The sequence below is a fragment of the Solibacillus sp. FSL H8-0523 genome (assembly GCF_038051985.1).
Lineage (GTDB): Bacteria > Bacillota > Bacilli > Bacillales_A > Planococcaceae > Solibacillus.
The window spans coordinates 3,632,116-3,689,786 of record NZ_CP150291.1; the positions used below are offsets into that span (position 1 = coordinate 3,632,116).

A 57,671-nucleotide genomic window follows, 5' to 3' on the forward strand; every position below is an offset into this window, starting at 1 on the left:
ACTCCATGTTAGTTGAATCGTTTGCTTCACTAGCTCACTTACTTCAATCTCATTTTCATGTAATGCCAATAAATAAGCGCCTACCATTCCTGGGACACTTGGCTTCATTACGACTAACTCTGGAAATCGCGTTGATATACTCTTTTCAAATACTTGATAAAACAGATGATTTGAAAATAGTCCACCATGTAAAACTACTGGCTTTGTACGATCAATTCTTGTATAAGCACTAGCAACTAATTCTAATAATTCTTCTTGAACAGCTTGAACAATTAATTTTGCCATTGTATCTTCTTCAAAGGCAGCTAATACAAGCTTGCTGGTAGAAGAAATTGTGGTGACTGGATTCGTGCTACTATATACTTTTGTAATGAGTTGGTCAGGTGAACGAACATTAAAGTGTGCTAATATTGCTTTTTGAAACGGTTTCAATTCTAGCTGCTTATCATGTGCCTTTAATATCGAACGAATTGCAAGCTTCCCTAAATGGTAGCCACTTCCTTCATCCCCTAATAAATATCCCCAACCGCCCATTCGAAACGTTTCTTGATTGTGATAGCCAAATAAAATCGTTCCCGTTCCTGCAATAAGTAATGTACCTTCTTTTCCCCATGTCCCTGATGCTAATGCGGCATGGATGTCACTTTGTACTTTAAGTTTTGATAGAATTGGTGATTGTTGAAAAGCTTCATATATTTTTTGTTGCTCTCCCGGTCGATCTGCGCCTGCCATTGCAGCAAATATGGTTTTTACATCTGATAATGTAACACCCGTCTTTTTTAACAATTGCTCGATTAAATCATTTAAAAGCGTATACAATTGCTGTGGTGAAATTGCGGTTAAATTCCCTGAACTTCCTTTAACTGCAGCAAGTAAATGACCAGTTCCATCTCCAATTACCGCTGTTGTTTTTGTACCTCCACCATCAATACCAATCCAAAATTTTTTCGACATTTTGATCACCTTATCTATTCATTTTCAAGTGCGATTAAATTATGCACAATTCGTCGAAAGCGTTGAATTTCACAACTACGTCCTAAATGAACACGGTTTGTTAATAAAATAATTGCTAGTTGCTTTTCCTCAGATATCCAAAGTGACGTACCCGTAAAACCGGTATGTCCAAAACCATCCCGTAAATATTGACCAGAAAATGAAGGCTGAGAATACAATTGCCAACCTAATCCACGCTGATCTTCATGCTGCTTTGTAAAACTCTGCTTCGCTAAATGCTTTGTTTGCTCTTGGAAAATCGAATGGCCATTCTTCATAAATGCCTGAGCAAATTTCACTAAATCTTCAGCAGTTGAAAACAATCCTGCATGACCACTTACACCACCAAAATGATGGGCATTTTCATCGTGGACTTCTCCCCATTGATGTTGCTTTAGATAATCGCGGTATTCCGTTGCCGCTATTTTCCCTTGCAATTCAGCGGGCGGATTAAATTGCGTATGTTGCATACCGAGTGGCTGAAAAATATTCTTTTCCGCGTAATCTGCTAGTGAAGCATTCGCTACCTTTTCTATTAATATTCCTAGTAAAATATAGTTGATATCACTATAAATAACTTTCTTATTTATGGCATTTCGGTGTGTCAGTTGCGCAATATACTCGACGACCTCCGTGTATGCTATTTGCTTCTTATAAAATTTAATTCCCTCTTGAAACCCACTCGTATGCGTTAAGAGATGATGAATCTTAACTTCTTCATGCTGCTGTTTCAAACTCGGGAAATAATCGCTGATGGCATCGTCTAAATCTAGTTGTCCTCGCTCAAGCAATAATAATACCGAGCTTGTCGTTGCTACTATTTTTGTCAACGAAGCGCAATCAAATATCGTTTGCTCCGTCATTGGAATATGCTGCGCCGTGTGAGCCATGCCAAATGCTTTGCAATACAGTAAGTCTTTTGCATTTGCAACAGCTAGCACTGCACCTGGTAATTCTTTATTTTGAATCACTGTGTCAATAAATTGCGCTACTCGAGAAAATGGCATCATCATTCCTCCTATTTGATTGCACCTTCTGTCATACCTTTTACGATATGGCGTTGGAAAATCGAATAAAAAATAACCACCGGAATGACAGCAATACATAACCCCGCAAATAATACGCCCCAAGCACTATCATATTGCGCATCAATTTTCAGCAAATTCATCGCAACGCCTAATGTATTTTTACTTTCTGTTTGCAATAAAATTAGCGCCATGAAAAATTCATTCCAATAAGAAATGGCATTCAAAATAGTCACAGTAATAATTCCTGTTTTCAGAAGAGGCGTTACAATTTTCAGTAATATTCCATACGGACTCATTCCATCAACGACTGCCGCTTCTTCTAACTCTTTTGGGATATTGCCGATAAATCCAACTAAAATAAAAATCGTAAATGGAACATGCGATATTGCATAAACAAGGGATAATGCCCACAAATTATCAAGTAAATTAAATTTCATTAATAAGAAAAATAATGGAATCCACCCTAATACAGATGGAATCATCATTGAAGCTAAATAAACATTCACTAACACTTCACCAAATTTTGATCGAACACGTTCTAATGCATATGCCGTTGGTATCGATAATAAGAGCGTTAAAAATGAACCTAGAACCGTTACAAAAATGCTATTTAAAAATGCACGTCCGATGTTATAGTCATTCCATGCTCGCTCAAAATTTGAAAAACTGAAATTTGTCGGCAATGCCCACGGTGAAGTGAAAATTTCTGCATTTGATTTAAACGCACCCATAAACATCCATACTAATGGGAAAATCACAATAAATGCCCATAAAATTAACGGGATGCGCACTAAAATTTGTGAAACTATTTTCATCTAATCTCCCCCGTTAATATTCGACTTTTTCTTTTTTCAAAATGAATTGTGAAATTAAAACGGTAACGAGCGATACAACTAAAATCAACACACCAATCGCTGCACCATAACCAAATTGAAAATCTTCAAAAGCACGCTGGTATAAATACGAGCCCATCACTTCCGAAGAACTTCCCGGTCCACCGCCGGTCATTACTTGCACAAGCACAAATGAACCATTAAGTGATGTAATGATAATATAAAGAATAGAGGTTTTTATTTGTGGCCAGACTAAAGGAACTGTAATATTCCAAAACTGTTGCCACTCCGATGCACCATCAATTTCAGCAGCTTCATATAAGCTTTTTGGCACATTCGAAATCCCCCCCATAATAAGTAACATAAATAAGCCAATCCCTGCCCAAATTGCAGGTATCGCAATACTTGGTAACACCCATGTTTTATCGCCTAACCATGGACGTGCCCATTCCGTTAAACCAACTTGATTTAATAAACTATTGACGATTCCCATATTTGGATCGTAAATGAACTGCCATAAAATACCGATAACTACGACCGACATAATATTTGGAAAGAAAAATACGATTCGATAAAATGGCGCCTCTTTAATACGAAGCTGTGTTAAAGCTACTGCAAAAAATAATGCAAGCGTCATAATTCCAATGACTTTCACAAATACGAAGAAAAAGTCATTGATTATTGCTTTTTTTATAATCGAATCATTCCATAAACGAATATAGTTATCTAAACCAATAAATGTTTTGTTTGCACTCGTTCCAGACCAATCAAAAAATGAGTAATACAAGCCCCCTAGCATGGGATAGATTGTAAAAATTAAAAATAAAAGAAACGTTGGTAGTAAACAAAATGCTAAAAATAAATATTTACTTTTAGAAGAAAAGGCCATCGTACATTTCTCCTTTCTCTCTTTATTAAATAAGGTTGCTAAAAAGCTTTTAGCAACCTTATTTCTTTATTGTCACATCATGTTCTTTGTGACGAACCTATTATTTTCTTAATTCCTCTGATTTTTTCACCATTTTGTCTACAAATTCTTGAGCAGTAATATCTCCCATTAAAATATCGATAATTAATAATTTGATTTCAGTTGTAATTTCAACTGCAATTTTTTGTTCTTCAGCGTTTGGTGTATGGCGTTTATACATTTGAACAGCGTCAGGGTTATTGATCATGTCATTAACACCCTTTAAGAAATCTGGTACGTTTGTAGTTGCTGACAAATCAACATTTTTCATGTTCATAATCGCACCTGTTGAAGCTGCAAATGCCTGTGCATATTCTTCTGTAAAGATAAACTCTAAAAATGCCTTCGCTGCCTCTGGGTTTTTCGCTTTTTCAGCAATCGCAATTGTACGAATATCTGGTACAAGCGTTAATGGCTCACCAGGGTCATTCATCGGTGTTGGCGTGAAGCCAAATTCAAACGTATCTGGCGTATCATTTTTCATTTCATTCGGTAACCAGAACCCTACCGGAATGTACGCATTTTTATGCATTAGGAAGTTCATTTGTGATTGTGTATGATTGTAAGCTGCAAAGCCACTATCCACGACTTGTGCCTGTGCTAATTTTTCTACCTTTTTGAATACTTCAAGTGTTTCTGGCTTTTTCCAAGCCTCTACTACACCATTATTTAAATCATTTAATAATTCTTCCCCACCAGCTGCAGCAAACGCTGGATTTAACACACCACGCTCGAAATACTGTGCATGTTGTCCAGTTGTAATAAACGGTGCAATGTTCGCATCAGCTTTAATTTTTTCCATTGAACTTAACCAGCTATCGAAGTCTGTCGGAACTTCCCAACCATTTTCTGTAAACCACTTATTGTCATACCATGTTCCCCATGTATCGAATACTAATGGCAAACTATAAATTTTCCCACCATCGATTTCTTCTGCTGGTGAGATGAAGCTATCTAATAGCGCTGTACCATCCTCAAGTTTAATTGATTTGGCAAATTCACTAATATCCATTAATTGCCCTTCCGCAATCATTTGTGTTTCACTTGCTCCTGCACCATCGATATAGACTAAATCAGGTGGTGTGTTTGAAATCCAACGTGTGTTCATTTCTGTATTGATATTTGGACCAGCATGTTCGACAATTTCTAAATCAGGATGTTGGTTTTTAAAATCACCAATGACCTGCTTCCACCATTCATCACCGTATCCTCCAACAAAGTATTGGATTTCGAGTGTGCCGGACAAACCATCTCCTGTATTTTCTGTAGCAGTATTATCCGATGGCGTTGTAGATTGTTCTTTGCCGCTATCCCCATCTGTATTACTACTTGATTCTTCTTCATTACAAGCAACAAGTAATAGCATTAACCCCATTAATGCTACTAAAAACCAATTTTGCTTTCTGCCCTTTTTAAAAAACATGCAAAACACCCCTTTATTTTAATTATGTTAACTATATGAATATAGCTATCACCAAGACTACTATTAAAAACTGTTAATTACCTCTAGCGTTCTATTTAATGCGACTACCGATTTATCGTAATCTAGCGTTGCGATGCCTGTATATAAAATATCAATTAGCGTTAACTGCGCAATGCGAGAGGAAGTGGCCGAACTCCTAATATCTGCTTCATAAGAAACGATGTACAGTGCGTAATGTCCTAAGCTTTGCACTGTATTTCGTTTATTTTGTGTCATCGTAATAATCGTTGCCTTATTCTGTTTAGCTACTGAAAGTGCATTAATAATTTCTTTCGTTTCACCTGAATATGAAATTGCAAATAGAACATCTTCACTTGTTAAATGTGTGGCAGCAATAAGTTGGCCATGACTATCAAAAATAGTTTCGCAATTTTTATTTATTCGCTTTAGTTTATGCTCAAAATCCTGTGCTACTATTGCTGAAGCGCCGATTCCAATAAAAATGATCTTTTTTGCATTATTCATTTGATGCATAATTTTTTCTAATTCTCTCTCATCGTTAATCATTAATGTTCTTTGGATTGCCTCGATATTATGCGTTTCAATTGTTTGAACCATTTGTAATATTGTTGAATCCTTTTTTAATTCAAAATTATAGCTTTTCTGAACTGTAATAGTAGATGCGGTTGCAATACTTAGCTTTAAATCTTTAAAGCCAGAAAAGTTCAAAGCTCTACACATCCGTATAATCGTTGCTTCACTTGTTTTAGCCCTTTCTGCAAGTACCGCAATTGGCATACGAATTACATCCTCTAAATGTTGTAAAATATATAAAGCTACATTCTTCTCAGCAGGTTTTAACAACTCAATCCCCGATCGTATTCTTTCAATCCCGTTTTCCAAGTCTATAACCTACTTTCTAACAAATGTCGTAAAACTTCTCGTTTTGTACTAAATATATGAAATTTAACTACATAATAAAACTTTTATATACCGACAGTCAAGTTTTTATCTGAATTATCCGAAAATTAAACGTTATAAATGATTTATTTATTGATGAATTGACTATTGCTATAATATTGTTGAAATTCATTTAAATGGTGGTGGAATTTTGCAGTACGCAATCGTTAGTGACTTACATTCACATTACAAAAACACAAAAAAGGTTTTACAGCACATCGAGCAAGTTGCGCCAAATGCTGAAATTATTGGCTTAGGGGATTTATTTGAATGTACGATTGGCAAAAAGAAAGCGAAGAGTATTCGTAATGCTAAATTAAAGGATGCAGCCATTATTGAAGAAAAATTCATGAACCTGTTAACATTCCCTTCTATTATCGGAAACCAGGAAGAGCGAATAGCGCTTGTTACAGGCGATTATCGTTTTTTACAATATGAAGAGCGTCGCGAAATCGAACATGCTACGCTCATTCACGGGCACCAAATTGAATGGGACAAGACCTATAACCCGACATTTCCAGCGATTAAAACACCCCTTCTATTTTTTGGGCACAGCCATAAAGCTGCGATTTATATTAACGGTCAGCGTCAGCCAGTACCTTATAATATCCCGCTTGCGATTGGGCGTAATCCATATCAAATCAATGTGGGTGCAGTTGTCGATAACAAAGAGTGGTGCCTCTATGATAGCGACGCCATGACGGTCACATTTTTACAAGCACCTGAGCAAAAAAATTAAACTAAAAAAACGCGAGCAATGAAGGTTTAATTAGACCTTAGTTACTCGCGTTATCTATTATTTTAAGAATTTTGCTTTTGAGTTGACTAAAATTTCTTGTAAATGTTGTAGCTTCTCAATTACAATTTTAGAAGTTTCCGTTAAATCTTCTAAATGCTTTTCTGCTAAAGCTTTTTCGCCTGCTGTATGTGCATTTACTGCCTTTTTTGCAATGTCATATACTTTTAAAAACGGTGCTTCTAGTTCTCGGTAATCTTTTTCCTCGCTCAGTAGCTCGCGGCCCTTCCCGTAATACCACTGTCCTAAGTTTGAATCACGCGGCGCATCTAAATTTAAGCTTGAGATTTCCTCGAAGCCTAATAATAAGTTGTAGATTTTCCAGCGCCATAACAAATGGTCGGTAATCGCGACTTCAATAATATCCTCTTGAGAAATAATGAAGTTCTTCGAAATCGTTTCTGAACGGTATCCGTCAATCATTTTACTTAATGTGTAGATTGCTGAACCTGTATCAAATGCGATTTCTTGGCTACGAATTGTGCTTTCTGTCATGCTGCGGTTACGCTCAGAAATCTCAGAAGCCGATTCCGCCTGATGACGCGTTGTAGAAGCAATTTCTTCAAAGCGTGCACCCTGTGTTTGTAAGGTTGTGTTTAGTTCAGACAATGTCTTCGTAATTTGAATGACATCCGATACTCCTACGTGTAACTCTTCTGTAGATTGCTTTGTTAAGTTATCGATATTTTCCGTGATATGTAATAGCTCTTTAATATCTGAATCGATTAATTGTACCGAACGCTTCGTATCATCCGCTAATTTACGAACCTCTTCTGCTACAACAGCGAAGCCTTTACCCGCTTCACCTGCACGCGCCGCTTCAATTGATGCATTTAATGCAAGTAAGTTTGTTTGGTCTGCAATGCCTTGAATTAGCTCCATTACTTTCGATACACTATGTACACGGTCTACTAAATCTGCTACATTTTGGCGTACTGCTTGTTGCCCATCGTCTGTATTTTGTAAAATCGTTGATACTTGTTGTAATGACGTTAAGTCATTATTTAATTCCGTTAACGATGCTTGTGTATGCGTTGAAATATCGCCTACTGACGCAGCGATTTCTTCAATACTTGAATCAAGCTCAAGCATTAAATCACTCGCTAACTTCACATCGTTATGTTGCACTTCTTGGAACTGAATCAGCTCTTTAATTTGATCGAGCTGCGTATTGTATTTAATGATTTCTCCAAGGCCATTTACAACTGAACCACCTTGAATTTCAATATACGTTTCTACGATAATTTGTAAATCTAACGTTACTAAGCTGTCGTATGCAAGTAATGTATCTAATAACTTTTTGTAGTCGCGCCCACAATGCTTGGCAATTAAGGGAATAATCAACTGATTGATCAATGTATAAGCAGAAATCATCCAGTTTGGTAATACGCCAATACGCGCATGTGTGTAGGCAATGCGACGACGTTTAAATACATACTCAATGTTAAGCTCATCTTGGAAAAGACTTGAGAAATGACGATCAAATGTCACTTTTAAACGTTCTACACTTGAGTTATCAACAATAATTTTTTTGAATTCTGGAATGGATAATAAACGCGTATAGAAATTATCTAAAATATCATTACGGTTATCTGTATAGATTTGATTTAATAGTGAAACCGATTGTCGACGAACAGTACTTAATGCTAAAAAGTCTAGTTTTTCTTTGAATCGCTCATTTGCTTGAATATCTGACTGTGAAACCTCACCAAAATACTCATAGTTATCAATTTTACTTTTACCAAACATAAATTTATCCCCTCATTACCCCTGAATTTTCAAGTGAATTTATTACGGAAAAATTAACCCAAAATCAATTATGCCTCGGCGTAATTGCGTCCAGATTTTTTTCGAGTGTAGGCCCACATGATGTAGGTCAGTCAGCCGTTGTCACATGACGTGACGCTTTTAGGCTGACTTCCTCTTTAAAGCTGCTTTAAAAATCTGTGACGTCCGCCGAGGGCTTTGGCCAACATGATTGGTCACTTAGGCATTGCCATACGGCGCGTCGTTCTTAGCCTAAGTTCCTCTATTCAGCTGGGGTTTGAATCCCAATTGAATTAAAATATACTTGGCATTCATCCCCCACTTTTAGAAGTAGAAGATTTCTGCTGAACTAAGTTAAAATTACTTTAAAAATTACTTTTATCATACTACACTCTTGGTTTTAGTAGTATAATCGTCTAAAACTTTTCTTAATATTAAATATCTGGAAGTTCCGAGTCCATGCCGAATTTTTGACGGAATCCACATTTTTTACACAGTTCTTCCACGGCCTCACGACGAGAGAAACCATCAACTAAGTTTTGTGCACGCTCGCTACCAATTATGTCCCCAAATTTTTGCTCATGAACATTTCCTAAATTAATGACACCTTCTCCATCTAAACAACAAGGAACAACTGAGCCATCTACTAAAATAGCAGCATGTGTACGAAGTGCGTGGCAGAAGCCCTTACCTTCATCTGCTTTTTCAAGTAGGCTTGGCCAACGGAATTCATGGTCTTGATTAAGGTAAATATTTTTCGCAATTTTCACGCCCTTCCCCATCTCAACACGTTCTTGAATTTCGTAATCTAAATCGTATTCCTTTTCAAGAATATCTAATGTTTCACGGTTGCGGCGATTTGCTACTTCCGAAATATTATTACGTTGAAGATTCCATAGGCGATAAGAAATAATCACATTATGCTCACGTACATCACGGACAAAATCTAAAATATCACCTAAATATTTTTCACGATTTTCTGAACCTTCATGCCCATCAAAGCTGTGCAGTGAAAAATTGATTTGACGTAATGCTGGCTTTCCTAACAACTTATCTCGGTTCTTTTTAATCAGAGTACCATTCGTTGTAATATTCACTTTAAACCCTTTATCGTGCGCAACATCTAACAGTTGCCCAATACGTGGGTGTAACAGCGGTTCGCCTTTAACATGTAAATAAATGTATTTTGTGTAGCCACTAATTTCATCTAAAATATTGGCAAATTGTTCGACTTTTATTAAACCTTTTGCGCGCTCTGTTGGCGGGCAAAAGCTACATGCTAAATTGCAAACGCTCGTAATTTCGATATAAACTTTTTTAAATGTTTTCAACGGTCGTTCACCATTCCTTTTCAATAGACAATACTTTTTATTGTAACATAAATCTGCTTTTGAATAAGAAGCAGGAGCAATGGTTTTCACAATTAACATCCTAATGTTTTTGGTTCATCACCATATTAACAATTAAAAAAAGTGTACGAAAGGTTCCCCCTTCGTACACTTTCAATTATCCTCTTTCTCCACGATAACGAATAGATAAGCCTTTTAAAAACTTACGTGTAAAGTTATCGCCACACTCTTTGTAGTTACGGTGGCCTGGCTTACGCATAATTGCGCCTAACTCACCTTTTGAAACTGCGATTCCGCCGTCATCTAACACATCTAGCATTTGCTCTGTCGTTAACTGACAAGCGACTTTTAATTTTTTTAGTACCATGTTGTTCACATGATCTGGCTTTTCCTGCACGGGTGCAGCTTGGCCTTCTTTTTTCGGCATTGGTCCACGTTTAAATGTAATTAAACCGTTGAAGAATGCTTCAAGCTTTTTACCATTCAATTTAATTTGATCATAATCAGCTGGTATTTCTTCATCTTTTTCGATCGATTTCGTTAAAATTTTTGGCATTTCCTCAGGTGAAACATTTTCGCCACCTAGTTTAAAAATTTCAACCATTTCTCTATTTTTCAAATCAAGTGCATAGCGCACGCGGATTAAAATATCGTTATTATCCATTATAGCCTCCATCAATGTTTTGCTAAAGGCTATTATAACAGAGGTTTCGCTTTCAATGTTAGTTCGATTACTCACGTGTACAGCAATACCCTATAATCGGTCGGTTTCTTGACTTTCATTGATCGCTTGCTCGACAGCCTCATCACTATCTGCGTTACCAAGCGGACCTGTGCTTTTTGTATGTTGTAAGTTTTCACGTAACCTGCGACCATATTCCTCATCTGCTTGTTCTGCGTAACGAATCATCGTTTCTTGAATGGCTGGGGCGCATTTCGCTAAATCAGTCGTTAAATTTAAAATGAGGTCATCTTGCTCCCATTTCTCAAATTTACGATACGATTCACCAGCCTGCTTCGTATCATTTGTACGGTCAAGTGGGGCGCGTACTAAATTCCCTTCAATAAACGGTGTATACTCTTTTCCCGTTTGCTTTGCCTCTTTTAAGCCGCCTAATAATGAAGGCTCGTAATTGATATGCGGATTTTCATGTCCGTCTACTTTTAGTTGCATTTGTCCACCACGTTGATTTGTGGCAACTTGCTTTTTCGGTGCATTAATCGGTAGTTGCAAATAGTTCGCACCCACTCGGTAACGCTGCGTATCGGAATAGCTAAATGTACGCCCCTGCAGCATTTTATCATCAGAAAAATCAAGTCCGTCTACTAAGACGCCCGTACCAAATGCTACTTGTTCAACTTCAGTAAAATAATCGTCTGGATTTTTATTGAGCGTCATTTTACCAACCGCAAGCCATGGAAACTTATCTTCTGGCCACAACTTCGTATCATCAAGCGGGTCAAAATCAAGCTCTGGATGCTCGCCGTCCTCCATCATTTGCACAAATAGCTCCCATTCCGGGTAATCGCCCTCCTCAATTGCATCAAATAAATCTTGTGTCGCATGATTAAAGTTTTTCCCTTGAATGTCTTGTGCTTGCTGCTGTGTTAAATTACGAATCCCTTGCTTTGGCTCCCAGTGGTATTTAATGAGCACCGCCTTACCCGCTTCATTCACCCATTTGTACGTGTTCACACCAGAGCCTTGCATCATGCGGTAATTTGCGGGAATCCCCCACGGCGAATAAATGAGCGTTACCATATGAAAGCTTTCTGGTGAGGCCGCACAAAAGTCAAAAAAGCGCTCGGCATCTTGAATATTGGTTACTGGATCTGGCTTGAAGGCATGAATCATATCAGGAAACTTCATCGCATCGCGGATAAAGAAAATTTTTAAATTATTGCCGACTAAATCCCAATTGCCTTCCTCGGTATAAAATTTCACGGCAAATCCACGTGGATCACGCAATGTTTCTGGTGAATGCCCACCATGAATAACGCTTGAAAAACGAACAAATACGGGCGTTTTCTTGCCCTTCTTCTGAAATAGTTTGGCACGCGTATAGTCAGCAATTGACTTGTCACCAACTGTCCCGTACGCTTCAAAATAACCGTGCGCCCCAGCGCCTCTTGCATGTACCACGCGTTCAGGTATACGTTCGCGGTCAAAATGGCTTATTTTTTCAATAAAATCATAGTTTTCAAGTGTTGCAGGCCCACGCTTGCCAACAGAACGAATTTGTTGATTGTTCGTTATCGGGTGCCCTTGTCTGTTTGTTAATGTGTTTTCTTCCATTTAATCACTCCTTTCCCTAATGATTGGTAAATCAGACGGTTTTTATTCATTAAAAGTAGCCCTGATTTGCATCAGGGCTCCATCATTTATATGGTTTGCTGTGGACGCAGTGTATGCTTCAATACCTTCCCTGATGCATTACGCGGTAGTTGCTCTAAAAAGTCCACTTCATACGGCACTTTATATTTCGCTAGCTGCGTTAAACAATAATCAAGGACCTGTTTTTCAGTTAATTGCTCGCTGTCTTTTACAACGACAAAGGCTTTTGGTACTTCACCGTACACTTCGTGCGGGACACCAACAATCGCCGCTTCTAACACTTGTGGCATCTGATAAAGTACTTCTTCTACTTCTATCGGGTAAATATTTTCCCCACCTCGAATAATCATGTCCTTTTTACGATCGACAATATATAAGTAACCTTCTTCATCAAACCGACCTAAATCTCCTGAGTACAGCCAGCCATTACGAATTGTATGCGCGGTTTCTTCTGGCGCACGTAAATACCCCTTCATCACTTGCGGCCCTTTCACGCAAATTTCTCCTACTTCGCCAAGCGGTACAACTTCACCATTCGGATCAAGCAACTGAATTTCTGTTCGCGCTAATGGCTTCCCTACTGAACCAATTTTAATAAGCGCTGCATCATCGAGTAGCGAAGTTGCAGCAGGTGAATTTTCTGTTTGCCCATATAAATTTTGCACATTTACATTTGGGAATGCATCTTTTAAACGCTTTACCAGCTCATACGGCATTGGTGCCGCCCCGTAACAGAACAGGCGTAATTGCTCAAAATTGTACGTAGACAACTCCGGCTTATTTAGTAAAATTGTATACATCGCCGGTACACCAAAGAAAATTGTAGCCTTTGTTTCTACTATTTTTTTTAGTGTTTGCTCTGGTGAAAAGGCTTCTTCAACAATAACTGTGCCCCCTTTTAAGATGGTAGGTACCGCAAATACATGGCTCCCTGCACAGTGAAATAGCGGAGTACAAATAAACATACGATCCTTTTCATTCATATTCATCGAATCCGACCAAATTTGTGCGGTTTCTAAAATATTGCGATGACTGAGCATGACCCCTTTTGGTTTTCCTGTTGTACCCGATGTATACATAACAACTGCTGTATCCTCATTATCTAGCTGCGGCAATGTTGGAATGCTCTCCTCTTGTAGGATTGCCTCAATTTCAGTGAGTGAAAGTACATGCTCAAACGTATATGTAGTTGCATCAACGGTAGCTTGTAATTTTTCATCAAAAATTAACACTTTCGCCTCTGAGTGCCTAAATATAAAATCAATTTCAGGAGGAGCTAACTTTGTATTTACAGGCATGACCGTTAATCCTGCAAGTTGCACACCGTAATAAATGGCCATAAATAAATTTGAATTTAATGTAAACTGCGCGACAATATCATCTTTTTCAAAGCCTTTTTCTACAAGAAACTGGGCAATCTTTTGTGCTTTATCTACAAGCTCTTTGTATGTCCATACTTCATTTTCAAAAATAATTGCCTCTGCATTCGGTGTTGCCTGCGCTTGCTCAAGTAATACCTGTAAAACTGTCATCTAAAAATCCCCCTTTTCACATTCCGAACTATATTTTCTAAATTTTATCAATATTCAGTGCTTTAATGCAATATTTTCTATTTAATGATTATTTTCATTCTGTTAAAACAAATCCCTTTTGGACAAACTATTTAAGAAAAGCGCATTCGCGCCCTTTACGCGTAGAGACTTTCGAAGCGCCTCGAGCAGCTGGCGCGAATGCCTAGACACTTCTTTTTAAGAAAATTATTCGAAAGCGGGGATTTGAATGCCAATTATTGAGGTAAAATGTACGGTTGAAAATTGCTTTTTCCACAAAGTTGATGATATTTGTGGAGCGGAGAAAATTGAAATTAATACAAATTCGAAAGAGATGGCTACTGAATTTTCAGCTGACTTTGATGCACGTATTAAAAAAGAAGCCGCGCATTCAATGGACACTTGTTGTAAAACGTTTATTTCAAAAAAGGATAAAAAAACGAAGGCATAAGCCTTCGTTTTTTTATCACCTAACGTGGGCCATTGCGATCTAAATGAATGATGTCTGGAATTTGGTTAAGCACGAAATCATTGCTATCAACCGAAGCATTTTCACGTAATGGCTCTAAAGGAATTTCATCCACTGTGTGGACTTCTCGCGCTTTTTCAATCAATGCTTTCGCATCAGGAATTGAAAAGCCCAGCGTGTCATGTACGAGTTTTACTTTTTGATATTGCTTCATTACGCACCTCCTGTAAATAGTTTGTGTATTGAGGTGCACATTATGTAAAAAGAGATGCTGAGAAATTCTCAGCATCTCTTTTATATTCATCTTTATTTTGCTTCAACTGTTTGATTCAATTCAACCATTTGCTTTACTTCTTGCAATAACTTTTCCATTGTTTGTAATTCATCATCACTAATTTCAACAAGCTCTTCAAACATTTCAACAGACTCTTTTGAGATAAATGAAATCTCGTTCATCGCCACTTTAATTTGCTGAGAGCCCGATGATAATTCTTCCGCACTTGCTGAAGAATTGGTGTTATTATCTGCAATTACTTTTGTAATATCTACGATACGTTCAAACATTGTACCGATTTCATTAATTGTCGTATTTGTTTCAGCGAACTGCCCCATCCCTTGTTTCATTGAGGTTACAACATGATTTGTTTCTGACTGAATATTTTTAACGATATTTGAAACTTCTGCTGACGATTGGCCTGATTGCTCAGCTAATTTTCGCACTTCATCCGCTACAACTGCGAACCCTTTACCATGCTCACCTGCACGTGCTGCTTCAATCGCTGCGTTTAACGCCAATAAATTAATTTGATCAGAAATCCCTGTAATAACCTGAACAATTTTCCCAATTTCTTGTGAACGATCTCCAAGAATCTTAATCGCTTCAAAGGTTGTGCTAATTGTTTGATTAAATTGCCCCATTTTCTCCATCGAATCTTTTAGCTTGCCATTACCTTGCTCCGTTAATTGTAACGTTGTATTTGATTGCTCTGAAATTTCGTTGGCACGAATCGATAAATCTTCAATTGCCTGAGCCATATCTTCAATCGATACGGAACTTTCTTCTGTAGCAATAAGTTGTTTTTTTAGACCGCGCCCTACTTCGTCGATTGCAGCTCGAACGATATCAGCTTTTTCGGCTGCATATTCACCGTGTTCCTCTAGTATGTTGCCTTTTTCATTAATGTTCGCAACAAATGAACTAAAGCCCTCTTTCACGCCATCTGTTACTTTTAGAAATTCATTGAAGATCATTTGGTTCTCTGTATGCCCCGGAAGCTTTTGTATCGGTTCATTGGCTACTAATGATTTCATCTCATTAATAATTTGTTGATCATACCGATAATGACGTTTCAGCGAAAAATAGCGTACTGCAAAATAAATAGCGATTATTAAAATAATAACAAAACTTACTAACAATATTGTATTCACGTTCAATTTCTCCTTATGTATCTATTTTTAACTTAACGTTCGGATAAGCGATCTATAACTGTTCCAGGAAACTTCACACGACCTAGCGCATTACGCACCTGCACCATAGATATTTTTGATTTAGGATTAACAATGACAATGTCTTTGAAACCTAATGATGCATAAAACATTAGTGTTTCTCCTAGCTCTGCAGCAACCTTCGTTGGTAATGGTGATTGATAGGTAGCGTCTACAACAAACGTATAATTATTTTTGGAAACTTTTTTTATCGTCTCTTGTAAGTCAGCGATATACTCCTCAACTATATCTGGTTTTAAAAAGCCATGAATTTGTACATGCACTTCCTGTTTTGCTTCATAAATGCCCATATTGTATTTTTGTTTATCAACAACAATCATTTGTAAACTCCTTTACTTTTCATTTTTAGTATTTTATTATCAAACATATACATCTTAATAGTATAAATAGTTTGTTATATTTTGTCGAACTTAGTACTTTTTTCTTTATATATAAAAAACAATTATTAGGCATTTTAGATTAAATAATTGTAGATGATAGCATTTATAAGGTTTAAAATTTTCCGACACCTTTCCAATTTTTAAGGATAATAGATCCTAACAAATTCGTCGTAAATCAGTAAAAAGAACGTATTCCACTAAGAATACGTTCTTTTTTCGTAAAATTAGCTAAGTTAATTTTACACGTTCCTTAAACAGCACCACACCAATCACACCAATCACCGAAAAGATAACAGGGATTATAAAACCATAAGAATAGCCTTCCTCTATTTGACCTGAAGTCACCTGAAAGTAATCCAATACAAATCCAAAAATCACCGGTAGCAATACCGCACTTAGAAACCCACCCGTATTTGCGAAGCCTGATACAATACCTGATTCTTTTAACGGAAAGGATTGGCGAACACCCGCAAACGTTAACGCACTTGCCCCGTATCCAAAGCCAATAATAAAGAAAATGACAATTAGTAGGGATAGCGCTGGTTGGCCATTAAATAAGAGAAGCGAAAGCCAGCCAAGTAAAACCATGATTTGCACAACAAGATATGGTTTTTTTATCGTTTCTAACGAGCCTGCTATCCAACTAATTAACGGAGCGCCGATTAGCGCACCAACCAATCCAATCATAATGAGCTGACTCGCTTCAAGTCGTGTCATATCATACTGGTTCATGCCATAAGGGACTGCCCACGAACTAATAAATCCTACATAGCCCCCAACAACGCCAAAGTGACAAAAAAATAGTGCCCATGCTTGCCTGTTTGAAACGATTCTTTTTAATATCGTAAACGTCTTTTCACGCTGTATGTCATCATTCACTATTGGCGTATCCGCAAATAAACGTTTTGTATTTTTGACGAGTATGAAATAAAGAAGTAAGCCGCAAAAGCATAACAGAAGACCCAATGAAAAAAATGCAGCTCTCCAACCAAGTAATGTGATCCATGCGGAAAAAGGGACGGTTGCTACTAGGAAACCTAAACTCCCTGTCATCCCTGCAAATCCAACTAATCGTACAAATTCTTTTTGATGAAACCATCTGGCTAAAATGAGCATCATATTCACCCAGATGGTCGCGTCGCCAATTCCCGTAAGAATTCTAGAAAAAAACAGCACCCATTCATGCGTGCCCAAACTATAAAGTATCGTCCCCACACCAGTAAGCATAGCGCCAAAAATCAGAAAGGTATTCGGACCAAATCGATCTGCTAATGCGCCCATTGGAATTTGCAGACTCGTGTATACCAAAAATTGAATGCTCGCTAATAACCCAATCGTTGATGCTGTTACCTGAAAATCATTCATCAATTGGTCTGTAATCAATCCAGGGGCGGTTCGTTGACTTGCCATTAACAAATAGGTAAGTAATACAGAGCCAAATACAAGCCATCTGTACTTGCTATTTTGTTTATCCAGTAATCTCTACCCCTATTCATTTTTAATATGTATATATTAATTTCTGACAACAAAAACTGATTTTCATATTCATTTTTTTAATACATATAAATAACAGTAGACAGGTTTGATTGTATGATATTAGTTGCTAGCGGCTTTATGAGTGTATTTTGGATAACTAAAATTAAAGGGATGTGAAAATATACTTCAAATAAGTCCCGTTCAAATAAACACAGGGTGTATAAGTAAAGGGGATAAACAGATTGTGTATTATCCTCAAATAACTTTTTATGAAAATTATTTATGGGAAGCTCAAATGAATCATATTATTATCGAACAAGTAAAGGCACTTATCTCGTTACAAGTTGGAAATATGCCGACAACAGTAGAGGAAATGCTAGGGCTATATGAGATTAAAAACAATCAACGCCAAGTGCTAAGCTTATCTCTTTCTAATTACACATATCATAAGCAGGCAGCACATGGTATGACCTATATAAAATCCCTAACATTTGATTTAGAAAACAAACAGATTTGTCATTTGGAGGACTTATTTACACCTGGAAGTGACTATGTGCAACTAATTTCTAGTCTAGTAAAAAAGCAAATTCAGCAGCGTGATATCCCATTACTTAATAATGAGTTTACTGAAATTCAACCGAATCAAGATTTTTATATTGCGGATAAAGCACTCGTTATTTATTTTCAATTATATGAAATTACACCCTATGTCGTTGGGTTACCGATGTTTCCGATTTCTGTTTTTGATTTAATAAAAATTATAAATGAAAACGGTCCCCTCGGTAGAATGGCTGTTAATAATTAAAACCAATAATTATCCGTGGATTATAACAACTCCTTTTATTCCACTCCTCAAACTCAAACAAAGAAGCCCGTAACAGATGAAAATTCAATTTTTCTGGGCTTCCTTATTTTCAAAGTATTAATGCTCATCCATATGTGGTGGCTGAACTGGGTGAGTATTTTCAATAACGCGAATTGGGCGCATCATATCATGGTCTTCATGCTCAAGAAAGTGACAGTGCCATATATAGTCACCAACATGTTCTTTCCAATGCATAATTATTTTTGTTACTTTCCCAATATCCGCCTTTACAGTATCTTTCCACCCTTTTTCATATTCACGTGGTCCTTCTGGCTCCCCTATAAATTCTAATTTACCTTCAGCTACATAGAGGTCGACATTAAATGGTTGACGCTCAATAATTTTAAATTGGACTAGATGGATATGAATAGGATGATGAACAGGCGTAGTATTAATTAAATTCCATACTTCAATACTATCTAAGGCGGGCTTTTCTGTTGCAGGATCATGGTACATTTGATCGCCTAATAGAAGCATGAGTCTGCCATAACGGTCTAACGTACTAGTTAATGGCAGATTTCGAACAGTGTGTGCGTGATGCTCGTGTAAATCCATTTCGGGTTGCAAGAGTGTAGGGATTTGACTCGTATCTTCCCCTTTTAAAGGTAATGTAACTTTAAATTTCATAATTACGTTAGTATGTTCCTCAGAAAACTCTTCGTCATCATTCATTAACAAAATTTCTTCATTGGCAAATTTACTGAAATCAATAATCACATCTACACGCTCAGCGGGTGTTAATTCTACTGTGCTAATCTCAGTTGTAGCTGATAAAAACCCGCCATCTGTTCCTATTTGATTAATCTTTTCATTATTCGAAAGACGCAGTACGTAACTTCTACGGTTCGAACCATTTAGTATACGGAAGCGATATTTTCTAGGCTCGACATTTAAAAAAGGCCATAATTTTCCATTAACTAAAATTGTATTACCAACATAGCCTAATGTAATAGATGGATTCGGTAACGGAAGTTGGTCTGGTACAGGGAGAGGAAACGGTGGATCTAATTCAGTTGGGTAAAAAATAGAGCCATCTTCATTAAATGTTTTATCTTGAATCATAAGCGGAATTTCGTATTTCCCCTTTGGTAAATTTAGTCTTTCCTCAGAGGAATCACGAAGCAAATAAAAGCCTGCTAAGCCTGCACAAACATTTAATCGGGTAAGACCCATCGAATGATCATGATACCACATTGTCGTACCAGGCTGATGATTCGTATACGCATGCACTTCACGCTTAAACGTTGGACCAGTAGCAGCGTAGTCTTTTGTATACCATGCCTCTGGGTGTCCATCGCTTGCAGAATCTACATTTGCCCCATGTAAATGAACTACTGTTCGAACTTCAGGCGAATTAGAAGCTCCATGCAAACTGAAATCAATCGGTAAAAAATGTTTTTCAGGAAGTTTGTTCAAATATTTCACATAGGTCGTGTAATCTTTTTTTGCCTCAATTGTTGGACCAGGGACGATTCCGTCATAGCCCCACACATCTGAATATGGAAAGTTTCTATGAAATTGATGCTTTGCTTTCATCATTTTTATTTCATAATAAGTACCTGTATAATTTTTATTTACTCTTGAGATTGCAGTAGGAGGCTTTATTAGTTGATCTATAAACTTTGGGATTGTATCAGGATTTGCTGGGTTTATAGGCTGCTCTTTAAATTTCAAAATGCACACCTTTCTTTAATTTATTTGTTTAGTTTATTCATCCTTTATTCATGACGTTCATTTTGAAATTGGACGTACCAGCTGTTTACAACATTTATTTTGGAGGTATTAAATGACAAATTTTCATTCATTTCATGGAACTATCACCGGGATTACGGATTTCAATTCCGGTCAAGATGGCAATAAGAAAGGTTGTTATAAATTTTTCACGGTACAAAATGAATTAGGGATAACCGTAAACTTTGTAATTTCACCTTCAACTTATATTGTTGACCATGAAATGCTTGTGGTTGGCGATCACGTGACAGGCTATTATGACGGCAATGCACCTGCCATCCTTATTTACCCTCCGCAATTCCAGGCGCTTGTTATGGTAAAAGATAATTTAAACCAGAACATAAAAGTTGATTATTTTAATAACCAACTAGTAAGTAGTGATGGACAATTACAATTAAATTTATCTAGTAACACCCAACTATTATTAACAAACGGTCAACTCTTTACGGAATATCCAGGAAATCGAGATTTAATTGTATACTATGGACCTACTACAAGAAGTATTCCTGCTCAAACCACACCTTATCGAATTATTGTTTTATGTTAAACCGATTATTATTTAACCTTTTGGCGAATATCGACCCCTATGTACACCAAATGAATCGTAAATGCATATATTGCCAATCACATCTTAACTAATGCTTATTCATCTAGTTCATTTTGTTAAAATTAGAAAGAAGTAAATCAAGCGAAAAGCTTAGGCTGAAATAAAGTGAAACTTCAATCCGTGGGGGGTATTCCCCCACGGATTGTTAGCTTTCACCAAACGATAACTTTTAATTTCATTTTGATGTTCGTACAATCACTTAAATAATAAACATCGCTACAATCGTTGTCACAACTAACCCAATGACAACCGGTACAAGATTTCTCCGAGCAAGCTCAAATGGACTAACATTACAAATAGCCGCTGCAGGAATAAGTGCCCAAGGAATTAAGGTACCGCCTCCAACCCAAATCGCCGCAATTTGCCCCAGTGCCGTTAAGGTAGCCGTACCTTCTCCAATAGCCGTACCAAATAATCCTCCGATTGATCCTACTAATGAAATCCCCGAGAACCCAGATCCATCAAGTCCTGTAAGAGCCCCTACGCCTGTTAGGGTGACAACTGCAATTTCCGTTGTTAAAGGTACAAGGGCAGCCAATCCAACACCTAGATCATTGACAATTCCATGCGAGGCTTCGGGTAAATGATTGCCAATAATCGTAAAGAAGCCTGAATCACCTAAATAGAAGAAAGCGGCAATCGGGATGACTGGACCAAATACTCTAAATCCAAATTGAAATCCTTTAATAAAATAATTGGTTGATTGTTCTAACCCTTTCTTTTTATAGGCCGTTAAACAAAGTATCAGTAAAATAAATACCGAAGTCCCTCCAACTAGCGCTGTTGCATCTCCCCCTTGAAGATCAAACAATGCCATGGCGACAACATCTAATAAGAAGGCAATCGGGATTAATACGGCGAAAAACCTTTTCTGGCCCTTTGTTAATAAATCTTCTGTTTCCTCGTTCTCGATCCCATTATCATAGGTGCCAACTAGCTCAATATTGCCTTTTTTCATATCACGTTTTAATAAGTAGAATGCTACGATTGTTGTGACAAGCCCCATCGTAATCACAAGTGGGATACTTGCCATCACGACATCTCCTACTGGAATTCCCGCCGCATCTGCTGTTAGTTTTGGTGCGCCCTGTATGACAAAATCACTTGATAGTGCAATGCCGTGACCAAATAAGTTCATTGCCATCGCTACGCCCAGTGCAGGAAGTCCAGCCCGTATCGCAACGGGTAATAACACTGCACCAAGTAATGCAACAGCTGGCGAAGGCCAGAAAAACCAAGAAATAATCATCATTAATATCCCAATCGTCCAAAATCCAAGCGTAGGATTTTTTATGATTTTTGTAAACGGTGCAATCATCACTTCATTTATCCCCGTTTTGGTTAACACGCGGCTCATCGCAACGATAATAGAAATAATTAAAATAGTAGATAATAATTCCGTAATCGCATAGATAAAACTAGTAAATACACTACTAATAGAAGCGGTGAAATTTCCTGTTGCCACAATCGCGATAACAAAAATCCCTACTATGCTAATTAAGGTCGTATCCAAACGCCTTACCATAAAGAAAATAATGAGCACGATAAATAAAACGTATATCCAATGCAGCGCCGTTAATTCAATTGCCATGCACTAACTCATCTCCTTTGTATTTAGCATATGGAGTGCTGAGATAGATGGTGAGCGCCTAATTGTACTTAATATTTTTTTAGAATTTGATTCATTTGCCTAAGTTTCATCAAAATTAGTAAGATTCGTTGAAATTAGCAATTTCCTTTACCTAATCAAGTTCTAAACAGATGCATTTTTTCTTACAGTGTATAAAAGCATTAAAGGAGCGAACAAATGATTGTAGACGGTGTGTTCTCTGGCGGTGGTATTAAAGGTTTTGCTTATGTGGGAGCCATGCAGGTGCTTGAAGAACGCGGTATACAATTTAATCGCTTAGCCGGTACGAGTGCTGGTGCCATTTTAGCCACCTTTATCGCAGCAGGCTTTAATGCCAAGGAGCTAGAAGAAATTTTTGATGAGCTCAATTTGAAAGTGTTACTCGATCCACCGAAATTTTGGATTGGTATCCCCTTTCTCAAATGGATGAATCTCTATGTACATTTTGGAATGTATCGCGGAAAATCGTTAGAAAAATGGTTCTATCAAAAACTAGCCTCCAAAGGCATTTATTCATTTGGTGATTTGCCAAAAGGAAAATTAAAGCTCATTGCTTCTGATTTAACAAACGGTAAAATTATTGTACTGCCAGATGATTTAATGCATTATGGCATTAATGATCGCACCTTTCCGATTTCCCGCGCATTGCGTATGAGCTGCGGTCTCCCGTTTTTCTTTGAGCCTGTCTATTTAAAAAACGGTACGAGCGAAAGTGTGATTGTCGATGGTGGCGTTTTAAGCAATTTCCCTCTTTGGGTTTTTGACAACGGGCAAAAAACACGACCCGTTCTTGGCCTAAAACTAAGTAGTGCCAATGAAGAAATGGCCCCCTATGAAATCGACAATGCCATTCAGCTATTTGAAGCGTTGTTTGCAACCATGAAAAATGCCCATGACAACCGTTATATTGCACGAAGGCATGAAAAAAATATCATTTTTATTCCGGTAGAGAAATACAGCGCTACCCAATTTGATATTGATGAGGAAACCAAACAAAAACTAATATGCATCGGCAAAGAACGCACCGCGCAATTTTTAAAAACTTGGTCACCGATTTGGTAAGAAATTTTCTGAACATACCCACAAAAAGAGCGAATTCCCGTTAATGGGGTTCGTTCTTTTTTCATTAAGACGTGAATTTTTTATTTTAACTTGTCGAATCATGTATGAATTTCAAGGCATTAAGAAAAAATAGCCATTAGGACATTCTTTGAACAGGAGTTGTCAACATGAGCCGTTCTTCAAATGAACCAATTCATCTTGAAAAGAATTTGGAGATGAATGTAGAAACAATCAAAAAAACACTTGGAAATTCAGCAGATTTAATTGTTCGAAAAAGTAGCATTGGCATGATTGAAAATCAATTTGCCATGATGTATTTAAAAGGCCTAGTAGACGATGATCAAGTAAATAATAATATTTTAAGAATTCTTGAGTTAAACAAAAAGGATATTACAACGAATCTACTTGATGCAGTTTACGACGAAATGATTGCCCTAACGGAAATTAAAAAATCACCTGAACTTGATTCCATTATAAAAGCGCTATTAAACGGCGATACAGCTGTACTCCTAAGTGATGAGAATCAGGCGATCCTTTTAGGAACAAGTGGCGGTGAATTTCGCAGCATCGAGGAACCACAATCTGAATCGGTTATACGTGGGTCTAGATCAGGATTTGTCGAAAATCTAAAATTCAATCTTGCTCTTTTACGTCGCGAACTTAAAAATCCCAATCTTCGCATCGATTTTATGGAGATTGGGAAGCATTCCAATCAAAAGATGGCAATCTGCTATATCGAAGGACATGCCAAACCCGAGATTGTCGATGAGGTCGTTCGCCGACTAAAAACGGTTGATATTGATTTTTCCCCAGATTCGGGCTTTGTTGAACAGTGGATTGAAGACAGTAATTTATCGCCATTCCCGCAAATTCTTGATACAGAGCGACCAGATAGAGTTGCCTATAATTTGTTGAGGGGGAAGATTGGCATAATTGTAGAAGGTTCACCTTTTGCCCTGCTCATGCCGATTACCATTGGCGATTCTCTTAAAACCATTGAAGATTATAATCAGCGTTGGATGATCAGTACGATGCTTCGTCTTTTACGGTTCGTTTCTTTCTATATGACGCTGTTCTTACCAGCACTTTATGTGGCGCTCGTTTCCTATCATCCTGAATTAATTCCGACGCAGCTCCTATTTACAATTGCTGCTTCAAGAGAAGGTGTCCCCTTCCCTTCTTTAATAGAGGCGTTAATTATTGCGTTATTTTATGAAATTCTGCAGGAAGCTGGAACAAGACTCCCTAGGAAAATTGGCCAAACCATTGGAATTGTAGGCGGGATTGTGATTGGTGAAATTGCTGTACAAGCTGGGATCGTGACCCCTTTAATGGTTATTGCCATCTCGCTGACTGCAATTGCAGCATTTACGCTACCTAATTATAGTTTAGCGATTGGGCTAAGAGTCATGCGCTTCGGGGCCATCTTTGCTGCAACCATTCTCGGATTATATGGCATCATACTTGTGTTCATTATGATTCACATTCATTTAGCCAACCTAAAAAGCATTGGTATTCCTTATTCAGCACCCTTTGCACCTAACTATTTAGGGGATTTAAAAAATGTGATTATCCGTGCGCCCATCACGACCCTGACGAAGCAGCAAACACAACCCTTTTTAGAACCAGCGGAGGAAGTGGAGAAGACTAATGGAGGAAGTGGTACGTCATGAAAATGAACAAAGCGCCAGCGGAATTTATTAATGATAGAGACATTATGTTTGCCGTTGCCTCAAATATTATTAGTATTACCATTTTATTTTTACCACGCTATGTTGCGAACAATACGATTGCAGCAGATGGTTGGCTTACGATTTTATTAGGAGGCGTGATCGCGCTTATTTTAGGATGGTTCCTTGCAAAAATTGCAAGCGCATTTCCCAATCAGTCCTTTCTTTCCTTTGCCTCTTATTTAGTTTCAAAGCCCGTAGCGATTATTTTATGTATGGCTTTTATACTGCAATATGTTGTGATTTCCTCTTTTCAAATTAGAGAAATCGCCACATTATCTCATGAATATTTATTTGATCGTACACCGATAGAGGTCGTTTGTTTAGCGTTTCTACTTGTTGTTGTTTATGCAGCTAGCGGATCACGTGCTGCTATTTTCCGTCTGAATATTATGTTCTTTCCATTTGTTGTCGGTGGCCTAGTGTTACTTATTTTCTTTCCGCTTGGGGCAGTAAAACTTGAAAATTTGCTCCCTGTTTTTGAAACAGATTTAAAAGGGATTGTTCTTGGGACAACTTCTAGCTTACATGCCTTTTTAGGTTTTAGTATCGTGTTATTCTATATTTCACTTATCAAAAAACCACAACAAGCGACCAAGATGACGGTATTAGGTATTTTATGGCCCTTCTTCTTTTACATCATTATTTTTATTGTGTGTATTGGTGTTTTTGGAAATGAAACAACAAACAATCTCTACTATCCAGTTTTCGAGTTGTCAAAAAAGGTATCCAACCCAGGGAATTTTATTGAACGCTTTGATTCCATTTTATTTATTATTTGGACCATCATCGTATTTACAACGAGTTTGATCGCATTTGATATTGCGGTTTTGTTACTTACTTTGATTTTTAAAAATACGAAAAAAATGACCATCATTTTTATTTTATCCCCTATAATTTTTCTTTTAGCGATGCTGCCAACGAATTATATTGAAATCAATAAAATCATAAAGTATATGGCTTATACCGAAATTACATTTATCATTTTTGTCATATTACTTCTCGGTACGATGCTATTAATCAAAGGTGTGAAAACAAATGATCAAATATAAAGGCTATATTTTTTTGTTTTTAAGTTCACTACTCCTTTCTGCCTGCTGGGACAAAATCGAAGTAGAGGAACGGGGATTTGTTTCAGCGATTGCCATTGATTTAGCGAATAGTCGGAGTGCAATTGAAACTAATCAACAAGATCCACAGCAGCAAAAAAATGAAACGCCCTTACAACGAGATGAAAGAATCTTTAATCAAAACAAAGATGAAGATTATGGACTACATGAAAATAATAAATTCAAATTAACACAACAGCTGATTGTTCCCTCTGGCTTAAGTCAGGCTCAAAATAGTGGTGGGAATACCGTACCCGCTTTTCGAAATTTGTCTGAAACAGGCGATACGATTATTGAAATGAACCGCGATATGATTAAACAAGCTGGTCGTATCACCAATGTCACTCATTTAGATGTGGTTCTCTTCTCGAAAGCCGTTGCATCTGAGGAGGATTTATTTGCGGATTTAATGGATATTTTCCTTCGAGAAAAGGAAATGTTACGTAGCGTAAAAGTTGCCATTACAAAGGAGCATGCTGGTGATTTCTTATACATTGTCCCTGAAAACGAAAAAATTCCTAGTACGTATATCTCTAAATTATTGGAAAATAAATCGAATTTAGAAATTGCACAACCATTAACAGTCGGAGATGTGCAGGATTTACTTCTATCCAAAAAGAGTTTTGCTATCCCTGTATTAAACACCGTCAATGCAACAACGATTAATTATACGGGACTTTCCATTTACAATGATCCCCAAAAAAAGGTGGTCGGCATGTTAATCGGTGACCAAGCAAAAGGATTAAATTTCCTCAATTCGAAAGACCAAACAGGTACGATCAATCTAAAAATGAACAACCGCGATATTACGTTCGAAGTATTAAAGGTAAATCGAGAACTCTCATTAAAAAATAATAATAAAAATCAATTAAATTTCCAGTTTACAATTCATGTGGAAGCAGGCATTGCGGAACAATATGGCTCCCTTGATGTCATGACCGAGGAACATTATAAAGAGTTAAAAAAAGCGTTAGAAAAGGAGATTACCCGCATAACAAAACAGACAGTTTCTCTTTTACAAAAAGATGTACAAACTGATCTACTTGGCTTAAATACACATCTTTACAACTATCACTATCCTTTATGGTCAAAAGTTAAGGATGATTGGGAAACGGGTCAACACTATTTTTTAAAAAGCAACGTCACAACGGATGTTATTGTTACCATCGTAAAACCAGGGAATATCATTAAATCAAATTAAAAGGGAGGCTAGCCATGTGGAGTCTGTTAGTTGACCGTTTAACCGATGTCACAACACTCGTCTGTACCATTTTATCCTTTGCTATTCCATTTACCGTTTATCAAATTAACCGAGCCTTCCATAAAAACACGAATCCCCCCTGGAAAAGACGTCGTGACACTTAATTAACTAGAAAAACCCCCATAAACCACTTTTATGGGGGCTTGATTCACTTCGTATTCCCTTAAAACTGGTTAGCCTTCGCAGCACTTCTCAAGAGCTGATTATGGAGCGTAACCTCCGTTTGACCATTTACCTGAGATTTTTGATGCTTGACTTTTGTCCAGTTTTGGTGGATTTTTTGAGATTTTGGATCTAATTCGACCTTCTTGCCCATCACTTCCACCTCCTAAGTTTACAGTGAAATCTAAAATAGTATGTGTTGATTCGCTACTTTCATTCGTACTTGAAGGCAAATCGTTATTAATTACTTATCCGTCTCCTCCTTTATTTCTTCTTTTAGCTCTTCAATTTCATGTTTACGTCGTGCATTTTTTTCCCTAATGATTTCTCGATCGAGCCCGTCTAAAAATTCCTTCCCGATTTCTGCTTCCATAAAATTTCTTTCCGTATTTCTAACAATTTCCCGTATGCGATCCACTTTACTCGTTTTATTATCATGTTTCGGGTGCTTTGAATTCGACATGTTACCTCCTAATTTTTGCGCTAGTATAAAATTAGTATGAATTTTTCTGCAGATTATATGTGAACCAATTTCAAAAAATTTAAAATTCGATTCACCACTATTCACTAGCAAGCGCAGTAATAATGGCTCCGATTGCTTCTATCCACGCACCTATTGCATTCATTACGGTTCCTTCTTCGGTATCTGTATTCGCAAAAATTTGAATGACACTCCCAATTAATTGAATGATATTACCGGTATTTGCGATTGTTTCTAACAACGTCAAGTTGCCTGAGGTTTGAATAGTCATTCCCATTCCGACAACTTGAAGTAAATCCCCTTGTTGTTGTAAAAGCTCACCCGATTGTTCGTTGTTACTTAATATGCCAGCAACCACTGCGATGTTACCAATTGCTTGTAGCTGCTCTCCAGCAATATTTAATAAGCCTTCTTCCCCTTCTGCAGCAATAGCCGATCCCCCGGCTTCTAATATATTGCCGATGACATTAAAATCTGTAAGGGTTTGCTCGGTAAAAATTTGTGAAGGAGTACTGGCAATTGCTGTAACAATTGAACCAACCGCTTCAATCCAGTTCCCTGCAACAACAGCGACATTTGCGCTGTTTGTTTCATTTTGATTATTTAAAGGATGCTGTTTTCCGCGCCCAGTATGAGCCATCAATTGATCCCATTTATTAATTGATTTATCTTTTCCTTTACGGTTATTGCGGTTATTCGGGTTATAAAAACGCATCATTTCCCCACCCACTAATCTAAAAAAATCATCCTGCACTAGAATATGATTTTTTTACTAGTCGCCTTAGACTTATGAAATGAAACGCTTCCCTATAAATTGAGGATGAACCGTAAAAAAACCAGATAACAAAAGTAGCTTTTGTCATCTGGTCTGTTTTTATTCTACGTCTTGCTGCTTAAAGTTATCTAACAAAGCACGCACTTCTGTAGTTGATTTTGTATTCATTAATTGGTTACGTAATTCGCCAGCTCCGCGGAAGCCTTTTACGTAAATTTTGAAAAAGCGATGTAAGCCTGACATTGATCGTGGCAATTGGTCAGCGTATTTGTCTTGTAGATCTAATTGTAAGCGTAACAGGTCTAAAAGCTCTTCGCTTGTATGCTCTCTAGGCTCTTTTTCAAAGGCAAATGGGTTTTTGAAAATCCCACGCCCGATCATCACACCATCGACACCGTATTTCTCTACCAGCTCTAAGCCCATTTGACGGTCTAAAATATCACCATTAATCGTCAGCTTTGTATTCGGTGCAATTTCATCACGCAGCGCTTTGACTTCCGGAATCATCTCCCAGTGTGCATCGGCCACACTCATTTCTTTACGTGTACGTAAGTGAATCGATAGGTTGGCGATATCTTGTTTTAAAATATGCGTTAACCAATCCTTCCACTCATCTAACTCTTTAAAACCAAGTCGCGTTTTGACGCTGACTGGAATGCCACCTGCTTTCGCTGCTTGGATGAGCTCTGCTGCCACATCTGGTCGTAAAATCAGACCTGCACCTTTCCCTCTTCCTGCTACGTTTGGTACCGGACAACCCATATTTAAATCAATCCCTTTAAAGCCCATTTCCGCTAAATCAATACTCATCTTGCGGAAATTTTCCGGATTATCTCCCCAAATATGTGCAACAATCGGCTGCTCATCTTCTGTGAACATTAAACGGCCACGCACGCTTTCAATACCACTTGGATGGCAATAGCTTTCTGAATTTGTGAACTCTGTAAAATAAACATCCGGTGCGCCTGCTTCAGCGACAACATGACGGAACACACAGTCTGTTACATCTTCCATTGGTGCCAGCACAAAAAATGGTGTCGGCAAATCATTCCAAAAATTTTCTTTCATCTAATACTCGATCCTCTCATTACAATCTGTTATATGTGCTTAAATCATTAATTGTAAGCATAAATGCAATCATTTTTATAGTATAACCTAGCTTGCACAATTTTTCTTGTAACATGGACGAAAAAGAGAATAGGTTTACACCTATCCTCCAATGATCAATGGCTGATGCATTCTTTTCAGTGTGCCTAAAATACTCATCGCCGCTAAATAGCTTGTTTTCGGATTTTGAGGTAGCGGATTATTTTTGATTGTAAACGTCGCTTCTCCAAAATCTCCTGCAATCTCGACTTGATGGATGTTTTGTGTAATATGTGGATCGGCCACTAAACGTACCTTCGTTTCTTCAAAGCCTAGACTTGCTAATGCAAGAACAATCGATACATTCATGTTTTTTGGGAATTTGCGAATCGCCTCACGTGCAGTTCCTTCAAAAATCACTTTTTCTTCGTTAATTACTTCATCCATTAATGAACTTGCCGGCTTGCGCGTTGTTAAGTTAACCGATGTCACCGTTCCAAGTGCAGCTGCATTTTGTAGTAAATCCAAACCTCCAATAGCGCCTGATGGTAAATAGATTGCATGACGATGCTCTATTACTAGCGTATTTAGTTGTTGCAATAATTGCTCATCTGCCAGGGCTCCGATGCTAATTAAGACAACCGGTTTTCGTTCGAGAATTGCTGGCACGAGCTCTTGCACCGCTTCAATTGTCGCTGCTTCTACTACGAGATCAATGTTTGACGTTAGAAATGCCTCTAAATCTGTATAGAGCGTTACGCCAAACCTTTCTGTAAGCATTGTGTATTTTTCTTTATCGCGAACATAGACACTTTGAATACTAAGCCCTTTTTGCTCACGTTCGTTCAGCTCTTGTAACAAAAAATTTGCGATGGCTCCTGCGCCGATTAGACCGATGTTCATAAGATTGCTCCTTTAACTGTTTTATAAGATTATAGCATTGAATTTTCCAAGAGTGATTTATCGTTAAAAGTATAATAATTCCAATTCTTATCTTTCTCTGCGCTAGACTTTCTTATCATTATAAAAATCCCTCGTGATCATTTTGATCGCGAGGGATTTTTAATTAGCTACGTATGAAATTAATGCGAATATCCAAAGGCGGAGCTGTTACTGTTTTCGGTTAGCATCTAGTTAAGCAGTAATGTACCATTAGGCTCTGGTAACTCTGAAGCTGTAATCTGATTCATTTTGCAATAATGCTTGAAGAATTGTTGCGCTAGCTCTTTTTCCTGAGGATCCGTTTTCAATGAAATGATGGTACGTAACATTTGTGCCATCCATACATTATCAAAATAACGGTATTTCCCTGAATTCCAAGATACTTTTTCTGGCGATTTTTTATTCGTATAATATTCCCAGAAAACTAACTGATCTGATTCCTCTTTTGTTAGAGAAAGTCTGTATTTAGAATGTGCCGGAATCTCCCCATCTTCACAAAGCTTACCGATAAAGTCTTCATGTACCATGTAGACACCTAAAATACGTCGGTCTTTTTCAGACACGCCTGCATCTCTAGCTGTTAACAGGATCGCACTATTTTGGTGCAAACGAGTCGGCTTGTTTGGTTTGCCTTTGTTATTACCGTTTTTGATTACACCCGAAGAAACTTTCCATTCTTCTATAGAACTTGTTTGTTCTTCTGTGTCACACCAAAATACCATTTGTGATTCCGGGTGAAGTTTGTGATGCTTCATTAGCTTTTCATGTTCCCAGCGAAGTAGTAGGTTTTTACGTTGACGTTTCTTTTCCTCTTCCTTCTGCCATTGATCTGCTTTTCGTTCAATTTCTTTTTCTTCAATAATACCTTCAAGTGACTTAGCATCGTCTATATCATGTAGCTTTAAATGCTTGCCAAATACATCCGGATAAACAAATAATTTGTTTTCCGTTGCAAAATTTATTTCAATACTCGACTCATTATGCTTAACAATACTACCTGTACCAAAAACCTTGTGTGTAACTTTTTTATTGATGAGATTCATCATTTAGTCCTCCTTGTGAAGTGAAAATCCAATAACTAGATTTCCGATTCGATTAACTTACTGCAAAAGCTCACGCAACTGTTTGACTTATTCTGGATTTAAAATAGGGTATAAAAAAACGTATTCCAATTCTATCTGCAAAAAGGTACAGCGGAATTCGAATACGAGGTAAAACGATTATAAATATATTATAACATTTTTTAATCGAATAAACAAACTTATTATTGACAACATAATTCAATGAAGGTAAAATGAAATATTTATTCTTTGTTATCACTTGAAATAACGTGCTTTATAAACTACATTCACTCCTTTGCTTTTCCAATATTAGATGCTTTATTTTCCCCAACTTACCCAATTTTCATTCACCCCATAATTTGGTTTAATGTGTAATTTTATTAATTTCTTAATCGCGCTTAACAATACTAAAAGCAGGCTGTTTTAGAATTTCTAAAATGCCTGCTTTTTTAATGCTTGTGGATGAAGTATTGGCTTACTTCGTTTCATTTCCTAGTTTTCTATCCCCGCGATACCAAAACATCCCGGCCCCGCATGGGTAGAAATCGTGGGACCTGCTTGTATCCAGTTTATCTTTTCAAAGCCCTGTTCCTTTGCACGCTGCGTCATTCTTATCTTAATCCCTTCATCCAGTCCGATTGAATAAATCAAATAGAGCTGTTTTCGATTAATGTCGTATTGCTTTAAGTAATCGCGCATCAGCTTTTCTGCAACATGGCTCATATTGCCTCGATATTTTTTAGTTGAGACAAGCTTACCTTTTTTTAATTCGATACAGGGCTTTATCTTTAATAACGATCCTCCAATAAAAGCCATATTACTAACTCGCCCGCCTGCTCGTAGAAAGTCTAAACTGTTCGGAACGAAAGCAAGCCTAGTTTTCGGAATCACAGATTGTATTTGTTCTATTAAATAGCTAGGCTCAATGAAAGGATCTGCCTCAAGCAACGTGACAGCCTCCCTCACAATTGCCGCTAAGCCACCTGTAACGTTGAGCGTATCAATTAAGAACAGATTGTCAAACGCCTCTGCTGCAATTAACGCACTTTGAAACGAGGCCGATGCTTTTGACGTATAGCCAAGGTGGATAATGACACTCTCCGGAAAATCTGCTCTAATTTTTGAAAATAAATTGTGATACTCCTGCACATTGGTAGCTGTGGTAGATGGGATTCTTTTCGTGCGATGATAATAATCAAACACTTCCGCTACCGATAGCTCACTCTCTAAATAATCCTTCCCGCCCATGACGACATGCATTGGTATGATTTGAATTGGATAGTTTTCAAGCAGGTCTTTCGGTAAATCTGCTACACTCTCTGTCGATAAAATAATCCTTTTCATTGCCCATTCCTTCCAGCTAAAGTAGCAATTTCTACGTACATATTAATTTACTTTATATGCAGGAAATTGCGAGAATATCCATGACACTAGCTAGAAGCATATTTGAAGGAATTAATTTTATTTTTTCAACCAAATTGTATGGCATATATATAACTACACATTTGCTGATGACTATAGAAAATGCTTGGCTCTATTTGAACCAAGCATTTTCTATCTGTTTCACTCGCTTTTAAACAGGAGTGAAGAGGTATTTCATGTTAGCTTGGGCTATTACGATCTAAATGCATACTGCCTGGTACTTCATTTATCTTATAGGTGCTGCTGTCTACCTCTAAGTTTTCATGTAATGGCTTGTGTGGCATTTCTTCGACCGCTTGTACGTCAGATTTTTGGGCAAGTAACGCTTTCACGTCGTTGTAAGAAAGACCTGACGCTGCATTTAATCTCTTCACTTCATCAATATTTGTCCCAGCTTCTGTATACTTTTTCTGTTCCATTTACACACCTCCGTTTGAATTAGCATGCTCGATGTCACTCCGTTTATGTAAAATGAATGACCCTACAGTGTACCTCTAATAAAATCAACCAAATCATAGTGACTGCATAAAATAGATTTAAAAAGGATGATGGCTATAATGATATTGTCAGTGACAAGAACTTGTATCCAACCTCATGATGGTGACATAAAAAACGACTCGGATATTGACCGTTGGGAAAATGATGGCGGTAGAAGCGTTACGGAGAAGTCCAATTTCAATCGAATTTCTCCGCGCAGTACGTAGGTTTGCTTAAAAACGTTCCATCGTTAAATCCGTATTGACGGAAACCGCGGCTTTATTCCCCTTTGCAGCAGAAATCAATAATGAGGTTGGTTTGGATTTTTCTGTTTCTCCAGCAATATAGATATTCTTTTGTGTAGTCCTACCAACACCATCTGTTATGACCTTTCCGTTTTCATGTAATTCACAGCCAAGCTTTTCCGCAAATTGATTGGGGCGGTAATAGGACGGTGCAACAAACCCGCCTGACCGTATAATCGTTTCGCCAGTTACAAATTCAATTTTTTGAAGGTACCCGTCCTTACCTATTAGATTTTTTATTGCTTCACTTCTAACTTTTATCTTACGTTTTTGTAGTGTAGCCGCGCCTTCTTCTGATAACGGAACGCCATTCGTTAGCACAACTAAGTCGCGCGACCAGTTGTAAATTAATTGAGCGAGATGTAATGCATGCTCTTCTTTTTCTGCAATGACGACTAATGGCTTATCCCTTTGCTCCCAGCCATCACAATATGGACAACTAAATAAACTTTTCCCGTAAAACTCCCTTATGCTTGGTAAAGAAAATTCTTCTTGAATGCCGTAAGCCAATATAATCTTTTCCGCAACATATTCCTGATTGTTAGACGCTTTGACAATAAAACGATCATTACTTTGATTCTTGATTATTTCAATCACTGTTGCTTGAACATAAGTAATCGACGGGTAATTCGCCAACTCTTTTAACCCGAGTTCTTTTAGCTCTTGCGGCTTTATTCCATCTCGCGTAATAAATCCATGTGCTTCTTGTGTTACACGGTTGCGATTCGTTTTATCATCAAATAATGCAATTGTTCTCCTAGCTCTGCCTAGCGTTAAACTCGCGCTCAATCCAGCTGGACCTCCACCGATTACGATACAATCAAGGACATTCATATTGTCCCTCCCTATTATGGTCATAAAAAAAAGACCAAATTATCTTATGGATAAAATGGTCTTTTTCATAAAGAATTATTCTGTTTTACCTCAATTAAGCAATCAATTTTCTATGCCCGCAATGCCAAAGCCTCCAGGTCCCGCGTGTGTTGAAATCATGGCGCCCGCTTGCATCCATGTGACTTTTTCAAAGCCCGCTTCCTTTGCAACTTCCTCCATGCGTTCCTTAATGCTTTCAGCAAGGCCAATCGAATAGATTAAATACAGCTGTTGCCGATTAATATTATACTGGCTTAAATAATCGCGCATTAGTTTTTCCGCAACGACGCTCATGTTGCCGCGATATTTCGTAGTAGAAACAAGCTTGCCTTCTTTTAATTCGATACAAGGCTTAATTTTTAATAACGCCCCACCAATATAAGCGATATTACTTACGCGTCCACCCGCTTTTAAAAAATCTAAACTGCCTGGTAGGAATGCGAGCCTTGTTTTCGGAACAATAGCTTCTATTTTTTCAATGAATTGAACAGGTTCAATAGCTGGCTCCTGCTCTAAGAGATTGGCCGCATACAGGACAACTGCTGCTAATCCACCGGTTACATTCAATGTATCAATTAAATACAGGTTCTCAAAATCCTCCGATGCAATGAGCGCACTTTGAAACGATGCGGATGCTTTTGACGTATACCCAATGTGAACAATGATACTGTCCGGAAAATCCACTCGAATTTGCTTGAACAATGCCTGATATTCATGTTCATTCGTTGCTGCTGTCGATGGTATTTTCTTCGTACGACGATGATAATCAAATACTTCCTCTACAGAGAGCTCACCGTCTAAATAGTCTTTCCCCTCCATAATAACGTGCATTGGTACAACTTGAATTTGATGTTTTTCAACAAGCTCTTTCGGTAAATCCGCGCCACTTTCTGTCGATAAAATAATTCTTGTCATTGTACACTCCCCCAATTGCCGCAACTACTCCCGCGTATTTAATTTAAATATACACTATAAGAGGCGGTACTGAGTTAAGAAATCAGAAAAATCTTTCGGAATGTAGTTTCATTTTTTAAAATTTGGTACAAAAACAAAAAGCACAATTCTTGGCTCGTAATTGTGCCTCTTTTTATAAGTCAGAAATCATTCCGCCATCCACTACAAATTGACTTCCAGTTGAATAACTCGAATTATCCGATGCTAGGTAGACAACTAAATTTGATATTTCTTCTACATCTGCTCTTCTTCTTAGAGGAATATCTTGTTCAAGTTGCTTCAGATATGCTTCAACATCTGGTTGGTCAGCCATAGGTGTTTTCACAATTCCAGGATGTACAGAATTTACACGAATATTATATTGCCCAAGCTCGGCGGCAGCACCTTTAGTCATACCCGTTACAGCATGTTTAGAGGCACTATAAGCAATAGCGGTTGGAGCACTTACTAAACCATCTACAGATGAAATATTCACAATAGAGCCTACACCTGCTTTTTTCATAGAAGGAAGCACTTTTTGCATTCCTAAAAACACGCCAAGCTCATCTACTTTAAACGTTAATTCGAAGTCTTTTACAGTTAGTTCTTCCAATGTTTTAAAGATACCGATTCCTGCGTTGTTGACTAACACGTTGATAGGGCCAAATGTTTCTTCAGTTTTTGCTACAACTTCTAGCCAGTTTTCTTCACTAGCAACATCTAATTTAAGAGCGATTGTGTTTGTTCCTATTTCTTTAGCTAGTTTTTGTGCACCTTCAAAGTTAAGATCTGTAATCGCTACTTTTGCGCCTTCTTCCACAAATTTACGAACATGCATCGCACCCATTCCTTGTGCTGCCCCAGTAATGATTGCTACTTTACCATCCAATATACCCATAGCTTTTCCTCCAATGTTAAATAAAATTTGCTTAATCTTTCACGACTATTATTTGTCACTGGAATCTTTTCATCCATCCGATTTTGAAGTCACTTTATCGGCGCAAAAACAAAGAGAAACTACATCGTTCTCTTTACATTTTCAATAACAATTTTGCTACGAGGGATGCTTGGAATATTCACCATACTATAACTTACATCTTGCTCAGGGATGTCATATGTGATTTCATTCAAAAGGAAATCCAGACTCACTTTCATAATTTCAATCGTTACCCATTCCCCTGCACAGCGATGCCCTCCAAAATAATCCCCTCCCCCTTGAGGTATAAACCCAAACGGACTTTCTTGCCAATTGACGAAGCGAGCAGGGTTGAACACATCCGGATTACCCCAAATTTTCGAATCATGATTGGTACCATAAAGGTCTAACAGCGTTAAGGTACCTTTTTCGAATTGATAGCCATTCCAAGTAAAGTCTTTCTTCACCAAGGCTGTGACAAATGGGAAAAACGGATAAAAACGACGAACTTCCTGAATAAACATTTCCGCGTATTTTTCATCGCCAGCTTGGAGCTTCTTTCTTTCCTCCGGATAATGATGCAATGCTAACGTAATAAAATTGATGAAAACTGCAATTGCCACAATCGGTCGTATAATATTGATGACTTCCACTGCAGCAACTTCTGTCTCAAGTAGATTCCCATCTAGTTCACGATGCCCGGAAAATCGATATAAGGCTGTATTTTCAGGAGGCGTGATTGTTTCTTGTCGAACGTGCTCAATGAGTTCTTGCATCCATTTTTCAGCATGATTCCGCGCATTTCTACCCATCCAATGCGTTGGTCCGATAGCTCCTGCTGACTCGAACATTGCACTAAAGTAATTTGTTAAATTCTTTGTCTCACTTGCTTGAACAGGTACTCCCGCCCACTCACAAGCTGTCCGGAATAAAATCTCCTTAGCTTCCTCATATAGAATAACCTGATCTGCCTTTTCCCATTTTGTCGTTGCTAACGCCCACTGTTTTTTTGTGATATCCGTTAGCCTGGTCAGTTCCTCATGCGACATAATGGACATAAACATTTCCTTACGATGTTGATGTTCTTGCCCATCTAATGCCTGTACACCATTCTTACCAAACAATGTTTGAACGACACGATTTGGTGCGGCATCTTTCCTTTTGAAGTTCTCCACATCATAAAAAAGTTCTGCCGCCTCTTTCCCTCCCATACAAATTGCTTTCTTTCCAAGCAACCGGGTTTCGAAAATATCGGAATTAAAACTGCGACGTTTATTCAAAATATAAAGATAGCCTTCTCTAATCAAACTTACACTATGGTCTATTCCTTCTTCTTTCGGCATTTTACCTGCATTTGACATAGAATCAACTCCGTTTTTTTGGACTGGTTCTATTATTTCTCATGCATTCCTTATTTATTCTTTTGATTTGGGGGAACGCTGGAATAGGTCCTTTTATTAAAGGCATAAAATTTTAACCGCACACATCATAAATTCCCCTTCTTTAAACAAGCTAATATTAAATACGAAAAGAAGGTGATGCCATATGAATAAACCTTTTATGCCTCAACTCGTTTATTTTGAACCTAAAGCATTGGAGTATCCATTAGGTATAGAACTGAAGGAAAAATTTGAAGGATTGGGTATCGAAATTCGCTATACGACCTCACATAATCAGATTCGAGATTTACCTGGAGACAATGATTTACAAAAGTATCGCATTGCAAAGTCTACGCTCGTTGTGGGCATTCGCAAGACACTGAAGTTTGACACCTCCAAGCCATCCGCAGAATATGCCATTCCACTTGCAACAGGGTGTATGGGACATTGTCATTATTGTTATTTGCAAACAACGATGGGGAGTAAACCGTACCTTCGTACATATGTGAATGTCGATGAAATTTTTGAAGCGGCAGATCACTATATCGAGGAACGGGCTCCCGAGATTACGCGATTTGAAGCGGCTTGTACATCTGATATCGTTGGCATCGACCACTTAACGCATTCATTAAAAAGAGCCATTGAACATTTTGGCCAAACGGAGTTAGGTAGGTTACGATTTGTAACAAAATTTCATCACGTCGATCACTTACTCGATGCAAAGCATAACGGGCACACCAGATTTCGATTTAGTATCAATGCAGATTATGTCATTAAACACTTTGAACCCGGTACTTCCCCACTTGCGAAACGTATTGAAGCAGCAGGGAAAGTAGCAAGAGCAGGTTATCCGCTTGGGTTTATCGTGGCACCGATTTACCTTCATGAAGGATGGCAGGAAGGATACTATCATATGTTTGAACGTCTTGATGCAGAGCTACCGCGAGACGCACGAAACGATATTACGTTTGAATTCATTCAGCACCGATTTACAAAGGCAGCAAAAAATGTCATTGAGAAAAACTATCCAAAGACCAAATTAGAATTAGATGAATCTACAAGGCGTATTAAGTGGGGAAAGTATGGAATCGGGAAATATATTTATCAAAAAAATGAAGAGGATGCAATAAAGGAACAGTTACACAGCTATATGGAAACATTCTTTCCGCATGCGAAACTTGAATACTTCACATAACAATGACTGACTTCTGTCGTTGGAGAAATGATGGTGGTATCAATTTCCTTAAACAAAATAGAATTAAACAAATAGGAGAATGCTTATGGCTATTTGTCCGTTATGTAATGCACTACAAAAACTGAATAAAAATTGTCCAAAGTGCCATATTCAATTGAATGATAATGGGAAGGTCTCTGATTTCCTTGATGCGTATGGTCATTATAACGATGAAGAAACGAATAAAATGGGAGACGGCTACCCAAATACAGCGAAAGATCAAATTTGTCCTCATTTAATGGTTTGTGATGAATGTGGCTATGATCAAGTTGTGTTTATACAGGAACAGTAGTCATTGACATGTAGCATTGATGATTTTTGACTGAGAGCTTTATTATTAAATTAGTCTCAAATAACAGACAGAAAAGATTGCCTCTTTGCAACTCTTTTCTGTCTGTTATATTTATTAATTTAACTTAAGCATCCTCCAATAATCAAGAGAAAAAACGGGTAGTGCGGCAACACATAGGATGAATGAGGTTATATTAAGCAGATGAAATGGAAAAGGTAATAGTATCGTTTTTTTAAGTAAAGAGGCCGAGGAAAGTGGTGGAAGGATGCTTGAATTTCTGAAAGATCTATTCATTGTCTTAGTAAGAATATTAACTATTTTACCCTTGCTACTATTTATCACCCTATTTATGGGGAAACGTGCAATTGGAGAAATACCTGTATTTTACTTTTTAATCGTTATCATACTTGGGGCAGTTGTTGGTGCTGATATTGCTGACCCTAACATTGAACATTTCCCGACTATTATGGCTATAATTTTCATCGGAGTTTTCCAAAGAGTTATTGCAAACTGGAAAATAGCTAATAGAAAAGTAGGGAAATTATTAACACTCGAACCAACTGTTGTTATTCAGGATGGGAAATTTATTGATAAAAATCTAAAAAAAATTCGTTATTCGATTGATAATATTCTTCAAATGCTTAGAGAAAAGAATGTATTTGATATTAGTGAAGTAGAAACTGCAATTATTGAAGGGAACGGTGCTTTAAGCGTACTAAAGAAACCACAAAAAAATTCAGTAACGCGAGAAGATCTGAACATTGTAAACACAACATCTTTAATTTCCTTTCCTGTTATTATAGAAGGAACGATTTACTCAGACGTGCTAAGGAATGTTAATTTAAATGAAGCATGGTTAATACAGCAATTAGCTGATCAAGGCGTTCATGATATAAACAGTGTTTTTTTTGCCTCTATAAATCGTAATCTGGAACTACATGTTTCTTTAAAAAATGAAAATAATATAAACATTCCGCCTATAAAACACTGATCCAGATAAGATTTAATTACTTAATAAAAGGAGCTTCAATATGAAAAAGTACAAAGAAATACATTTTGGATTATTGGTTTTAATGGGAATTTTACTAGCTGGATGTAATACTCAGCAAGATGTGGCAAACGAACCGAATGATATCAAACAAAGTGTATACAAGGATGATCATGTACCCGCAGAGGAATTACCGAATAATGATTTAGAGCAAAATTTAAAGGGAATTTATTCAGAAAAACTGAGCAAGGCAAAACAACAAGCTGAAGCACTCCAAGCGGAAGATGATACAACAGTAGGATTGAGGGAAATGGAAAGTGATCGTTTGAACATTTGGGATGAGTTATTAAACGAAATTTATGGTGATTTAAAAGAAATACTTTCGGAAGATGATATGGACGTGTTGCGTACCGAGCAACGTGATTGGATTAACGAGAGAGACAGTCAAGCACTAGCAGCCTCGCTTGAATACGAGGGCGGTACAATGGAACCTTTAGTATATATCGCTGTACTCGCTAATGTAACAGAACAACGCTGCTATGAACTAGTTGAAAATTATATCAAATAATTTGAATTACATATCGCCAACCTTAATTTGCGACAGCGTTTTATTTTGTATTAGTCTACTAAGTAAAACGCTGCAATTGCTTCATACTTTGGTGTGTTTTCTAGATTCGATTTATACAGGACAATTTCATTTACTTGAAAAGATAAGGCCTGTTCTCCAAAAGGGTTATGTGCCACTAAATCGTCTATTTTAAATTCTTCACTTCCGCCCCATTTCCGCGCCAATGTGATATGAGGATGATACGGACGTGTTTCTAAAGAGAATCCTGCTTCAAGACATGTGTCATGGACAATCGCTTGAAGTTGAAATAACGGCTTCACTTCATTCACAGAAGCCCAAAAGATGCGCGGAGATTTTTGAGAACCAAACACATTCAGTCCTTCAATCTCCATCCTAAAAGCTTGTTGTTTACTAACGGCGTCGCCCACTAATTGAATAATGGATGGCAATTGTTGTGGGTTTACTGAACCAAGAAAAGCAAGGGTGATATGATAATCATGTAAATCCACCCAACGTTTAAATTGGAAGATTGGTTTAACGTGCGTCAGTTCATCGTGAATAGTTTGTTTAATATTATCGGGAATACGTACTGCCCAAAAATAATGGGGCGCTCTCTCCATATGCCTTCACCTCTTTTATAGAATTGGTAAATATTCATTATTAGATACGTAGTGATTTAAAAGAAATAATTGGTAGAACTCTAAATAACTGATATTCGCCGCCAATTTAAATAATCCCGTACATAACATATAAGCAAAAATAAATAGGAGGCATATAGGATGTCGTTACTACCTGATGATTCATTTAAACAATTATCGAATGTAAGAAAAGAATTTGACAGGATGTTTTCAGCTTTTCCTTTTGATTTTAGTTTTTTTGACAATATGCTTGATAAATTTGGCGGCATGACAATCAATGTGCATGAAACAGCAACGGAAGTCATCGCTACTTGCGGTATTCCTGGTTTAGAAAAAGACGACGATATTCAGATCAATGTTAACCAAAATATGTTAAGCATTAGAGGTTCCATCAATACAACAACGGAAATAAAAGAAGGAAACATGTTTAGACAAGAACGCTATACGGGTGGTTTCCAACGTTCTATCTTCCTACCAAGTCCTGTTTCTAGCGACGGTGTGAAAGCCACTTATAGAAATGGTGTGCTTGAAGTAAGGATGCAAAAAACGGCAAAAAATAACGTACAAAATATTGATATAGATTTTTATTAACATGCTATTAAATGCACATCAACAAACTTGCCGGGGTTGGCTAGGTTCTACCATAGCAGAACCTAGCCTTTTTATTTATCTTCAAACAGTTTTTTCTCCAACTTGCTGAACATTAACCCCGCTTTTATTCATTTTCCCATTGCTGTCGCCATTCCTCGACCTTATTAAATGCACCGGGTATAAAAACAATTCAGATAATTAACTACAATTCAAAAACCACAAACAAAAAGCTGCATCAAAACCCATTGCTTTCTAAATATTAAGCTTCAAAGGGATATGTAAGTTGCACAATTTTCACAAACATAGATGCCTCTGAGTATGCTAGTAAAAGAGCCTAATTTTTGTATTCATCCACTAAATGAGGAATAGAAAGGAATGATTGAAAAGTGTATCCTTATTACACAAATGGTTTTTTCGCATATCCACTAAGTGCTTCCTATCCGCAACCATACTCTCAATATACTGCACCTCTTCGGCATTTTTTGACTCAACAACAAAGCTACCTTGATCAGCGTTGTATAAGTAAGGCAGAGTCTGATTATTTAGCGATGAATCGATTACTATGGATGGAACATGTCAACTGGACTAGGATGACGATTATCAGCATTGTGTTCCAGTTACCTGATTTACCATTTGTACAGCAACGTCTCTTACAAAATGCGACCGATTTAGGCAATTGTCTACGCCCTTTTTATGGAGACCAAATTGCTGATCATTATGCCAAACTAATTCAAGAACACCTAGTGATTGCTGCCGAACTCGTAACAGCAGCTGTAAAAGGAGATACAAACACAGTGAATACCAAAGAGAAAGAATGGTATAAAAATGCTGATGACATTGTTTTATTTTTGAGCAATATAAATCCATACTTAAAAAAAGACGCTCTACAGAAAATGTTTTATAAACATTTAGAGTTAACTAAAAATGAAGCCGTGACAATGATTCAAAAAAACTATAAAGCCGATATTGAAGTTTTTGATGAAATTGAAGCAGAGGCATTGGCTATGTCGGATATGATTGCATATGCAATTGTCATGCAATTTTTTGGTTGGTTTAGGTGTCCACACATCTGTTACAATTAATTAGAATACAATTATGTTGATTAAATTTACCACAAAAAAACGAATCCCTTCGTAGGATTCGTTTTTCATTTAGTAAACTAACTCCAACCACCCGATAGCTTTACAATGTGGTGAGTATGCGGTAACACATAAGGTTGGTAGGTTTATGTGCAATGCTTGGCTATGTTAAACCAAGCCTCCCCGTTAGTTTTACAATTAAGGATATTAAATTCACTAATCGTTATTTTTAACTATATTCTTAATCCCAATATACGTTGCATAAAAATAGCCACCATATATTATTGCAAGGAATAAAGCACAGACTATTATACTTTGGTATTGAAAACCAAAATATTGGTCAACTACGCTTATACCAACGATTGAATGAAGAATTGCTAGACCTAAAGGGGCCATAAAATAGATTAAGGTTTGGCTCAATATGGCTTTGTTGATTAATTTTTCAGTGACACCAATTTTCTTTAGAGACTTATATCGTTCCAAGCTATCGCTTGCTTCAGATAACTGTTGCAATGCTAAAACTGCCGCGCTCGTGATGATAAATATAATTCCTAAAAATAGACCCAGAAATACAAATAATGCTGTTGCACCGTTATTTCTCTCTAGCATTTGGTTCCAGGTACGCCCATACGGTGAAGCCGAAGAGACATCTATATATTGATTTTCTTTAAATTCATTAAATAGGTTTACAAACTTCTCTTCAGATTCATCGTGATATTTATCTTCATATGATACATTAAGGCCTGTCACCTCTAGTTGTAAACTTCCATTGAAGTTATCAGGAAGGATAAGATAAAATAACTGATTGGGAACAGCAATATTTACAGTTTCCTTAATAGGAGCTTCGTTTTTGATAGTATACTCATTACCCTCAATATGGATAATGTCTTCTCTTCCTATATCGTTAGAAAAAACATCATCTTTCCCCTCGGAGTTTGTTACAACTAAAACCTCATTTCCCTTTAAATTAATAGCGTCTCGTTCCCTAAGTTTTCTTATTGCATTATAATCCGAAATTTTCATAGCAGATATTGGTTGCACATTATAATAAAAACCTTCCTCTAATAAAGCAATTTTCTCCTGCTCAGTAAAATAGTTCGACAATAAGTTCTCAGACGTAATATCTAGTGAATATTCACGATAAAAGGCATGCTGTTCATAAGGTTCGAATGTAAAGTTTATTGTATTTAAAAATTCTTCGATATCATTGTCCTTAGGATTTTCATCTTCGGAGTTAGCATAGATTACTGCTGAAGCATCAAAAGTTTTAGTATCTTTCACGATACTTCCTTTTAAATCAAACGCTGTAAATAACATTGAAATTGTTAAAAAAAGCATAAGACAGATAACAGTCATAGACAAGAAGTTCGTATTAATCTTATTATTGATTTGTCTTAATACAAATATATTTATATCTTTTAAATAAATTTTTTTATTCTTTTGCACCATCTGGATAAAGAAACTAGAGAGACTGAAAAAGAAAAACAGTGTTCCAATTACGCCTAGGATGACAGTAATTGCCAACTCATTAACTTCACCATTAATGCCGCTCTTCATAATCCTACTATAAGCAGTTACTAATAACCCCACTGATAACAGGAATAGAAGGATTGATACAAAAGAATTCTTTAACTTTACTTCTTCATTTTTCTTTGCTGCATTTAGCATATCAATCAATTTGTATTTTGAAATCGTAATTTGATTAAAGCCCATCACCAAAAGATAAATGATGCCAAAGTATATGACCGTTTTAATCATGGCACTCAATGAAATAATGAACTTAAATTTTTCCACATCAAACCCTAGGATGTTGGCCGTAATTACTGACATTCCTTGTGAAACGATTATCCCGAGCCCAAGTCCAACCATAAGGGACAGTGCACCGATAAAAAGGGTTTCAAAAAGCAATATTATTGAGATAGTACTTTTTGGCATTCCTAATGTCATGTATATACCTAATTCTTTTTTTCGCTTTTTTATTAAAAAATTATTGGCATAAATGATGAGCCCACCAAGAACAAACGATACAAATACACTTGTTCCAGCCATAAGCATATTTAATGATAAAATATAGTTGGGATCTTTATTCATTTCTAAAATAGAATTTTGTGCTTCAATTGAATTGAAGCTGTAAAAGATACATACGCCTAGGGTTAGCGTAAGAAAATATATGGAGTAATCCTTAAAGCTTCTTTTCACATTGTTGATTGCTATTTTAAAGAACATGGCCAACATCGCCTCCAAGTAAAGTAACAACTTCAATTATTTTATTGAAGAATTCCTTTCTTGTATCATTTCCACGTATTAGTTCTGTAAAAATCCGACCATCTTTTATAAATAAGATTCTATTGGCATAACTCGCTGTAAAGGAGTCATGGGTAACCATAAGGATCGTTGAATGAAACTCTTTATTCAGCTTTTCAAAGGATTCCAAAAGTAATCTTGAGGATTTTGAATCTAAGGCGCCCGTAGGTTCATCCGCTAAAATAAGAGAGGGCTCCGTAACTAAGGCTCTGGCACATGCTACCCTTTGTTTTTGCCCCCCTGACAATTGAAACGGATACTGCCTAAGTACCTCGGTAATTCCAAGTTTTTCCGCCACATCTTTAATCAGATTATCTATTTCAGTTATTTCCCTCTTTTGTATCGTTAGAGCTAAAGCAATATTTTCATAAGCAGTCAGTGTATCAAGAAGGTTAAAATCTTGGAATATAAAGCCCAATTCATCACGTCTAAATGCTTCTAGAGCTTTTTTCTTAAGAGTCGTAATATCTTTGTTATTTATAATAATCTTGCCGGTTGTAACGTTATCAATCGTTGAAATACAATTCAAGATAGTAGTCTTACCACTACCTGAAGGACCCATTATGCCTACAAATTCTCCCACACTTACCTCAAAGCTTATATTATCAATCGCTTTTGTAATATTGCCCTTATTTCCATAATATTTTTCAATTTTATCGACGTTTAATATAGTTTGCATTGTCTGCTGCCTCCACTTTCTACTTTATTACATCAAATTCGGTCCTTGTTTGCATAAAGTCGGAACCTTCTACATAAATAGTGACACCGTAACGTCCTTCTACAAGACCTTTTGAGGCTGGTAGCTTAGCAGTGAAATAGCCCTCTTTGTTAAGAACAACGTTTTTCTCAACATGAATTCTGTTCTCTCTCTTAATTTCTCCTTTATACCATACGACCTCTGCTTTTTTAACCCAGAATTTGTTCCCCTTTGCAGTAAAATAAACCGTATCCTCTGGTGCAAACATAGTCATTCCTACAGGCATCCCCTTGTCACTTAGATTTTTTGACACAACACCATTTACGATTTTTCGTTCAGTAAAATATCCATACAGATTGGTAGTGCCTACTGACAAAATAATGATTCCCAGCAACAATAGCACCACCTTTTTCCAATTAAACCATTTAATTACATTACTAACCAATGTAACTACTTTTCCCGACCTTAACGATTTCATCTTAATTCCCCCAATGTATTATTTGTTATCATTTCATCAGCGGGAACCTTCTACTTTTTCACATCAAACTTGGCTTTTGTTTCCATAATATCTGCTCCATCTACAAAAATAGTAACACCGTAATGACCTTCTTCAAGACCTTCTGGAACAGATAGATTGGCAGAGAAATATCCAGCTTTATTTACCTTCACTTTTTCCTCAACATAAATTCTATTAGCCGTGGCGATTTCATCTTTGTACCAAACGACCTGTGCTTTTTTAATCCAGAATCTGTTTTGCTTAGCAGAAAAATAAACCGTATCTTCTGGTGAAAACGTAGTCGTTTTATCTACAGGATTTCCTTTATCATCTATATTTTTTGACACAACACCAGCCACCATTTTTGGTTCAGTAACGTATTCATAAACAAAGTAAACGCCTACTAATAAAACAATGACCCCAACTACCATTAATATTTTTTTCAGATTTAGTTGCTCCACTTTAATTCCTCCCACTGTATTATTTGTACTCATTTTATCAGTGGATGAGATGCTGACATATTGGTTTATATTTTATTAAAGTTACATTTTTGCAAGGATTAAAATAAAAATAACGGGTTTACAGCTAATACAGACACTAGCCATAAATCCGTCATTTTTAATATGAATTAGTTCATTAAGTTAACACTGCCTAAGGGGAAAATAATCCTAACCTTCGTTCCTTCTCCAACTTTAGAGGTTAACGTAAGCCCTAGACCAAGCTGCTCTGCAAGTTTTTTGCACAAGTAAAGCCCGATGCCAGTGGACCCACCAAACTTTCGTCCATTTTCCCCAGTAAATCCCTTTTCAAAAACTCTATTTATATCCTTATCGATAATACCGATGCCATTATCCTCTATGGTAAGCACGATATTATTTTCATTTCTAATCGTATGAATCGTTACCTTCCCATCACGTTCCCTAGTGTATTTAATCACATTTCCAATCAGTTGATTCACTATAAATTCCAACCATTTCGCATCACTATACGCTATTCCTTTTACTGCTTCCATATCGACTGTAATCCCTTTGCTAATAAAGTCTCTCGAATTCCGCTTAATAACACGTCTTACAAGATCCGCTAAAGAGACCTCTTTAATAAGATAATCCTTACTGACATGATTACTTCTTGAATAATAAAGAACCTGTTCTATATATGCTTCAATTTTTGTCATTTCATCTTGAATATTTCGCGTAATGGCGTTTGGATTATTTTCGATTATTAACCTTGTTGATGCAATCGGCGTCTTGATTTCATGCACCCATGTTTCGATATATTCCCTGTACTCATTTTCTCTATCTCTATAGCTTTTTACATGCTCATGCATGTCTTTATTTGTTTGTTGCAATATATCATATAAAAGTTTGCCTGCTATATTTTCGGGTTCTTTCATAATTTCAGACAACAGATACTTTTGATCTAAACTGTCCATTATACTAATTAACTCGTTATAAAATATTTTCTGTTTAAAAAACTCAAGCATGATATACGTTAGGACGGGGAAAAACCAAATACAGAAAATCAGGAGAATGATGTTGCCAGTCATATTCGTTATTAACATAATGCCGCAAGTGATGATGAATAATATAAAATTGGTGAGCAGGAATAACGTTCTATCCTTTAAATACTCTTTTATCGTCATGGAAGTATATATCCTAATCCACGTCTAGTTTCTACATTATCCTTCATCCCTAATCCTTCAAGTTTCTTTCTAAGCCTTGTGACATTAACAGATAAGTTATTATCATCTACAAAAACATCAGCGTTCCACATAAAGTCCATTAAATCATCTCTTGAAACGATTTTCCCTTTATTTTTAATCAGGCAAGAAAGTATTTTTATTTCGTTTTTCGTTAATTCTGCTTTCTGGTCGTTATACGTAACCGAGCCATTTAGTAAATTTAATTTTAGGTTATTATACGCAATCGTATCTTGATTAGTAATTCCATGAACTCTTCTCAATATATTTTCAATTCTCGCTAAAAGAATTTGAGTATTATATGGTTTTGTTATAAAATCATCTGCCCCTAAATTCATACTCATCAGTTCATCCATCTCGTTATCCCTACTCGTCACTACGATGATCGGTACAGCTGATTTTTTTCTTATTTCTCTGCAAATATAATAGCCATCCGTTACAGGTAGATTGATATCTAAAAGGATTAGATTCGGTTCTTCCTTCAATGTATCATGAAGAATATTTTCGAAGTTCGTTAAAGCCACTACTTCATAGCCGTATCTAATCAAGAAGATTTTAAGTTCCTCTCTTATCTTTTCCGTGTCTTCTATAATAATTATTTTTGACATAGGTTCACTTCCTTTGTACATTTTGTAGATTCCTAATTGGTCTTTCATTGAATAAGAAAATACTCATTTTTCCAAGGAAAAACATCAGTTCTACCCTAGACATATGCTCAGTCAAAAAACACAATTCCAATATTAGGATTATTCTAAACTTATATCGTGCTTAACAAACATATGTACAGCTATCACTCGTACCTCCCTCTCCTACTACTATGTGTAATACTTCAAGCAATTAAGAAACAATCCCTCTATAAAATAATATAAAGAGCATGAGAAACATATACATCTGAAACTGTAAGTAAAGATCATCAATATTGGAAATAACTATTGAACTAACCTGTGCCGTTTGTTTAACATTTTTAATATTTTTTTAACAACAAGAAAAGACGAATTCCAAAATTGGAATCCGTTCTTTGTAAATTATTAAACTAAACCAATCAAGCCATTGCTCTACATGTGCGGGCAGTTACCACATATTAATCTTCTTTTTAAAATCTTCAATTGTATCATCAGGTAAGATGCGTTTTCTTGGTATTTTATAAAGATCCATACCTGGTCTTACGTCGTTTCCTTCGGTAGTGAAGGCCATTATGATGTTGAATTGTTTGAGGGCTTTAATTGTTTCATCGTCGTATTCACCATAAGGATAGGAAAATATAGGATTCTTTTTATTCAGATTCACTAAACTGATGCCAATATCCTTTTGAATCTCTTTTTGTGTTTCGCTCACTAAATATGCTTCGCCGTTTTCGTTTCTTTGATGAAAGTTATAGGTATGACTTTGAAAGTCAAAAACATCGCAGCCTTTTTGTAAATCGTGAACAGTGACGATAGTTTTACTGTTCTTTTTTGTAACCTGACCCGTATCGATAAAGTTAATCGCAGTAAATTTATATTTTTTTAGAATTGGATAGGCTGTATCAAGATTATCTTTAAGTCCATCATCAAAAGTGATTAAAATGCTCTTTTGGGGGACTTTAATTTTATTTTGCATAAATAGATAAAATTCTTCTGCCGTTAGCGAAGTGTAATTATGGGTTGCTAAAAATGCCATTTGTTTTTCAAATTCTGCTGTTACTACAATAGTAGATTGTAAGGATTCATCATTTGTAAAATGGGTTTCGTTTAATTGTTCTTCATCAATAATTCTATTGTAAACCAAAACCGTAAGGCGGTTTGCTTCTTCTCCGCTCTTTACGTTGTGGTCCGTAACGTCGTCAGTCCATTTTTGGCAGGAATCAATTGCTAGGCTTTTGTCCTTTGGATATAAAGTTTGCTTTGATGTGATGGCCCCTATTAAGGTATCAGAAAAGATGTAAAGGATGAGTGAAAACATTCCTAAGAAAATGGCAGTAAAGGCAACATTAAATAAGGCGTTTTTCAAGGTATCCTCCCATTTAAGTAATTTTCTTTATATGAACGGATATGCCATCTACATAGGATTGATTGTTTATACCGATTCTTTCAACAGAATTCCATCCACCTTTATTTTTTGCATAAAGAATTGTTCCGAAGGTTACAAAAACAAGGCCGAGTAGTCGGTAAGTCAAAATTTCAAGAGGTATAAATAAAGTTAGTTTCAAGTAATCTTTTGGAGAGTACTTATGTCCAAATCTGCGACTAATGATCACGGTTGTAATGCTGCGATAAAGGGCTAGGAGAAAAGTGATAGAAAGGAAGAAGAGTGTTATACCATAATTTTGATTTATGATAATAACAAGAGGGACAAACATAGTAGGGAAAGCGTTTAGCGTTCCTAAAATAAGTGAGTCAACAAGCATATAAATCGAAACAGGGATGCCTAAATTGACGAAAAAGGATTTTTTGAAGTTAAGTAGACAATCAATAAAACCCTTTTGCCATCGAATTCTTTGGCTTAGCAGGTCTTTGAAAGTGGAAGGGCATTCTGTATAACAAATGGCATTTGGAACAAAGATTAACTTATACCGTTTATACTTTTTCTTAATAAGGGCGTGCATTCTAAGTGTGATATCTAAATCCTCACCGACTGTGTTTCTATAACCGTACGCTTCAAACAGGGCGTGTTTTCTAAAAGCACCAAAGGCTCCGGCAATCACAGTTATGGATCTTAGCTTCGCTTGAGTTGTTTTATGCAGATAAAAGTCGGTTAAATATTGAATAACTTGATAGCGGATTAACCCTGAAATATTAAACATAGGCTTTGGTTTTATATAACTACCGTTAAAACCTTGAGATATTTGAACCATACCGCCAGCTGCTAATACTTTTTCATCATCGAAGGCATTATTCATGGCATGTAAAGCATTTGGATCGAGTATACTATCGGCATCTAATGTGATGATAATGTCATTGGACGCATATTCGATTCCTACATTTAACGCATCAGCCTTTCCCCCATTCACCTTATCGATTAAGTATATGTTCGGGTAAGTGACAGATTGATAACAGCCTATTACACGTTCATGACTGATTTTCCCGGCAGGCATTTTTTTACTTGGTTGTGCATTTAAATAATTATAGAGTAATTGAAAGGTTTCATCTGTGGATCCATCACTAATAAAAATTGCTTCAAGATTTTTATAGCTCACGTTCATGATGCCTTGCAAACAATTTAAAATCGTTTTTTCCTCGTTAAAGGCCGGAATTAGAATTGTCATCCCTTTTTCAATCTGTGTTTTATTAACTGGCGATAAACCGTTAGTAGAAAACAGAGGAATGAAAATATATAGTAATTGGAAAAATAAAAAAATCGTTAATAAAACAATACTTACCAATAACATCACTTTACCTCGTCTTTCTGATATATTCTTACATAATCGATTTCAAATAATGTGGGAAATTGTGTCGTGTGATCCGGACTACCCGGCCAATCCCCGCCAATAGCGGTGTTAATATATAAATACATTTCTTCCTGTGGAATGTATTCAGTTGTTTCAAATCTTATTTCACCATCGATCAGCCATGTGAGTTTTGTGGGAGTCCACTCAATACCAAAAGTATGAAATGTATTACTATAATTTTCTCCCATATAGCTTTGTGACACGGTTTTTTTCTCATTATTTTCATCTAGCCCATGTAAGACCATCCAAATTTCATTGGGCTTCTGACCAAGCATTTCTAAAATATCGATTTCAGGCAGCCAAGTATTCTCTTTGTTTGTCATCATCCAAAATGCTGGGAACATACCTTGCCCACTAGGTAGCTTCGCCTTCATTTCAACTTTTCCATATAAAAAATTGAACGTGTTTTTTGTATGAACTGCACCAGATGTGAAATTTCGTCCGTGAGTGATTTCTTTTTTTGCAATTAATGTTAATAATCCATTTGCTACTTTCACATTATTTGTGGAGTAATATTGCAATTCGTTGTTTTGCCTCGCAACCAAATCCTCAACTGTCCATTTCTCTAAAGTAACTGCCACGTCCTCGAATTCATCTGCCCATATGAGCTTCCAACCATTTGGGAGCGTCTGTGTTGGGGCTATCTGTGTATGGGCTATCTCTGTATCTACTATAGTCTGGAGATTTGTATTTTGAATGATCTTATCAGCCTGCTCATGTTCCTGCGTTGTGTTAAGTCGGGCATACAAAATCCCCAACGAAATTAGAATGCAAATGATTATCCCAGTTGAAATCAAATGTACTATTTTTTTCATTTGTTCAACGTCACATCCATTTATTTTATTAATTGTGAATCCTTCGATACCGATTAACATAATATGAAATGCAGTCTTTAAAAAGAACGAACAAACTTCATAATATGTTATTTATCCAGCTAGAATTGGGCATTTTTACTATATTGGGGAAATTTATAAAAAAACAATGAAAAAACGAATTCCAAAATCGGAATTCGTTATTCGTATTTTGGTTTTGCTAATTTATTTGAATATAATATGAAACTAAAAATTAGGGAGCTGGTGTAGTGAGCGAAATCGATAAACGAAACAGATTAGGTGAAGAACCATTTGCTTATCAAATAATGAAAAATGGAACGGTAACAATCCATTACAGAGGTAAACAGATTAAAGTTATAAAGGATAAGGAGGCCGAGCGTCTTATAGCGAGGATTAAAGCAGTTGAAAATAATCTATTAGAAGTCCAGTTATTGTTAGCGAAAATTACGGGTAACTTTAAGCGTGGAAACGAGAAACTCGGCAAGAATAAGAGAAAATAAATTAATGTGTTAGATCCGCGTTGCACCGAGCAGTTTTATACACTAAATATTTACACATTAGGTACTATAAACTACTCATTGTAATAATAACCAAAATATCCTTTCATTATTTCGATAGTTTTATTATTTAATTGATATAATTAACTCAAACTAAAGTTCGAAAGGATATTTTTTATGAAATACTTGATTAAAATTACTACTGTATTGATGATTTTCCTTCTTCCAACCAGTATAGGAAATGTGCAGGCAAATGCAGCAGATAATACAATTCCAGCACTTGTCTCAATTGAGAGCGATAAAACCCTTGTAGCACCTGGTGAAAAGATAAAATTTTCTGTTGGAATAGAAGATGAATCTAATTTAGAATATGTTTATTTAAAAGTGAAACCAATGCATCGTTCGATTTTAGGAACAAGCGTCCAATTACAATATGATGCCGTAATAGAAAAATACGTCGGTGCATATACAGTGCCTACGACCGCTTTCAACGAACAATGGTATGTTTCTTTTGTAGGTGCGCGTGATGTGCACGGTAATTACATGCATTTAGAAGATGGTGATCGCGTAGTGAACAACTGGGTATCTCCAATTTCGTTCATTATTTTTGATGGCAATGATACTGTAGGGCCAACCTTTGAGCAAAAAGGTTCGTTAACATTAAACGTAACAGGACCTTTTGATTTCACAAAAAATCTATTTATTTACGATGATGTCGATACGGATGTTGAAAAATCAGTGAAAGTTACACACAATATCCCTAACAAAACAGTTGGCACATTCATTGTGAATTATGAAGCAGCAGATGCTACTGGAAACCGTTCTACGTTTAGCCAAGAAGTAAAGCTAAGCGATTTAGAGGCACCAGTTTTACACAATGTTGCGAATCGTACTATTTTTGTAGGCGATCATTTCGAAGTATTAGCAGGTATTCAAGCAACGGACAACTTAGATGGTGACTTATCGAAGGCCATCTCGTTTTCTGGAAATGTAAATACCTCAAAAACCGGCGACTATACAGTAACGTATAAAGTAACCGATAAAGCGGGCAATATGACGCGTCAAACTGTTAAAATTACAGTTATGGCAAAGCAAAGCGTTACGATTACAGGAACTGAGGATGAACTGTTACTACTAAACAACGCATTTGATCCACTAGCAGGTGTCAAAGTGATGGACAGTTCAAAACAAGCTGTAACGGCTAATCTTACAGTTCAAAGCTCTGTCAAAACCGACGTAGTAGGTCGTTATTCAGTGAAATATACGTTTGATAAAGAAGGTTATGAGCCCCTTACTGTATATCGTCAAATTACGGTAGCCCCGTACAATAGCCCTCGTATCGAAGGCTTAAAGGACATGTATCTATTTAAAGGTGAAGCTTTGACAATGCCTACAAACATAAAAGCTTATAATGTAATGGGACTGCAAATCAATGGGGTTCAAATGAAAACTGACCGACCAGTTGCGGCTACTGGCGATTATGCTGTGACGTTTTCAGTGATAGATCATTACGGCTATTCCTACGAGGAAACAAAAAAATTAACCGTCCTTGCGAAAGAAGCTTCGTTTATCGATGTACCGGTTGCCCATCCGTATTTTAAAGAAATTCAGCTTATGAAAGAAATGAAAATCATTAATGGCTACCCAGACAAAACATTTAAACCAGCATCTTCTATTTCGCGTCAGCATGTAGCGGCGCTCATTTATCGCAGCGGGATTTCATTAGAGCCTATTCGTGAAAAAATAACGTTTGCTGATGTACCCGAATCACATCCATATTACACAGAAATTATGGCACTGTATCAAGCAGGTATTATCGATGGATCAAATGGCAAGTTCAATCCAAATAATGCGCTGACACGTGCACAATTAGCGAAAATTTTAGTAAATGCCTTTAAACTAGAGCTTCAACCAGCGAATGTATTGCCTTTTGCAGATACTGACAATCATTGGGCAAAAGACTATATAAATAATTTATCGTCCAACGGTATTACAATCGGTTCACAAGGACGTTTTAATCCGAACGATCAAGTAAGCCGTATGCATTACGCTACTTTTATGTATCGTATTGTTCAATAAAAATGATAGAAAAGGGGGCGTCCGGGAAGTAATTTCGGGACGCCTCCTTTGCGACGAGGATGGTGAGAATTTATTCTGACCACCGCAGAAGCACCGCACTTAAGCGGTTAATTAATACTTGAACGAAGTACTGTCCGAAAAGTAAACACTTTTCGGACAGTCCCTTTATTTTTAGTGCAGTTCAGCTATATTCGGATGTCATATATCTCATACAGCTGATTCCATTTTTGTTTCTTTGACTTTTTGCGTACTAAGGAAAAAACTAAGAATGGCTGCAATGCTACAAACATATGGAAGGAAAGTATAACCCCATTTAGAAATAACAAAACCACCAAGCATTGATCCAAGCGTAATACCAATATACAAAGCAGTCATATTCCACGCCATCGCACTTCCTCGATCGTTCGGATACTCAACCACTAACCTTGCTGTATATGATGTAAATCCTGCATATCCAACTAAGGCCCATAAGAACAACAAGAAATAAATCCAAATACCTGATGTAAAGAATATGCCTAAGCAAACGAGTACGAGCGTTAAGAAAATGAGTGTAACTTTTGAAATTTTCTTTTCTCCAAATCTATCTGTTAATTGACCACCTGTAAGGCTTCCTATAACAGCACCAATACCATAAAAAATAATAGCTGTAGCGATTTCTGATGATGAGAATCTAATCTCAGAGTAAAGGGCCGCACCTAAGTAAACATATAGAGCATACATTGCAATTGCCCAACTAGCTGTAACGCTAACTGAACCAAATATTCTTAGTAAATTCCCCCCGAGTAGATTCCTAGTTGAATTGCTTTTCGGTTCATTTCTCCATGTTATAAAATTTACTACTGCCAATATCAATCCCATAATAGCCAGTGCTACAAATACTGAGCGCCAACCAAGAAAATGCTCTAACAATGTACCGAATGGTGCTCCCGCCCAAAGAGCTGTTAAGTGCCCTGATGCAAGAATCGAAAGCCATGTCCCTGTCCGATTAGGTGGTGCAATATCGCCAATAATTGCGTAAAGCAACGGAGCAATTGCAGCAACTGATAAACCAACTAAAATACGACTAATAATTAACCAAAAAAATGAAGGAGCAAAAGCAGTTAGTATATTAGAAATGACGAACAACACTAAACCAAATGTAATGTATGATCTCCGTCCATTTTTATCTGACAGCCATCCAAAGAAAGGAGCGAAAATAGCATATGTGATTGCAAAAACGGTAACCATCCATCCAGTCATTGCAGAACTCACTTGATACGCATCCGAAATAAACGGTAATAACGGAGAAACTACAAATAGGTCAATTCCTATTAAAAACAAAGTAATCCAACCAACACCTAAACTTACTCTCCCTCGCTCCCCCATTACATCCTCCAAATCCAATTATTATTACATGTATATTATTCATAGTTGTAAAAAAAGGACTTCTTGTTCAAGTAAACTGCTCTTTTCGTTCAATAAGAAAAAAGAGACGCATATTAAACAATTGCGCCCGATTGTTGTATAAGGGGTTGCATCAGATTTATGCATTTACAAGATTTAGTACAACAAAGTTCCCAAACATTTGGACGTTTTTTTAAAGTAGCAGATTACATTTGTTTTTCAGCCAT

56 protein-coding genes (1 of these 56 running past the window's edge) are annotated in these 57,671 nt (G+C 36.9%); 16 read left to right on the top strand and 40 right to left on the bottom strand.

The window, feature by feature from the left end:
• The 6 genes from NSQ62_RS18230 to NSQ62_RS18255 all read right to left on the bottom strand — a co-directional run.
• Positions 1–954: the 5' portion of a BadF/BadG/BcrA/BcrD ATPase family protein gene (locus NSQ62_RS18230; RefSeq protein WP_341321484.1), read on the bottom strand. The gene continues 24 nt to the left of window position 1, outside the view; 954 of the gene's 978 nt are visible here — the first part of the coding sequence; its start codon is at positions 952–954; its stop codon lies beyond the left edge, outside the window.
• A gap of 14 nt (positions 955–968) precedes the next feature.
• Positions 969–2,006 (bottom strand): serine hydrolase domain-containing protein, encoded by a 1,038-nt coding sequence (locus tag NSQ62_RS18235; protein WP_341321485.1) that lies wholly within the window; start codon positions 2,004–2,006, stop codon positions 969–971.
• A gap of 5 nt (positions 2,007–2,011) precedes the next feature.
• Complete coding sequence (locus NSQ62_RS18240; RefSeq protein ID WP_341321486.1) at positions 2,012–2,836, bottom strand: carbohydrate ABC transporter permease; 825 nt, start codon at positions 2,834–2,836, stop codon at positions 2,012–2,014.
• A gap of 13 nt (positions 2,837–2,849) precedes the next feature.
• On the bottom strand, positions 2,850–3,743 hold the full coding sequence (locus NSQ62_RS18245) for a sugar ABC transporter permease (protein WP_341321487.1): 894 nt from the start codon (positions 3,741–3,743) through the stop codon (positions 2,850–2,852).
• Positions 3,744–3,843: 100 nt separating this feature from the next.
• On the bottom strand, positions 3,844–5,244 hold the full coding sequence (locus NSQ62_RS18250; protein WP_341321488.1) for an extracellular solute-binding protein: 1,401 nt from the start codon (positions 5,242–5,244) through the stop codon (positions 3,844–3,846).
• 63 nt (positions 5,245–5,307) lie between these two features.
• Positions 5,308–6,147, bottom strand: a complete 840-nt coding sequence (locus NSQ62_RS18255) for a MurR/RpiR family transcriptional regulator (protein WP_341321489.1) — start codon at positions 6,145–6,147, stop codon at positions 5,308–5,310.
• Between the two features lie 208 nt (positions 6,148–6,355).
• Between NSQ62_RS18255 and NSQ62_RS18260 the strand changes: the two genes are divergently transcribed.
• Complete coding sequence (locus NSQ62_RS18260; RefSeq protein ID WP_341321490.1) at positions 6,356–6,943, top strand: metallophosphoesterase family protein; 588 nt, start codon at positions 6,356–6,358, stop codon at positions 6,941–6,943.
• Between the two features lie 57 nt (positions 6,944–7,000).
• Here the strand turns inward: NSQ62_RS18260 and NSQ62_RS18265 are convergent, their stop codons facing one another.
• From NSQ62_RS18265 to NSQ62_RS18285, 5 genes are all read right to left on the bottom strand, one after another.
• Entirely contained in the window at positions 7,001–8,749 is a 1,749-nt protein-coding gene (locus NSQ62_RS18265) for a methyl-accepting chemotaxis protein (protein ID WP_341321491.1), read from the bottom strand.
• 452 nt (positions 8,750–9,201) lie between these two features.
• Positions 9,202–10,098 carry a radical SAM/SPASM domain-containing protein gene (locus tag NSQ62_RS18270; protein ID WP_341321492.1) on the bottom strand — a complete coding sequence of 299 codons (897 nt, stop codon included), beginning with the start codon at positions 10,096–10,098 and terminating at the stop codon, positions 9,202–9,204.
• Positions 10,099–10,273: 175 nt separating this feature from the next.
• Positions 10,274–10,780, bottom strand: a complete 507-nt coding sequence (locus NSQ62_RS18275) for a DUF1456 family protein (RefSeq protein WP_341321493.1) — start codon at positions 10,778–10,780, stop codon at positions 10,274–10,276.
• Positions 10,781–10,870: 90 nt separating this feature from the next.
• A complete protein-coding gene (locus NSQ62_RS18280) occupies positions 10,871–12,412 on the bottom strand; it encodes a catalase (RefSeq protein WP_341321494.1) in 1,542 nt (513 codons plus the stop codon).
• 86 nt (positions 12,413–12,498) lie between these two features.
• Positions 12,499–13,983, bottom strand: coding sequence for a long-chain fatty acid--CoA ligase (locus tag NSQ62_RS18285; protein ID WP_341321495.1), 1,485 nt, complete (start codon positions 13,981–13,983; stop codon positions 12,499–12,501).
• A 247-nt stretch (positions 13,984–14,230) separates the two neighbouring features.
• On the opposite strand from NSQ62_RS18285, the gene NSQ62_RS18290 reads away from it, so the two are divergent.
• On the top strand, positions 14,231–14,452 hold the full coding sequence (locus NSQ62_RS18290; protein ID WP_341321496.1) for a DUF1540 domain-containing protein: 222 nt from the start codon (positions 14,231–14,233) through the stop codon (positions 14,450–14,452).
• A gap of 19 nt (positions 14,453–14,471) precedes the next feature.
• Here the strand turns inward: NSQ62_RS18290 and NSQ62_RS18295 are convergent, their stop codons facing one another.
• From NSQ62_RS18295 to NSQ62_RS18310, 4 genes are all read right to left on the bottom strand, one after another.
• On the bottom strand, positions 14,472–14,684 hold the full coding sequence (locus NSQ62_RS18295) for a hypothetical protein (protein ID WP_341321497.1): 213 nt from the start codon (positions 14,682–14,684) through the stop codon (positions 14,472–14,474).
• A 92-nt stretch (positions 14,685–14,776) separates the two neighbouring features.
• The gene (locus tag NSQ62_RS18300) at positions 14,777–15,898 is read right to left on the bottom strand and encodes a methyl-accepting chemotaxis protein (RefSeq protein WP_341321498.1); all 1,122 of its coding nucleotides are present in this window, start codon (positions 15,896–15,898) and stop codon (positions 14,777–14,779) included.
• Positions 15,899–15,930: 32 nt separating this feature from the next.
• On the bottom strand, positions 15,931–16,296 hold the full coding sequence (locus tag NSQ62_RS18305) for a hypothetical protein (protein WP_341321499.1): 366 nt from the start codon (positions 16,294–16,296) through the stop codon (positions 15,931–15,933).
• A gap of 288 nt (positions 16,297–16,584) precedes the next feature.
• Complete coding sequence (locus NSQ62_RS18310; RefSeq protein WP_341323975.1) at positions 16,585–17,832, bottom strand: MFS transporter; 1,248 nt, start codon at positions 17,830–17,832, stop codon at positions 16,585–16,587.
• A 295-nt stretch (positions 17,833–18,127) separates the two neighbouring features.
• Here NSQ62_RS18310 and NSQ62_RS18315 point away from each other — a divergent pair, with 295 nt between their 5' ends.
• On the top strand, positions 18,128–18,637 hold the full coding sequence (locus NSQ62_RS18315) for an RsiV family protein (protein ID WP_341321500.1): 510 nt from the start codon (positions 18,128–18,130) through the stop codon (positions 18,635–18,637).
• Between the two features lie 117 nt (positions 18,638–18,754).
• Here the strand turns inward: NSQ62_RS18315 and NSQ62_RS18320 are convergent, their stop codons facing one another.
• The gene (locus NSQ62_RS18320) at positions 18,755–20,371 is read right to left on the bottom strand and encodes a multicopper oxidase (protein ID WP_341321501.1); all 1,617 of its coding nucleotides are present in this window, start codon (positions 20,369–20,371) and stop codon (positions 18,755–18,757) included.
• Positions 20,372–20,483: 112 nt separating this feature from the next.
• Here NSQ62_RS18320 and NSQ62_RS18325 point away from each other — a divergent pair, with 112 nt between their 5' ends.
• Positions 20,484–20,975: a hypothetical protein gene (locus tag NSQ62_RS18325; RefSeq protein ID WP_341321502.1), complete on the top strand. Its 492-nt coding sequence runs from the start codon at positions 20,484–20,486 to the stop codon at positions 20,973–20,975.
• A gap of 259 nt (positions 20,976–21,234) precedes the next feature.
• Here NSQ62_RS18325 and NSQ62_RS18330 read toward each other — a convergent pair whose 3' ends face one another.
• Entirely contained in the window at positions 21,235–22,626 is a 1,392-nt protein-coding gene (locus NSQ62_RS18330; protein WP_341321503.1) for a hypothetical protein, read from the bottom strand.
• Between the two features lie 216 nt (positions 22,627–22,842).
• On the opposite strand from NSQ62_RS18330, the gene NSQ62_RS18335 reads away from it, so the two are divergent.
• The 4 genes from NSQ62_RS18335 (at position 22,843) to NSQ62_RS18350 (ending at position 27,767) form a co-directional block, all read left to right on the top strand.
• On the top strand, positions 22,843–23,727 hold the full coding sequence (locus tag NSQ62_RS18335) for a patatin-like phospholipase family protein (RefSeq protein ID WP_341321504.1): 885 nt from the start codon (positions 22,843–22,845) through the stop codon (positions 23,725–23,727).
• Between the two features lie 167 nt (positions 23,728–23,894).
• Positions 23,895–25,400, top strand: a complete 1,506-nt coding sequence (locus tag NSQ62_RS18340; protein WP_341321505.1) for a spore germination protein — start codon at positions 23,895–23,897, stop codon at positions 25,398–25,400.
• The gene (locus tag NSQ62_RS18345) at positions 25,397–26,509 is read left to right on the top strand and encodes an endospore germination permease (protein ID WP_341321506.1); all 1,113 of its coding nucleotides are present in this window, start codon (positions 25,397–25,399) and stop codon (positions 26,507–26,509) included. The genes NSQ62_RS18340 and NSQ62_RS18345 overlap by 4 nt, the downstream gene beginning before the upstream one ends.
• Complete coding sequence (locus tag NSQ62_RS18350) at positions 26,496–27,767, top strand: Ger(x)C family spore germination protein (protein ID WP_341321507.1); 1,272 nt, start codon at positions 26,496–26,498, stop codon at positions 27,765–27,767. Before NSQ62_RS18345 ends, NSQ62_RS18350 begins: the two co-directional genes overlap by 14 nt.
• A 223-nt stretch (positions 27,768–27,990) precedes the next feature.
• Here NSQ62_RS18350 and NSQ62_RS18355 read toward each other — a convergent pair whose 3' ends face one another.
• From NSQ62_RS18355 to NSQ62_RS18410, 12 genes are all read right to left on the bottom strand, one after another.
• On the bottom strand, positions 27,991–28,143 hold the full coding sequence (locus tag NSQ62_RS18355) for a YpzG family protein (protein WP_341321508.1): 153 nt from the start codon (positions 28,141–28,143) through the stop codon (positions 27,991–27,993).
• A 90-nt stretch (positions 28,144–28,233) separates the two neighbouring features.
• Complete coding sequence (locus tag NSQ62_RS18360; RefSeq protein ID WP_341321509.1) at positions 28,234–28,452, bottom strand: small acid-soluble spore protein Tlp; 219 nt, start codon at positions 28,450–28,452, stop codon at positions 28,234–28,236.
• Between the two features lie 97 nt (positions 28,453–28,549).
• A complete protein-coding gene (locus NSQ62_RS18365; protein WP_341321510.1) occupies positions 28,550–29,188 on the bottom strand; it encodes a hypothetical protein in 639 nt (212 codons plus the stop codon).
• Between the two features lie 156 nt (positions 29,189–29,344).
• Complete coding sequence (locus tag NSQ62_RS18370; RefSeq protein WP_341321511.1) at positions 29,345–30,313, bottom strand: tRNA-dihydrouridine synthase; 969 nt, start codon at positions 30,311–30,313, stop codon at positions 29,345–29,347.
• A 141-nt stretch (positions 30,314–30,454) separates the two neighbouring features.
• The gene (nadX, locus tag NSQ62_RS18375; protein WP_341321512.1) at positions 30,455–31,234 is read right to left on the bottom strand and encodes an aspartate dehydrogenase; all 780 of its coding nucleotides are present in this window, start codon (positions 31,232–31,234) and stop codon (positions 30,455–30,457) included.
• A gap of 227 nt (positions 31,235–31,461) precedes the next feature.
• Positions 31,462–32,316, bottom strand: a complete 855-nt coding sequence (locus NSQ62_RS18380) for a malate synthase (RefSeq protein WP_341323976.1) — start codon at positions 32,314–32,316, stop codon at positions 31,462–31,464.
• A gap of 510 nt (positions 32,317–32,826) precedes the next feature.
• Positions 32,827–33,678, bottom strand: coding sequence for a DegV family protein (locus NSQ62_RS18385; protein ID WP_341321513.1), 852 nt, complete (start codon positions 33,676–33,678; stop codon positions 32,827–32,829).
• Between the two features lie 257 nt (positions 33,679–33,935).
• Positions 33,936–34,175, bottom strand: a complete 240-nt coding sequence (locus NSQ62_RS18390) for a hypothetical protein (protein WP_341323994.1) — start codon at positions 34,173–34,175, stop codon at positions 33,936–33,938.
• A 291-nt stretch (positions 34,176–34,466) separates the two neighbouring features.
• A complete protein-coding gene (locus NSQ62_RS18395; RefSeq protein ID WP_341321514.1) occupies positions 34,467–35,372 on the bottom strand; it encodes an NAD(P)/FAD-dependent oxidoreductase in 906 nt (301 codons plus the stop codon).
• Between the two features lie 102 nt (positions 35,373–35,474).
• Positions 35,475–36,326, bottom strand: a complete 852-nt coding sequence (locus NSQ62_RS18400) for a DegV family protein (protein WP_341321515.1) — start codon at positions 36,324–36,326, stop codon at positions 35,475–35,477.
• 172 nt (positions 36,327–36,498) lie between these two features.
• A complete protein-coding gene (locus NSQ62_RS18405) occupies positions 36,499–37,242 on the bottom strand; it encodes a glucose 1-dehydrogenase (RefSeq protein ID WP_341321516.1) in 744 nt (247 codons plus the stop codon).
• A gap of 119 nt (positions 37,243–37,361) precedes the next feature.
• Entirely contained in the window at positions 37,362–38,621 is a 1,260-nt protein-coding gene (locus NSQ62_RS18410; protein WP_341321517.1) for a cytochrome P450, read from the bottom strand.
• A 184-nt stretch (positions 38,622–38,805) separates the two neighbouring features.
• On the opposite strand from NSQ62_RS18410, the gene splB reads away from it, so the two are divergent.
• The 4 genes from splB to NSQ62_RS18430 all read left to right on the top strand — a co-directional run bounded on the left by splB (position 38,806) and on the right by NSQ62_RS18430 (position 41,721).
• Positions 38,806–39,834, top strand: a complete 1,029-nt coding sequence (splB, locus tag NSQ62_RS18415) for a spore photoproduct lyase (protein WP_341321518.1) — start codon at positions 38,806–38,808, stop codon at positions 39,832–39,834.
• An 85-nt stretch (positions 39,835–39,919) separates the two neighbouring features.
• Positions 39,920–40,165: a hypothetical protein gene (locus tag NSQ62_RS18420; protein WP_341321519.1), complete on the top strand. Its 246-nt coding sequence runs from the start codon at positions 39,920–39,922 to the stop codon at positions 40,163–40,165.
• A 265-nt stretch (positions 40,166–40,430) separates the two neighbouring features.
• Positions 40,431–41,156, top strand: coding sequence for a DUF421 domain-containing protein (locus NSQ62_RS18425; RefSeq protein WP_341321520.1), 726 nt, complete (start codon positions 40,431–40,433; stop codon positions 41,154–41,156).
• 40 nt (positions 41,157–41,196) lie between these two features.
• Complete coding sequence (locus NSQ62_RS18430) at positions 41,197–41,721, top strand: lysozyme inhibitor LprI family protein (RefSeq protein WP_341321521.1); 525 nt, start codon at positions 41,197–41,199, stop codon at positions 41,719–41,721.
• Between the two features lie 50 nt (positions 41,722–41,771).
• On the opposite strand, the gene thpR is transcribed toward NSQ62_RS18430, so the two are convergent.
• On the bottom strand, positions 41,772–42,341 hold the full coding sequence (gene thpR / locus NSQ62_RS18435; protein ID WP_341321522.1) for an RNA 2',3'-cyclic phosphodiesterase: 570 nt from the start codon (positions 42,339–42,341) through the stop codon (positions 41,772–41,774).
• Between the two features lie 159 nt (positions 42,342–42,500).
• Between thpR and NSQ62_RS18440 the strand changes: the two genes are divergently transcribed.
• Positions 42,501–42,950, top strand: a complete 450-nt coding sequence (locus tag NSQ62_RS18440) for an Hsp20/alpha crystallin family protein (protein WP_341321523.1) — start codon at positions 42,501–42,503, stop codon at positions 42,948–42,950.
• 386 nt (positions 42,951–43,336) lie between these two features.
• Positions 43,337–44,032, top strand: coding sequence for a hypothetical protein (locus tag NSQ62_RS18445; protein WP_341321524.1), 696 nt, complete (start codon positions 43,337–43,339; stop codon positions 44,030–44,032).
• Between the two features lie 213 nt (positions 44,033–44,245).
• Here NSQ62_RS18445 and NSQ62_RS18450 read toward each other — a convergent pair whose 3' ends face one another.
• The 9 genes from NSQ62_RS18450 to NSQ62_RS18490 form a co-directional block, all read right to left on the bottom strand.
• Complete coding sequence (locus NSQ62_RS18450) at positions 44,246–46,255, bottom strand: ABC transporter permease (RefSeq protein ID WP_341321525.1); 2,010 nt, start codon at positions 46,253–46,255, stop codon at positions 44,246–44,248.
• On the bottom strand, positions 46,245–47,012 hold the full coding sequence (locus NSQ62_RS18455) for an ABC transporter ATP-binding protein (protein WP_341321526.1): 768 nt from the start codon (positions 47,010–47,012) through the stop codon (positions 46,245–46,247). Before NSQ62_RS18455 ends, NSQ62_RS18450 begins: the two co-directional genes overlap by 11 nt.
• 19 nt (positions 47,013–47,031) lie before the next feature.
• The gene (locus NSQ62_RS18460) at positions 47,032–47,508 is read right to left on the bottom strand and encodes a hypothetical protein (RefSeq protein ID WP_341321527.1); all 477 of its coding nucleotides are present in this window, start codon (positions 47,506–47,508) and stop codon (positions 47,032–47,034) included.
• 50 nt (positions 47,509–47,558) lie between these two features.
• Complete coding sequence (locus tag NSQ62_RS18465; RefSeq protein WP_341321528.1) at positions 47,559–47,987, bottom strand: hypothetical protein; 429 nt, start codon at positions 47,985–47,987, stop codon at positions 47,559–47,561.
• Positions 47,988–48,154: 167 nt separating this feature from the next.
• On the bottom strand, positions 48,155–49,168 hold the full coding sequence (locus NSQ62_RS18470) for a sensor histidine kinase (protein ID WP_341321529.1): 1,014 nt from the start codon (positions 49,166–49,168) through the stop codon (positions 48,155–48,157).
• The gene (locus NSQ62_RS18475) at positions 49,165–49,833 is read right to left on the bottom strand and encodes a response regulator transcription factor (protein WP_341321530.1); all 669 of its coding nucleotides are present in this window, start codon (positions 49,831–49,833) and stop codon (positions 49,165–49,167) included. Before NSQ62_RS18475 ends, NSQ62_RS18470 begins: the two co-directional genes overlap by 4 nt.
• A gap of 463 nt (positions 49,834–50,296) precedes the next feature.
• Positions 50,297–51,214 carry a polysaccharide deacetylase family protein gene (locus tag NSQ62_RS18480; RefSeq protein ID WP_341321531.1) on the bottom strand — a complete coding sequence of 306 codons (918 nt, stop codon included), beginning with the start codon at positions 51,212–51,214 and terminating at the stop codon, positions 50,297–50,299.
• Positions 51,215–51,227: 13 nt separating this feature from the next.
• A complete protein-coding gene (locus tag NSQ62_RS18485) occupies positions 51,228–52,592 on the bottom strand; it encodes a glycosyltransferase family 2 protein (RefSeq protein ID WP_341321532.1) in 1,365 nt (454 codons plus the stop codon).
• On the bottom strand, positions 52,592–53,527 hold the full coding sequence (locus NSQ62_RS18490; RefSeq protein WP_341321533.1) for a glycoside hydrolase family 16 protein: 936 nt from the start codon (positions 53,525–53,527) through the stop codon (positions 52,592–52,594). The genes NSQ62_RS18485 and NSQ62_RS18490 overlap by 1 nt, the downstream gene beginning before the upstream one ends.
• A gap of 206 nt (positions 53,528–53,733) precedes the next feature.
• Here NSQ62_RS18490 and NSQ62_RS18495 point away from each other — a divergent pair, with 206 nt between their 5' ends.
• Together NSQ62_RS18495 and NSQ62_RS18500 are read left to right on the top strand one after the other, a co-directional pair.
• Positions 53,734–53,985 carry a hypothetical protein gene (locus NSQ62_RS18495; RefSeq protein WP_341321534.1) on the top strand — a complete coding sequence of 84 codons (252 nt, stop codon included), beginning with the start codon at positions 53,734–53,736 and terminating at the stop codon, positions 53,983–53,985.
• Positions 53,986–54,159: 174 nt separating this feature from the next.
• Positions 54,160–56,061 (top strand): S-layer homology domain-containing protein, encoded by a 1,902-nt coding sequence (locus NSQ62_RS18500; protein ID WP_341321535.1) that lies wholly within the window; start codon positions 54,160–54,162, stop codon positions 56,059–56,061.
• 207 nt (positions 56,062–56,268) lie between these two features.
• Here NSQ62_RS18500 and NSQ62_RS18505 read toward each other — a convergent pair whose 3' ends face one another.
• Positions 56,269–57,426 (bottom strand): MFS transporter, encoded by a 1,158-nt coding sequence (locus NSQ62_RS18505; protein ID WP_341321536.1) that lies wholly within the window; start codon positions 57,424–57,426, stop codon positions 56,269–56,271.
• Positions 57,427–57,671 lie beyond the last annotated feature (245 nt).

Coding starts and splice junctions, on each gene's coding strand:
- NSQ62_RS18235 (WP_341321485.1), bottom strand. CDS start 2,006: ATGATGATGCCATTTTCTCGAGTAGCGCAATTTATTGACACAGTGATT.
- NSQ62_RS18240 (WP_341321486.1), bottom strand. CDS start 2,836: ATGAAAATAGTTTCACAAATTTTAGTGCGCATCCCGTTAATTTTATGG.
- NSQ62_RS18245 (WP_341321487.1), bottom strand. CDS start 3,743: ATGGCCTTTTCTTCTAAAAGTAAATATTTATTTTTAGCATTTTGTTTA.
- NSQ62_RS18250 (WP_341321488.1), bottom strand. CDS start 5,244: ATGTTTTTTAAAAAGGGCAGAAAGCAAAATTGGTTTTTAGTAGCATTA.
- NSQ62_RS18265 (WP_341321491.1), bottom strand. CDS start 8,749: ATGTTTGGTAAAAGTAAAATTGATAACTATGAGTATTTTGGTGAGGTT.
- NSQ62_RS18275 (WP_341321493.1), bottom strand. CDS start 10,780: ATGGATAATAACGATATTTTAATCCGCGTGCGCTATGCACTTGATTTG.
- NSQ62_RS18280 (WP_341321494.1), bottom strand. CDS start 12,412: ATGGAAGAAAACACATTAACAAACAGACAAGGGCACCCGATAACGAAC.
- NSQ62_RS18285 (WP_341321495.1), bottom strand. CDS start 13,983: ATGACAGTTTTACAGGTATTACTTGAGCAAGCGCAGGCAACACCGAAT.
- NSQ62_RS18290 (WP_341321496.1), top strand. CDS start 14,231: ATGCCAATTATTGAGGTAAAATGTACGGTTGAAAATTGCTTTTTCCAC.
- NSQ62_RS18295 (WP_341321497.1), bottom strand. CDS start 14,684: ATGAAGCAATATCAAAAAGTAAAACTCGTACATGACACGCTGGGCTTT.
- NSQ62_RS18305 (WP_341321499.1), bottom strand. CDS start 16,296: ATGATTGTTGTTGATAAACAAAAATACAATATGGGCATTTATGAAGCA.
- NSQ62_RS18315 (WP_341321500.1), top strand. CDS start 18,128: ATGAATCATATTATTATCGAACAAGTAAAGGCACTTATCTCGTTACAA.
- NSQ62_RS18325 (WP_341321502.1), top strand. CDS start 20,484: ATGACAAATTTTCATTCATTTCATGGAACTATCACCGGGATTACGGAT.
- NSQ62_RS18330 (WP_341321503.1), bottom strand. CDS start 22,626: ATGGCAATTGAATTAACGGCGCTGCATTGGATATACGTTTTATTTATC.
- NSQ62_RS18335 (WP_341321504.1), top strand. CDS start 22,843: ATGATTGTAGACGGTGTGTTCTCTGGCGGTGGTATTAAAGGTTTTGCT.
- NSQ62_RS18340 (WP_341321505.1), top strand. CDS start 23,895: ATGAGCCGTTCTTCAAATGAACCAATTCATCTTGAAAAGAATTTGGAG.
- NSQ62_RS18345 (WP_341321506.1), top strand. CDS start 25,397: ATGAAAATGAACAAAGCGCCAGCGGAATTTATTAATGATAGAGACATT.
- NSQ62_RS18350 (WP_341321507.1), top strand. CDS start 26,496: ATGATCAAATATAAAGGCTATATTTTTTTGTTTTTAAGTTCACTACTC.
- NSQ62_RS18355 (WP_341321508.1), bottom strand. CDS start 28,143: ATGGGCAAGAAGGTCGAATTAGATCCAAAATCTCAAAAAATCCACCAA.
- NSQ62_RS18360 (WP_341321509.1), bottom strand. CDS start 28,452: ATGTCGAATTCAAAGCACCCGAAACATGATAATAAAACGAGTAAAGTG.
- NSQ62_RS18365 (WP_341321510.1), bottom strand. CDS start 29,188: ATGATGCGTTTTTATAACCCGAATAACCGCAATAACCGTAAAGGAAAA.
- NSQ62_RS18370 (WP_341321511.1), bottom strand. CDS start 30,313: ATGAAAGAAAATTTTTGGAATGATTTGCCGACACCATTTTTTGTGCTG.
- nadX (WP_341321512.1), bottom strand. CDS start 31,234: ATGAACATCGGTCTAATCGGCGCAGGAGCCATCGCAAATTTTTTGTTA.
- NSQ62_RS18380 (WP_341323976.1), bottom strand. CDS start 32,316: ATGAATCTCATCAATAAAAAAGTTACACACAAGGTTTTTGGTACAGGT.
- NSQ62_RS18385 (WP_341321513.1), bottom strand. CDS start 33,678: ATGAAAAGGATTATTTTATCGACAGAGAGTGTAGCAGATTTACCGAAA.
- NSQ62_RS18390 (WP_341323994.1), bottom strand. CDS start 34,175: ATGGAACAGAAAAAGTATACAGAAGCTGGGACAAATATTGATGAAGTG.
- NSQ62_RS18395 (WP_341321514.1), bottom strand. CDS start 35,372: ATGAATGTCCTTGATTGTATCGTAATCGGTGGAGGTCCAGCTGGATTG.
- NSQ62_RS18400 (WP_341321515.1), bottom strand. CDS start 36,326: ATGACAAGAATTATTTTATCGACAGAAAGTGGCGCGGATTTACCGAAA.
- NSQ62_RS18405 (WP_341321516.1), bottom strand. CDS start 37,242: ATGGGTATATTGGATGGTAAAGTAGCAATCATTACTGGGGCAGCACAA.
- NSQ62_RS18410 (WP_341321517.1), bottom strand. CDS start 38,621: ATGTCAAATGCAGGTAAAATGCCGAAAGAAGAAGGAATAGACCATAGT.
- splB (WP_341321518.1), top strand. CDS start 38,806: ATGAATAAACCTTTTATGCCTCAACTCGTTTATTTTGAACCTAAAGCA.
- NSQ62_RS18420 (WP_341321519.1), top strand. CDS start 39,920: ATGGCTATTTGTCCGTTATGTAATGCACTACAAAAACTGAATAAAAAT.
- NSQ62_RS18425 (WP_341321520.1), top strand. CDS start 40,431: ATGCTTGAATTTCTGAAAGATCTATTCATTGTCTTAGTAAGAATATTA.
- NSQ62_RS18430 (WP_341321521.1), top strand. CDS start 41,197: ATGAAAAAGTACAAAGAAATACATTTTGGATTATTGGTTTTAATGGGA.
- thpR (WP_341321522.1), bottom strand. CDS start 42,341: ATGGAGAGAGCGCCCCATTATTTTTGGGCAGTACGTATTCCCGATAAT.
- NSQ62_RS18440 (WP_341321523.1), top strand. CDS start 42,501: ATGTCGTTACTACCTGATGATTCATTTAAACAATTATCGAATGTAAGA.
- NSQ62_RS18450 (WP_341321525.1), bottom strand. CDS start 46,255: ATGTTCTTTAAAATAGCAATCAACAATGTGAAAAGAAGCTTTAAGGAT.
- NSQ62_RS18455 (WP_341321526.1), bottom strand. CDS start 47,012: ATGCAAACTATATTAAACGTCGATAAAATTGAAAAATATTATGGAAAT.
- NSQ62_RS18460 (WP_341321527.1), bottom strand. CDS start 47,508: ATGAAATCGTTAAGGTCGGGAAAAGTAGTTACATTGGTTAGTAATGTA.
- NSQ62_RS18470 (WP_341321529.1), bottom strand. CDS start 49,168: ATGACGATAAAAGAGTATTTAAAGGATAGAACGTTATTCCTGCTCACC.
- NSQ62_RS18475 (WP_341321530.1), bottom strand. CDS start 49,833: ATGTCAAAAATAATTATTATAGAAGACACGGAAAAGATAAGAGAGGAA.
- NSQ62_RS18485 (WP_341321532.1), bottom strand. CDS start 52,592: ATGTTATTGGTAAGTATTGTTTTATTAACGATTTTTTTATTTTTCCAA.
- NSQ62_RS18490 (WP_341321533.1), bottom strand. CDS start 53,527: ATGTTAATCGGTATCGAAGGATTCACAATTAATAAAATAAATGGATGT.
- NSQ62_RS18500 (WP_341321535.1), top strand. CDS start 54,160: ATGAAATACTTGATTAAAATTACTACTGTATTGATGATTTTCCTTCTT.
- NSQ62_RS18505 (WP_341321536.1), bottom strand. CDS start 57,426: ATGGGGGAGCGAGGGAGAGTAAGTTTAGGTGTTGGTTGGATTACTTTG.